Raw genomic sequence first — 57,671 nt, forward strand, 5'->3', positions numbered from 1 at the left:
TACTTTTTGAAACACCACCATAAATTTAATTAAAAGCTTCAAAAATCTCAGTGATTTACTCGGAAATCAGAGCCTGTCTAGCCCGCGAAAATGGTAGTTTCCCTCCTACTTATTCTGTTACCGATAAGTACAGTACAACCGTACAATAATGCTAGTGATGCCCTAGGGGGCATGCTAATATGAATGAATTAACCGCTGTTAAAATAAACAATAGCGGCCTCTGCTTTTTGTTATACCTTCCCAGGTTCCAGGAGTGCTGTTGGAGATGAATGCTCCCCTACCTCAAGCCCCAATTAACTGGGTCGCTGTGTTTGCTCTGGTAGTTTTACCCATTGTAGCTGTTATCGCGATTCCGTTATATGCGTATCACCATGATTTTAGCCTTGCCGCTTGGATCAGTATGTTTGTTTTGCTCGGCGTTAGCAGCCTGGGGATTACAGCGGGCTATCATCGTCTTTGGGCACATCGTGCTTATGAAGCAACTTTACCTTTAAAAATCATTTTAATGATCATGGGTACCTTTGCGGTGCAGAACAGTATTCTGTACTGGGGTTCAGGTCACCGTACCCATCACCGTCATGTCGATGACGTGGAAAAAGACCCATATTCAATTAATAACGGCTTCTGGTATGCACACCTGGGCTGGATGCTGCGTGACTATCCTGCTGCAGAGCCAAACTATAAGAATGCACCAGACCTGCAAAACGACAAAGTCGTTATGTTCCAGCACAAATACTATGTGCCTCTAGTGATTGCAGTACATGCTGCGATTCTATTGCCAATTGGCTGGGCTGTAGGCGATGTTTGGGGTGTATTATTATTGGGTGGTCTGGTTCGTTTGATCCTGAGCCATCACGTGACCTTCTTCATCAACTCACTCTGCCATATGTGGGGTTCACGTCCTTATACGGATGAAAATACTGCACGTGATAACTTCTGGTTAGCGATTGCAACTTGGGGTGAGGGTTATCATAACTATCATCACATTTTCCAGTACGATTACCGTAATGGCGTGAAATGGTGGCAATATGACCCAACCAAATGGTTAATCTGGACTTGTTCTAAACTGTGCCTTGCGAAAAATTTACGGCGTATTCCAAGCTTTAATATTAAAAAAGCTGAACTGGCAATGAGGTTTAAATATGCCGAGCAGGATCTGGCGGTATATGGTCATAATGTCAATGAAGACATTATCAATGTGAAAAGTAAGATTGCTCAAGAATATGAAGCCTTTACTCAAACATTGAATGACTGGGCCAAACTTAAAGAACAGGAAATTCAGGTGAAAAAGGCTGCTGTGGCAGAAAAGATTCACCAGATGGATGACAAGCTTAAAGTTGAATTCCAACTGGTTGAACAGCGTCTTTCTCATCATCGTGAAACACTGAATCTGTTAGTGCGTAATTTGAAAAAAGCGCCTGTCTCTTAATAATATTTGAATTCTCAAAAAAGCTCCTGAAATCAGGGGCTTTTTTTTATTTCTGCCTGTCTTATCTATACTTCCCTTTTACAACAGTTTTAAACAGAGATCTTTGTTATATTGCTTTTATTGCCTAAATATTTTGACTGCTATGTATTTTAATTCTCGATATCAGACTCTCCCTCCTCGCCTTTACCATCATCAGCCTCCGCTACCTTTAAAAGGTGCTAAAGCAGGACATTTTAATGCTGCGCTTGCTGAGCATCTGCAATGGTCTGAGGAAGATAAAGCACAATGGGTCGAAATTTGTAGTGGTCAAAAAACCTTTGCCGAATTTGAACCTTTAGCCATGGTGTATGCCGGCCATCAGTTTGGACAATGGGCAGGACAACTGGGTGATGGGCGTGGTTTATTAATCGCTCAGATTCTGGATAAAGATCATCAGACCATTGACCTGCATTTAAAAGGTGCTGGTGCAACGCCTTATTCACGTATGGGAGATGGTCGTGCAGTCTTACGCTCGGTAATTCGGGAATATCTGGCCGGACACGCCTTAAATGCACTAGGTGTAGAATCCAGTAATGCTGTCGGCTTTACCTCTTCCGCTCAAGGCGTACAGCGTGAAAAACTGGAACCGGGCGCGATGCTATTACGGACGTCTGACTGTCATATCCGGTTTGGACATTTTGAATGGATCTATCAGTATCAGCCAGACTTGCTGCCTGTATTCACACAAAAATGTATGGAATGGCATTACCCACAATGTCTGCAAGCAGAACAGCCTATTCTGGCATTTGCTACTCAAGTCATTCAGCGTACTGCAGTCATGATCGCCAAATGGCAACTGGTTGGATTTGCACATGGTGTCATGAACACCGACAACCTGAATATTACTGGTTCAACGCTAGACTTTGGTCCCTATGGGTTTATGGAGCGTTTCCGTCCCAACTGGATTAATAACCACTCGGATTATCAGGGTCGTTATACTTATCAGCAGCAACCAAGCATTGGCCACTGGAACTTGTGGATGTGGCTGAATAACCTGATTCCATTATGTCCTGAAAACTATGATGAAGAACAATGGAAACAGGATCTGGCCCAATGTCTGGAACATTATGAACCGACCTTCCTGGAACATTATAAGCATGGCCTAAACCAGAAAATGGGCTTACCGAGTTTTCACAAAGACAGTTTTGACTGCGCTATGGCTTTTCTCAGAATCTTGCAAAGTGAGCAACTCGACTATACACAAAACTTTATTCGCCTGCAGAATCATGAATATGAAGCAATCAAGGATGAGTGTTTGGATCGCCGTCAGTTTGAAGCATTCCTGACTCAATATGAAGCGATCCGTGACCATCAGGATATTGAAGAATTAGATGCCGCCATGCAGCTCGTCAATCCACACTATATCGTGCGCAATCACATGGCACAGAAAGCAATTGAACTGGCTGAGCGGGATGACTTTTCCGAAGTCGATCGCCTGTTTAAATTATTGAGTCAGCCCTATTTAAAACAGCCAGATCTGGAACACCCTGAAGATCTAGGGCCATTACCGAGTGATGTACCTGAAGTCATGGTAAGTTGTTCATCTTAATTTATTCACAAGACGACCAAAAACTGTGGATAATTTAAGCATTATCCACAGTTTTATTTCAGCTTATTCACAACTTATGACCTTACATCAAATCTCAGCACAGATAGCGCTAAGTTTACCTGAAGTCACTGTGACTCAGTCTTTCGGTGAAGGTTGTGATGTATTCAAGGTGCTAGATAAAGTCTTTATGCTTCAGTTCTATCTTCAAGGCAAAGCTGTCATTAATTTAAAAGTAGTGCCTGATCATGGTGCTATGCTGAGAGATACTTATTCTTATATCCATGCGGGCTGGCATATGAATAAACGGCACTGGATTTCAGTGTATGAAGATAATGAACTGGATGAATCTCTGGTTGAGGACCTAGTACAGAATTCTTATGAATTAGTAATATCGAAATTAAAGAAAGTAGAAAAAGTACGAATTGAATTATTACGAACATTAGAAAAATAAGTGCAGATACCACCGATGACTAAGATCAAACCAATAACATTAAAGACAAAGCGTTTAATTCTTCGCTCCTACCACTGTGGTGATGAAATCAATTTATTTCAAAACTATTTTAGCGATCTAGCAGCATCAAAATATTTGCAAAGACATCCACATCGGAATCAAACTCAAACTCGACAAACTTTAGAAAACTGGGCGAGACAAAAGTGGGAAGACTCAGATCCTGAGTTTATGTGGATTATTGCAGATCATTTAACTCAGCAACCTATGGGTATTTTGATCTTTATACAAAGGCATGATATTGGAGAAATTCTCTTCGGGCTTGGAACTCCTTATCAAGGACAAGGTTTTATGTGTGAAGCGATGACTTCGGTAATCCAATTTCTAAAACAAAGCCAAAAACTGACGAAAATTGAAACCTTTTGCGCTACTGAACATTTAGCGTCAAGACAAGTATTAGAAAAAACAGGTTTTCATAAACAGCAACTGCTTCATGCTTGGACCATCTTTCCTTTATTGGGAAATGACCTTAAAGACTGTATTCAGTATATTCTGCCACTAAGATCAAAATAAACCTTAACTCATCTAAAAGCTTTAGATATTGCGACAATATGAAAAAAGCCCAATCATTTCTGGTCGGGCCTCTTCTGATTGGAGATTTTAGGCTTAAGCATTCCTTTTATTCAGAAACTTAAACACGCCAAACAACACCGCAATCCACACCGGCAACATCAACACTGACAACATAAAGCCTTGCGTCCACATGATGTATAAAATCATCAGCATAAAAGCTAAAACAAAATAGTTACTAAACGGCGCAAAGATCGCTGGGAATCTGGTTTGAATCCCCTTTCGTTTGATGGTTTGTCTAAATTTCAAATGAATCAAACTGATCATCATCCAGTTCAATACCGCAGCTGCTACCACAATATAAATCAGGTAACTCAACGCTTTTTCAGGCACAAAGTAATTCAGGATCACACAGCCAAAGATCAAAAATGCTGAGAACAATACCGCAGCCACAGGCACACCATGTTTATTTACGCTCTTAAATAATTGTGGTGCATTCCCTTGCTGAGCCAGCCCCATCAACATACGGCTATTGGCATACATGCCACTATTACAGACTGAAAGTGAAGCAGTTAAAATAATGAAATTCAGTAAATGTGCAGCCCATTCAATCCCCATCTGGCTGAAAATCATTACAAATGGACTATGATCTAAATCGCCTAAATTCAGCTGATTCCATGGTACAAGTGAAAGTAATACGGCAAGCGAGCAGATATAAAATAAAAATACCCGAATCACAGTTTGATTCACGGCACGTGGAATGTTCTTGTCAGGATTTTCGGTTTCTGCCGCTGCCATACTAATCAGCTCAATACCACCAAAAGCAAACATCATAAAGGCGAACATATAAAACAGCCCATCAAAGCCATTCGGAAAAAATCCACCATGAATCCATAAATTGCTGATCGAAGCGGTTGAAGTTGCATCAGCAGTGAGGAGTAAATATATGCCAAAGATAATCATTGCAATGATAGCTAAGACTTTAATCATCGATAGCCAGAATTCAGACTCACCATAAATTTTGACATTGGCCAGATTGGCAAGGGTTACCGCTAAAAAGAAAATGAGTACAGATACCCAAGCTGGAATATGTGGCCACCAGTAATTGATATATTTGCCAATGGCGGTCAGCTCTGTCATTGCGACCAGAATATATAAAATCCAGTAATTCCAGCCGGTTAAAAAGCCTAGAAATTTACCCCAGTATTTAAATGCAAAATAACTGAATGAACCAGCCACAGGCTCATGTACAATCATCTCGCCTAACTGGCGCATAATCAGGAATGCAATCAAACCACCAATCAAATAGCCCAGAATAATGGAAGGTCCTGCGGACTGAATAATCTGTGCAGACCCCAAGAATAATCCGGTTCCAATGGCCCCGCCCATAGCGATCAGCTGGATATGACGATTCTTCAAACGACGCTGTAGTTGCGGTGTTTCACTCTCCAAGACACGCTCTCATGATGAATAAAAAACCGAATTGTAGCGGGTATCCAACTGATCAACTAATACATAAATTTAAGTTATTAATTATTAAACTTTTATTTTTTCGTATCTATTAAGATGAAAAGAAATATAAATAATCGATTTCATAATAGATGCTAGTTAAAAGCTATTTTATATTTTAAAACTCCATACCTTGATAAATAGAAATGGCTCTTTTTTGATGAATTATTGCGTTACATTAAACGCCTCATGGTAGACCACTTCTCCATGTGGAATAGATCCATTAAATGCAATGACTTGAAAATATTCTGGTGGAACATCCTTGAGGTAAAGTTCTGAAAAAGCCTTAAACCCGAAACGACCATAATATTGAGGATCACCGAGCACTACACATCCTTCAGCACCCAAATTTTGCAAGCGATCTAAAACTGCCTGCATAAGTAGAGCTCCAATTCCCTGTCCTTGCTTTGCAGGTAATACCGAAATTGGGCCAAGACCGTACCAGCCAGTTTCACCTGAAGAGATACTAACAGGTGAAATAGCCACATGGCCTACCAGCTGATTATTTTCAAGTGCAACTAGAGAAATCGTTAACTGCCCATGCTTACGTAAAACATTGACAATAAATTGTTCAGTATGACTTGAATGGTCAGCATTTTGAAAAGCCGCTCGGGTCAATTCAGCAATGGCTGGAATATCTTCTAGCTGTTCATCCCGAATGATGATTTTCATTATTTTGGCTCTCTTATATTGATTATTTTCAGAAATAAAAAAAGCGAACAAATCAAGAAATCTATCCGCTTTTCTTTAACTAATTCGAATATTAGTCCTCAGGATATTCAAAACGATACCCTACACCATAAACAGCCTGAATCCATTCATGACGGTTTCCGGTTTCTGCCGCATCTGAAATTTTACGACGCAGGTTTTTGATATGACTATCAATCACACGGTCTGCCACGTCAAAACTGTCCGGATTGATATGATCTAGTAATTGTGCTCGTGAATACACTTGGCCGACATGCTCCAGGAACAGCTCCAGCAAACGGAATTCAGTCGGGGTCAAGTTCAAGGCTTTTTGCTGATACCAGATACGCTGTTGTGATTTATCCATACGGAATAAATCATTGCTTTCCGGCTCAGCTTTACGGCCTAAACGGCGTAATACGGCCTGTACACGGGCAACCAGTTCTTTTGGACTAAATGGCTTACAGATATAGTCATCCGCGCCCATATTCAGGCCCAGTACACGGTCAATTTCTTCAGTACGCGCAGTCACCATAATGATCGGCAAGTCTGACTGTTCACGCACTTTACGGCAAATGGTCAGACCATCCATACGCGGCACCATCAAGTCCAAGATCATCAGGCTCGGTTTACGCTGGGTAAAACTATTATATGCTTCTTGCCCATCATGAAACACGCTGACTTCAAAACCAGCAGCCTCTAGATAATCTCGCACCAACAGGGCAAGTTCGACTTCGTCTTCAACCAGCATGATATGTTTCATGAATATATTTTCCTTTATGGTTTCAATTGTTTAGGAAAACTTAGTTTGCATCGTAAACCACCTAATGGTGAATGTGCAAAGCTTAAGCTACCACCCATAGCCTGAGTAATTTTACAAGATAAGGCCAGACCTAAGCCTGTCCCACCGGTGGCACGAGTACGCGAATCATCGACACGATAGAAACGTTCACCAATGCGAGTCAGCTGCTCATCAGTCAGACCGAATGGACTGTCATCGACATATAAGGTCCATTCTTTCTCATTCTGTTCGGTATGAATGTGTACCTGGCCACCGGCTTCTGTATAACGAATACTGTTGCTGAGCAGGTTGGCTACGATCTGCTTGAAACGGTCCAGATCCAGATCAACTTCAGCACCTTCACCTTCAACAGTCACTTTCAGGTCAGCCTGTTCAAATTTAGGCTGAAAGTTCATTAATTCCTGCTGCACCACATCCCACGGATTAACAGTTGCATAATAAAACTGTAATTGCTGGGCATCCGCTTGTGCTAGAGCTGCCAGATCCTGAGTCAGTTTTTTCAGGCTGGTTACCTGTGCCAACATCGATGCAAAATGCTCTGGTGTCGGTTTACGGATTCCATCCTGCATCGCTTCAATCTGTGCCTGCAAGACTGCCAGCGGAGTTTTCAGCTCATGTGAAGTATCGGCCACCCATTGACGGCGTGAAGTTTCATGCTGATCCAGAATCACTGCCAGTTGATTCAGTTCATTAGACAGATCACCCAGCTCATCATTACGTTTCACTTTTACCTGATGCTGATAATTACCACGAGTCAATTCACGTGTTCCGTTCAACAAACGCTGAATCGGTTTTTTAAAATAAGTTGCCAGCAATAATGCAGCAATCAGACTGGCTAGAATACTTAAACCATAAACTAAAAATAGGTAACGTTTCTGATTACTAAAGAAATTAATACTTAAAGCATCATCTTGGTCTAAAACCGGTTTCAAACCCAAATAACCGACCACCTGATTTTCAACCATGATCGGACGATAGGAAATCTGCTCATCTGATGCTTCGCCTACTACAAAACGACGTTTGGCGTCATAGAGTGACAGGCGTGAACTCAGACCCAGACGGTCTGGCATCTGGATGAACTGCTTCTTGCCAGTAGGCTGCTGGACTGGCTGTTGACCGCCATTATTGTCTTTACGGTCAGTTCTAAACAGGTTCTGATTGGAGCTAAGTGGAAATCTTAAACCTTCAAAGGGCTGGAATTGTGATGGCAAGTTAGACGCCAGAATACGCAATTCTTCTTCATTGACTGAGCGCGGTGTCAGATTTGGCTCGACCATACTTGAAGGCGCTACAGTGGCTAAAGTTTGCTCCTGAAAGTAACGCTGCTGCAAGGCAATATCATACTGACGGCGCAACCACCAGCGCGATAAACGGTCATAATCATCCGGTGCAGCTTCACCTTCAATTTGCAGAATCTGCGCCTGAATGGCGTTACCCCAGTCTTCATATACCGTATAGACATCAGCCAGATTCTCGATCACATGATCCAGCTTCTGCATTTCTACATCCGCCACATAGCGGGTAAAGTTGCGCTGCATATTCAGATGCAATACGCCCAGACTCACCGTGGTAATTACCAGGGTGGTCAATAGAACAGTCAAAAACAGACGTAATGCAATCGGAATACGGCGAATCTTCAAAGTAAAAATCTCAGTTTTTCTTCTCTATATTCATTATTGTAGCGAACACAGACTTAAAAAACTCTCCATTGTTTCTTCATCTTTATTATTTAATCTTTACTCATCAAAAAGAATCAGCTCTTGAATGGGGTAAAAACATGAAAGCAATGACAAAAATCGCCTTAATCAGTGCCAGTGTTTTATCGATGGGTGCATTGACTGCCTGTCAATCTACGAGCAACGTGAATGAGCATAAAGATCATTCTCGCATGATGAAACATCATGAAGGTCAAAAACAGCATCGTCTCACTCCAGAGCAACGCGAACAGTTCAAAGCCGCTCGTGCAGAACGCATGCAATTGCATAAACAGATTCAACAGGCCTGTGACGGCAAAGCTGTAGGCAGTGCAGTCCAAATCAAGGCGGGTGATAAAACCATTGATGGTCAATGCAAAATTTCTTTCAAACCTGACCATAAAGGCATGAAAGCTCAACGTGGTGAATTCCGTGGCATGCGCGGTGAACACCGTCCGATGCGTGATGAATTCCGAGGTGATATGAACCGTGGAGAAGCATTAACGGATAGTCAACGTGCAGAAATGGTTAAACAGTATGATCAGCGTTTATCAGAACGTCAGGCTTTACAAACTGCGTTTGCCAACGCTTGTAAAGGTCAAACCCATGGCAAGGCAGTTCAAGTGAAAGCGGGTACTCAAACTATTGATGGTCAATGTATCGTGCACTTCCAGCCGAATGCACCCATCAAGATGACTAAAGCTGCATCTTGATCTTCCTCTACGATTCTTATTCCTTCAAATTCAGGCACCTTCGGGTGCCTTTTTTTATATCTGACTCCTCAGTCCTCTTTTGACCATTCATGTTCTGCTAATTCCTACAAAAGTCTTTGCAGTCAATATGTTTACTGTTCTGTGCAGATTAATCTTTGACTTTATAGTCACCAAGAAAGCCGCCTAAAAGCTTGTATGGCCGGGCAAGATGTTGCACGATTAGATTCATAGCAATACGTGTCACTGAAGGCACGTTTCAATTAATTTAGGATGATAACGCTGGTCTAAACCAGTATTGAGGAAACCGATATGCCACAATACAAAGCGCCCTTACGTGACATGCAATTCGTTCTACACGAATTATTAAATGCTGAAGAACATTACGCAAAACTTCCTGCGTTTCAAGAAAACGTAAGCCGTGAGTTGGTTGATCAGTACCTAGAAGCTGCAGCTGACTTCTGTGAAAATGAATTATCTCCTCTAAATCAAGTAGGCGACCGTGAAGGTTGTACCTGGAATGACGGCGTTGTAACAACACCGACTGGCTTTAAAGAAGCGTACCAAAAATACATCGAGCTAGGCTTCCCTTCTCTTTCTGCGGAAGAGCAATACGGCGGTCAAGGCTTACCAAATTCTTTAGGTATCACTATTTCTGAAATGGTGGGTACTGCGAACTGGGCTTGGGGTATGTACCCTGGTCTGTCTCATGGTGCAGTTCGTACTTTAGAACACCACGGTTCTCAAGAACAAAAAGACGCTTATCTGCCTAAACTGGTTTCAGGTGAATGGACAGGTACCATGTGTCTGACTGAATCTCATGCAGGTTCTGACCTCGGCATCATCCGTACTAAAGCTGAGCCACAAGCTGATGGTAGCTATGCAATCTCTGGCGAGAAAATCTTTATCTCTGCTGGTGAACATGACATGGCAGAGAACATCATCCACATCGTACTTGCTCGTTTGCCTGGCGCGCCTAAAGGTACTAAAGGTATTTCTCTGTTCATCGTACCAAAATTCAACCTGAATGCTGACGGTTCAATCGGCGAGCGTAATGGCGTACGTTGTGGTTCAATCGAACACAAAATGGGGATCCATGGTAACGCAACTTGTGTCATCAACTTCGATAACGCAAAAGGCTTCCTGATCGGTCCTGAAAACCGTGGTCTGAACTGCATGTTCACGTTCATGAACACTGCACGTATCGGTACTGCTGTACAAGGTCTGTCTGCATCTGAAGCGGCGTTCCAAGGCGCTTTAACTTATGCTAAAGACCGTCTGGCAATGCGCTCTCTTTCTGGTCCTAAGGCACCTGAAAAAGAAGCAGATCCAATTATCGTTCACCCAGCTGTACGTAACATGCTTTTAACTCAAAAAGCATTTGCTGAAGGTGGTCGTGCACTGGTTTACCTGTTGGCTCAATATGCTGATGTGGTTGAACAAGGTACTTCTGAAGAAGAACGCAAGTTCGCTGACAATATCCTGTCGCTATTAACTCCAATCGCAAAAGCATTCCTGACTGAAACTGGTTCAGAAGCTGCGAAACATGGTGTTCAAGTCTTCGGTGGTCACGGCTTTATCTCTGAGCACGGCATGGAACAAATCGTACGTGATACACGTATTGCCTGCCTGTACGAAGGTACCACTGAAATTCAAGCACTGGATCTGTTAGGCCGTAAAGTACTGGGTACTCAAGGTGCAATGTTGAAAGACTTCACCAAGATCATCCACAAATTTGCGGAAGCGAACAAAGACAATTCTGCAATGAAAGAATTTGTTGAACCGCTTGCGGCATTGAACAAAGAATGGGGCGACCTAACCATGCAGATTGGTATGCGTGCGATGCAAAACCCTGAAGAAGTGGGTGCAGCTGCAGTAGATTACCTGTACTTCTCTGGTTATGTAACACTGGCTTACCTGTGGGCTCGTATGGCACTGGTTGCTCAAGAGACTCTTGCTGCAGGTACCACTGATGCAGACTTCTACAATGCCAAATTGACGACTGCTCGTTTCTACTTCAAGAAAATCCTGCCACGTGTTCGTTCACACGTTGACGTGATTGCAACTGGTGTAGAACCGCTTATGTCTTTAGATGCTGAACATTTCGCATTCTAAGCTGATGCAGTTTTAAATGCATAATAAGAAAAAGGACGGTCATCTTCAGGCAGTCCTTTTTCTTTATAAAGAGTTACAGAATTAACCTTTAGTTGTCTAACATTCAGATTTTTAATGCTTTAGACTGAGCCAAAACAATCCAATTAAACAATAAAACAGGTGACATACTATGCCAATTTATAACGCGCCACTTGCTGACATGAAATTCATCCTGAATGATGTTTTCAATGCAGAACAGTTCTGGCAGGCGAATGAAAATCTTGCCCACTTGGATACTGCTACAGCAGAAGCCATTCTTGAAGAAATGGCAAAGTTTGCGCAAAACGTCATGCTTCCTCTGAACCGTACCGGCGATGAAGAAGGCGCAAAATATGAAAATGGCAATGTCACCACACCTGCTGGCTTTAAAGAAGCATTCAAACAATATGCTGAAGGCGGCTGGATCGGTCTGGGCGCCGATGCAGAATGGGGCGGCCAGGAAATGCCGAAAATGCTCACCGTACTTTCTGATGAAATGCTGTTTGCAACCAACCCATCTTTTATGCTCTACCCACTTCTTTCTGTGGGTGCAGGTATGGCTTTAAACAGCTATGCATCTCAAGAGCAAAAAGAAACCTATCTTCCTAAAATTTACTCTGGCGAATGGTCAGGCACCATGTGCTTAACTGAGCCACATGCCGGTACTGATCTGGGTATTATCAAAACCAAAGCTGAACGTAATGAAGATGGTACCTATAGCATTACCGGTACCAAAATCTTTATCACTGGTGGTGATCACGATCTTGCTGAAAATATCATTCACCTGGTACTGGCAAAAACACCTGATGCGCCTGCCGGCTCTCGTGGTATTTCCCTGTTCATCGTACCGAAGTTCCTGGTCAATGAAGACGGTTCAATTGGCGAACGTAACCCGGTAGGTCCAGGTTCAATCGAACACAAAATGGGGATCAAGGCATCTGCAACTTGCGTAATGAACTTTGACGGTGCCAAAGGTTATCTAGTTGGTAAAGAAAACGAAGGTCTGGCAGCCATGTTCGTGATGATGAACTACGAACGTCTGTCTATGGGCATCCAAGGTCTAGGCGCCTCAGAATTTGCTTATCAAAATGCTGCACAATACGCGACAGATCGTTTACAGGGTCGTAGTACACTTGGTGCTCAATCACCGGCTAAACCGGCAGACAGCATTTTAGTACATGGTGATGTACGTCGTATGTTGTTGAATGTTCGTGCGAATAACGAAGCATCTCGTGCTTTTGCGGTGTATGTCGGTCAGCAACTGGATATCACCAAGTTCTCGACTGATCCTGAAGCCGTGAAAAAAGCCAATGACCGTGTTGCGCTGTTGACACCAATTGCAAAAGCTTACCTGACGGATACTGCATTCCAGGCAACCCTAGATGCACAAATGGTCTTTGGTGGACATGGTTATATCCGTGAATGGGGTATGGAACAATGTATCCGTGACCTGCGTATCTCACAGATCTACGAAGGAACCAACGGCGTTCAGTCTCAAGATTTAATCGGCCGTAAAACCATTAAATGTGGCGGTGCGTACATCGGCGAATACATCGAAGAAATTCGCGACTTTGCGAACCAGTTGGATGCAGACCTGAACTTCATTAAAGATGCAACTTTAGATGCAGCTACTGAAGTCGAATCATTGACTCAGTTCGTACTTGAAGCTGCTGGCGAAAATGCAGAATTCCCGAATGCTGCAGCAGTCGATTACCTACATGCAGTAGGCCTATTGAGCTTCTCTTATATGTTTGCGCGCATTGCCAATGCAGCCAAAGACAAAGATGGCGATTTCTACCAAAACAAACTGGCACTGGCGCGTTACTTCACGCAACGCATCTTGCCTGAACTAGCACTGCGTATCACTAAAGTGAAAGCTGGTTGCGAAGTAGTGATGAATTTCTCTGAAGATTACTTCACGACTCAAGCTTAATCTTGATGTGAATCCATATAAAAAGCCCTGCATCTGCAGGGCTTTTTATACACTATACTTTTTCAATCAAGATCGTATCTGGTTGCGTCGTTATTTTAGGATGGAAATGCTTATTTACTATTTTAATTCCCCCTTGCGACTCTAGAGATTCACACAGTTCAAGTACCTTCTGCATCTCTTCAGCCTTGATCCCCGCGCCCAGGATTAATTTTTTTCCTGCTTCTAATTGACTAATTTTTGTTTGAATTTTGTCCAACATTTTTTTTCTCCTATTTATTCAATGTAGTTCTCATACAATATAACAAGTTAGTACAAAAAAGTGCAAAAGTTCAAATAATTTCACTTGTATTTTATTTTTCTCTTTTTGTGCATGATCTTTGCTAGTTCTTTCCTGTTCATATATTATTTCACATGAAAAATCTGGAGGAGAACATGAGTAAATCTGAGTCTAAAGTAAAAAGAATAGAAACTCTCCTCGACCGTTTTGGCAACCTTGCCGTTGAAAGTTTCCATTATCTTGCGCTGTTCATTATTGGCTGTATGGTGATCTGGTCCGCAGGTCATACCGTATTTGACATTTTAACCGTCAAACAGTTTGCCACCATTGACGATATTCTTTTGCTGTTTATCTATCTGGAACTTGGTGCCATGGTCGGCATCTATTTCAAGACCAATCATATGCCGGTTCGGTTCCTGATTTATATTGCAATTACTGCCCTGACCCGTTTACTGATTTCCGATATTCAACATACGCACAAAGCCAGCATGGATCAGGTCATTATTACCGGTTCGATTCTGATTCTGGCTTTTGCCATCCTAGTGGTTCGTTATGCATCCTGGACCTATCCATCCGTCATTCGCGACAAGCATAGCGAAAAGCCATTGCCAGAAGGTAAAACTCCACGACCTGAGGATGATGAGTTGGCATAGTCATAGAAAAGTCCCCCTTTGCAAAAGGTGAGAAGCACTGCTTCGCAAGAGGGTAATTAATCACCCCTCCTAACAAGAGAGGGAATTTCTTTTAACGATTATTCATCAATACATAACGTCCATTTTCATAAATCCAGTAACTTCCGCGTGGTGGTGCCGGTAATCCCAAACGCTGCCAGTCACTAATCACTGTATATCGCGAACTTTCAATGCGAGCCACATTTGGATCACCATTGACCCAGCTATAGCTATTAGAATTCTGGTAAATCGTGGTCGGTGCCTGATACTGGATATTGAACCCACTTTGGCTCTGGGCAGGAGGATAATATCCGCCATGGGATGGACGTTGCGGATAATAAGGCCGCTGCGAATGAGGGGGTTGTGGTGCATAATGAGGACGCGATGGAGGACGATGCTGGGGTTTAGAACGATCAACACCGGTATAGCCTACCCAGGCATTATCCGCCCAAGCGGGCACTGCAATACCAAACAGAAATGAAGCCAGCAGTGCACCTGAAGCTAATTTTTTCATAAGTGCGTCCTCCAAAGATTTCTGCCCATATTTTAACCAAAACCCATGCAGAAAATATGGATAAATCTCCTGCTGCTGCAAAGTTTTGTAATTGATTCCATGACTTTAATAGGCTTGCGTGATGAGCGCTGAAGTGCGTATGCTAATATCACTTTTTTAATGCTTTGAGTTGCATACTGTGTCTGATTTAAATTTCGATCGTTTATATGAATATTTTTGCAAGGTACCCAGTGTTCAAAAAGGACTGATTGATAGCTATGGCTCGGATGGGAAACAGGCCTGGTGGTTTAAATTTCAGATCAATGTCGATCATCCTTTAGCATGGCAAACTGTGCAGGAACTGGGTCATGTCCTGAACTATATTTCTAAAAATGAGCGCCTGCCGACTCAGTTTATTCCAGTTTCTCCACCGCCTTATATGAATGGTGTAGCCAAAGATTTCCTGTCTTGGGTGATCCAGTGCAATCACGCTGACTTTTCACCAGATGTAGTGTGCGACTGGCTAGAAGCACGTTTACCAAATCCGGTGGATGATGAATCTCAATGGAAAATCAAGACTGATATTTCTGAACTGGATGAGCTGACAGATAAAGAACTGGATCAACTGGTTCCGCCGAATCCAGAATCGAAAAGCTAATACTAGAAATCTCCCTAAATCCCTCTTTGATAAAGAGGGACTTTCCTCCCTTTTTAAAGGGAAGTCAGGAGGGATTTAAAATCAAAACGTCGACCAACCACTCCATTCCATAAAACGATAGAGCCAGTATTTCCAGAATGACTCTTCAGCATATTGAGCATAGTCCACGCTCATGGAACGGCCATTCAAATTAGACCAGGCCGTATTGAAATACTGCTGCGCATCGCTAAAGACTTCCGACTGAGGCTGACCCACCACACGCAAATTGGTTTCCAGATTATAATTTTTCAGATTACGTGCCGTGAAATTGGCGGAACCTAAAATCATTTCAGATTGCTGGGCACCGGATTTCATCAGAATTTTGTTGTGACATTGCTCGCCTTGAGTATTACACCAGCGTACCGGAATACCAGCTTTATGCAGTTCTGAAGCCACCTGCCGGTTAGGAATGCCATTTTTTTCACGACCAAATGCATCTTTATTTGGATCAAGTAAAACCCGAAGTTTTACACCGCGCTCATGCGCTGCAATCAACCCTTTCACAATCTTACGTTCTGACAGATAGAACATGGCCAGATCAATCTGCTCATCTGCTTTCGCCGTTTCAAGCAGCTTTAGAACTCCCTCATAAATGGCTTTTTCAGTCAATACCTGAACTTGAGGCTGGGTTTTTTCCGCTTCAAACTCACCTGCAATCACAGCCGGCATATTGGCTTGAGACATGATCCCGACCGCCTGTTCTGTCGCAAGAATATCAATCGCTGTTCTGCCCCAGACCAGTAGACCAATATTGGAGTGCCGTGAACTGCCATCATGTGGGTTCATTGAAGTGACCAGTGCTTTCCAGCCCTGATCTGTATCGACGACCAGTGTTTTACGATGATTGGCTTTGAAATTAAACAAGTCAAAATAACTTCGTAAGGTCACTTTTTCTGGACCAAATGGATTCGGCAACCAGCCTTTTTCCGGATTATTGCCAATCCCCTGACAGCACAGATACCAGAAACCTGACCAGCTTGGATTAGAAGCACGCAGCGGTGTCAGATTGGTTTCGATTACATCTACTCCCGCCTGACGCAGTTCACGATAATGCTGTGCTGTAATTCCACCGTAGACAGAATTAATCGGATCGGTAATAAATTTGATTTCCACTTCAGGCTGCATTAATCGCTTGTTAAGTAAGGCCTCTGTGAGCTGTTTGCTGAGTGCCTGATGTTCCTGTTTAGAGGCACCGGTTTGCTGATTAAACAGGAACATATCCAGCACGATCAGGGATTTTGCTTCCTCAACCATCTTCAGCATTTCATTAAAAATCTGATGATCCAGTTGTTGCTTGCCCTGTGCATCCAGATAAGTCTGATCGACCAGAAATTTCACCTGTGCATGGCGCAGCTTACCCGTGTAATTCAGCCCATCAGGTAACGGTTTATAAGTATGATAAATTGCTGAAGCCAGATAACTGGCCATCAGCACACCAATGATCAAGGCCGCATAACGGCGGTTTGACCAGTTCAGTTTATTGTGAATTCGTTGAAAGATACGCATAAGAAAAAACCTAACCCAATATGCTCAGGCTAGGTTTAATCTGATGATTTTTCAAGTCTATTTCAGTGACAGGACTTGGATTCAGTCAGTTATTTCAACTGAATCCTAGAAATCATATTGTACACCGACTGTGAAATTACGTCCGACTTGTGGAATATTCGACAGGAATGAACTATGTGAATAGACCTGATCATCGAGCAGATTATTGGCTTTAAAATAAACCCGATAGGCATTTTTACCGGCAATCGTATTGGCATAGCTTAGGCCGACATTGACCATGTTATAGCCTTGGGTTTCATCTTCATAACTGGCCGTTTTGTCCTGATTAAAGACATGATAATACTCTGCCATTCCTGACCAGCCATCGGCAAAGTCTGCTTCAACCTTGGTCCCTAAACGGCCTGCTGGAATACGTGGTGCATTTTCACCCTCAATTTTGCCGCGTACATAATCACCGAACACACCTAACTTGTATGTGTCATTTAATGCATAAGTAGCTTCTGCTTCAACCCCATAGAAACGGGCTTTATCTTGAGTATATTCTACTCCACGCAAATTTCCATTTCTGGCGGTTGTCGCACCGTAGATATAGTCATCAAACCAGTTATGGTAAATATGCGCATGATAATCCAGCTTATCACCTTCATATTCGAAACCTAGTTCCAGGTTATTCGAGCTTTCTTTTTCCAGATCAGGATTACCGACTTCATAGGTATTGGTGGCAAAATGCAGGCCATTGGCATACAACTCTTGCGCCAGTGGTAAACGTTGCTGATGTGAACCTACAATGGATAACTTATAGTTCGGGGCAAATTCCCAATTCGCCGCTGCTGAAGCAGAGATGCCTGTGCCTGAATAATTTTTCTGTTCAGATTCAACTTGTACTTTTTGATGATCGACACGTGCACCCAGTTCGACATGCACATCACCGAGTTGTTTATGCTCTAAGGCAAACAGACTGTATTTTTCAGTTTTGGTATCTGGCATGACCACGCTTGAACCATGGACATGATGTTCTTCATCATCCTCGTCACCATCTTCATGATGATCATGTTCTGTAGCAGCCAGATTGATTTTCTGCTGGCTATACTGGGTGCCAATTACGCCCTCCCAACCAGCAACCGGAACATGGACTAGTTCTAGACGGCCATCGTAGCCTTTGCTTTTGAAATTACTAATGACTTCATCTTCTTCCAGCTCATCATGCTCATAATCAGTAAAGCTGGCATGGGCACGTAACTTGTCAAAACCAGCAAAAGGCTGTTCCAGTTCAGTACGTACTTCATAACGTTCAGATTTCAGATCTACCCATGGTCCGCCATGCTCTTCATCATGCTCTGCGGTAGCACCCAGCTCTGGACAGCCATGGAAATGATCACCATGCAATACACAGCCATGATATTCATGACTATGCCCCGGCAAGCCATATTCATCCTGACGGTTGCTATAAGACAGGCCAACGAAACCACGATCATGAATCCATGATCCACCAATATTCACGGTCTGTCCTTCAGCAAAGGTATTACCTACACGACGCTCTTTGTGAAAATGTGAATGATCGCCATGAGGTTCTTCTACTACATAATCAGGCGCAATATAGTCATTGGCCTTATGTTTGGTACCTTCGACACGCAGCGCAAAATTTTCACCGACTGCAGCAGTCACGCCTGCACTTGCCAGTTTTTCATCACTACCCGAGTTGTAACGTAGTCCAACAGTCCCTTCCAGACCATCTTCCGGCATTTGGGTTGGGATTTTCTGGTCAGTGACATTGACCAGACCACCGACGGTTCCCGCGCTATAAAGCAAAGTTGATGGGCCACGAATCACTTCGACCTGTTTGGCCAGAATCGGATCAACCGTCACCGCATGGTCAGGAGATAAGGTCGATACATCAGCCGTTTCTGAAGCATGCTGCAAAACTTTGACACGTGGACCATCTTGTCCTCGAATTACCGGACGGCTCGCTCCGGTTCCATACTGATTTGAATACACCCCAAGTTCATCTGCCAGCGCATCACCAATAGTCGTTGCACGTTCAGACAAAGCTTTCTGATCCACCATCAGATCAGCAACTGCAAAATCTGCCGCAGTTTGTACCAATGGATGAGCTTGTACCTGAATGGTATCCATGGTTTGTACAGGAATAGAAGAAGATGGCTGTTCAGCAAATACTGTAGGCGCAACTACAGCAAAAATTGAGAGTGTTATTAGATTCTTAGAAAAGGACATGACCCAAGCTCAAATTCAGCAATTTCGAATAGTGTTATAATATAACATTTCATTTCTTTTGCAATCCTTTACGATAATCAATGAGATATTTTATTAGAATGTCGTTTGAATATTTTTTATTCCAGTAAAATCCTATTTTTATGCCCTTTACTTTATCTCATGCTGTACTCGCTCCGCCTATTTCATATTTAACTGGCAACCGGCTCCCTGTTGCTGCGTTGGCGATTGGTAGTATGGTCCCAGACCTGTACCGTCTTTTTACCCATAAAAATTCTAATATTACTCATTTATGGTCTTCGCTGATTCACCCTGATTTATGGATTGGTCTTATTTTTTGTGCGGTCTGGTATTTGATTTATCGCCCAGTGATTTATCGTTTCATTGGCATACAGCATGACTTAAATATTCATAACTTATTTTCAGCGTTCAGATTTATTTGCGCTATGTGTATTGCAGTGGTGATTGGGACAGCCACTCATATTATTTGGGATGGTCTGACCCATGCAGATTTTCGAACCTTTGCCTTTTATGACATTCTCAGCCAGCAGTATCAAATTTTAGGACGAACTTATCCACTACACCGGATTTTGCAGATTGGTACTTCTGCTCTTGCGCTACCTTTTATTCTGTGGATGAGTCTGCATTACTATAAAATTCATCGGCAATATCTAAGCGTCAGTCACAAGATCCTCATCTTTTGCTGGGGTCTATTCGGTCTATCTACGCTCACAGGTTTATTTTCGACATGGGACTATATGCGCTACATTTCGGATGATGCTTGGCGTTCTAATTTGTATTATTTTACCGGCCGCTCTATCAATGAATTTAGCCAGGGCTTTTTAATTACTTTTAGTTTGGGCTGTCTGCTATTTTTATTTCTGGATCGTGATCGGCGTATGGGCTAGGAAAATCTCCCACTTCCTGCTTATTCACTTTAAAATAATACTGTTTTTACCTCAAGTTCTTGTGACAACATGTCCAAAGAGGCATAATCCTACCTTTGCTAAAGGCGGTACGCTGTTTACGTATACGCTTCCTTAACCCATATAGTTGGATTTTTAACGCTATGATGCGAACTCATTACTGCGGTTCTTTAACCGAAGCTCAAATTGACCAGACCGTAACATTATGCGGTTGGGTACACCGTCGCCGTGACCACGGTGGTGTCATCTTCCTTGACATGCGTGACCGTGACGGTCTTGTTCAAGTGGTTATCGACCCAGATACACCTGAAGCGTTTGCAACAGCAGACAAAGCACGTTCTGAATACGTATTAAAAATTACAGGCCGTGTACGTCGCCGTTATGCGGGTACTGAAAATGCCAACATGGTGAGTGGTCAAATCGAAGTATTGGGTAAAGAAATCGAAGTTCTTGCTCAGTCTGAAACTCCTCCGTTCCCATTAAATGACGAAAACACAAGCATTTCTGAAGAAATTCGTTTGAAATATCGTTTCTTGGACATCCGTCGTCCTGAAATGATCGATCGGTTACGTTTCCGTTCTAAAGTGACCAACCTGATTCGTAACTATTTAGACGATCACGGTTTCCTGGACGTTGAAACTCCGATCTTGACTCGTGCGACTCCTGAAGGTGCGCGTGACTACTTAGTTCCAAGCCGTGTATCTAATGGTAGCTTCTATGCTCTTCCACAATCACCACAGCTGTTCAAACAGTTGTTGATGGTAGGTGGTGTAGATCGTTACTACCAGATCGCTAAATGTTTCCGTGATGAAGACTTACGTGCGGATCGTCAACCTGAATTCACTCAAATCGACATCGAAACATCGTTTATGAGCGATGACGATATTATGGATTTGATGGAAGGCATGACTGTTAAGATGTTCGACGAACTTCTTGGCATCAAATTCGACAAATTCCAACGCATGCCTTATTCAGAAGCAATGCGTGACTACGCTTCTGACAAACCAGACTTACGTATTCCTTTGAAACTTGTTGACGTTGCAGACTTGATGCAAGACGTCGAGTTCAAAGTATTCGCAGGTCCTGCGAAAGATCCTAAAGGCCGTATTGTTGCGCTTCGCGTACCAGGTGCGGGCTCACTGCCACGTAGTGCAATCGACGAATATACTAAATTCGTTGGTATCTACGGTGCGAAAGGTCTGGCTTACATCAAAGTTAATGAACTTGAAAAAGGTATCGAAGGTCTTCAATCACCTATCGTTAAATTCATCGAGCCTATCGTGCTGGATCTATTGAAACGTGTTGGTGCTGAAAATGGCGACATCGTATTCTTCGGTGCAGACAAAGCCAAAGTTGTAAATGATGCAATGGGCGCACTTCGTGTGAAAATTGGTCATGACATGAACCTTGCAACTTGCGAATGGGCTCCGCTTTGGGTAGTTGACTTCCCGATGTTCGAAGAAACTGATGATGGCAAATGGACTTCTGTTCATCATCCGTTCACGCTTCCTAAATCAAGCGTTGAAGATGTGAAGAATAATCCAGGTGAGGCATTGTCTGTTGCTTATGACATGGTATTGAACGGTACTGAAATCGGTGGTGGTTCACTGCGTATTTATACTTTGGAAATGCAAAAGGCGATCTTTGAAGCGCTGGGTATTTCTGAAGAAGAAGCAGAAGAGAAATTCAGCTTCTTGTTAAATGCATTGAAATTCGGTGCGCCTCCTCACGGTGGTTTAGCATTCGGTCTGGATCGTCTGGTGATGTTGATGACTGGTGCATCTTCAATCCGTGACGTGATTGCATTCCCGAAAACCAAAACTGCTGAATGTCCATTGACTCAAGCACCTGCACCAGTTGAATCAACTCAACTGCGTGATTTGGGTATTCGCTTACGTGAAAAACCAAAAGCAGAAGAAGCTAAATAATCTTTAGCAACTGATGTTAAAAAGCCCTGCTCTTGCAGGGTTTTTTTATTGCATTGAGAAGCCTGCATGACAATGGCATAATAGCTTCAGTTTCTATTTTTAGGTAATTTGGCAATGGCGATGCGTCCTGCTGTTCGTAACCGTGGCATCATGCTGATCGTGTTTTCAGTCATACAATGGCTGTTCATGCGCTATATCCTTGCAAACAACCTGTTTAACCTGGACACCAATGACCGTATTGTGTACTTCTGCCTGAGCAGTATTTTAGGGGCACTTGTCATTTTTGTAGGCCTGATTTATATGGTGCTTAAAGGCAATCCTGATCAAGAATCTTAATCAGGCAAGCTGCATATTATGTACGCATTACTCAAGAATTTCTCCAAACTCCCGTTAAGATTCATTCAAAATTTGGCGAAAAGTGTTGGATCACTTCTCTATATCACGAATTCATCGATTCGCCGTACTACAGAAATTAATTTAGGAATTGCCTATCCTGAACTGTCAGCATTGGAGCGCACACGACTGGCAAAACAAAGTGTTCAAAGCCAATGCATGACCTATGCCGAGTCAGTTAAAATTTGGGGTTCTGAACCTGAGTTTGCATTAAAACAAATCCGGAATATTCATCATCCAGAAATTTTTACTGATGCACTAAAAAATCCGAATGGAACTTTGGCAGTCGTTCCTCATTTTGGTACTTGGGAGTTACTTAATGCCTGGGTGAATCAACACACCAGTCCAGTTATCATGTATAAACCGAGCAAAAATCCTGATGTCGATCGGTTTATGCTCGAAGCACGGCAACGTTTAAATGCTACCCTTGTCCCTACTGATGAAACGGGAGTACGGGCTTTATTCAAGCATCTAAAACAAGGTGGATTTGCTGCCATTCTGCCTGACCATGTGCCCAAAGAAAGTGGTGGTATTTACTCACCTTTTTATGGACAGAATGCTCTATCTTCTACCCTACTCTCTAAGTTAGCTGCAAAAACTCAATGCTCTGTGATTGGCTTGAGTTGTTTACGTCATGATGATCTAAACGGCTTTGATATTCATGTAACTGAATTATCAACAGATATTCGCTCTAAAGACTTACAGCTTTCTGTAGACACCTTAAACAAGGAAATGGAGCGCATGATTAATGTCGCTCCAGAACAGTATTTGTGGGGTTATAAAAGGTTTAGAAAGATTAAGAAAAACAATAATATTTATGCTGAAATTTAAACTATTAAATATTAAGCTTACTTTTTAATTTTAAAAAATTATATTTAAAAAAATAAATCAATATATAAAATGGATGAGATCTCATGTATTTCAATATATCTTTTTGTTTTTCAAAATCACACTCAATCAAACTAATTCTTTTATTTTTTTTTGTATATTCCTTTTGTGCATTTAAAATATTTAAAATACACTCATACTCAACACTTAAATCCTTATTTTTAAATACTTTTTGGTCAATTATATTTTTTAATTTATTTTTTATTGCTTTCTTATCATTAAAACCAACCCAGTATTCAGATAGCAAAAAGGCAAGATATTTTTTTTGATAAATAGATAAATTATATTTCTCCTCATAGTTAATAAAAATATCTTCAAGCTGTTCTAATTTTCTAATTTGATATGTAATTGGAAACCATTCACTTTCGCCAAAGCAATACACTTTTTTATTTAATATTAATGACTCTAAACTTACACCAGAATTACAAGCCAATACACATTTACTCATTTGAATAAGTTGAGTAATATCACCATTTGAAATTGAAATCCATTCATTCTGATAACTTAGTTTAAAAACAAGTGATTTTAATAACTCTGAATCACACTTTGGATGAAGCTTAATAACTACCCTTTTCTTATATCGAATAGCCAAATTTGAAATCTCATTAATTACATCAGCCACATCTAAATAAGCATGATTTGCAACACTATCAGTTCTAACTTGCAAGGCCAATAAAATAAAATCATTTTCAAAAATTAATTTGGATTTAGATTGTTTATATTTTGATATACCATTTTTTAACTGATTGATAAATGGATTTAAAATATCATCATAATTTTTAATATCGTTAATTTTATGCTGATATCTCTTAGGATTCTTAGTAATATCAGCCCAGCCACCATATCCAGTAGGATCAATACAGTATAAACCTTTTATAGGAGCTTCTTTATAAGACCAAACCCCTTCCGGATTTGAATAACTATGAAATGATAAATAAGGACTTGTAGTTTGTGGGCGTGCTATACCATACGAAGGATACTCCACAGGTATAGAGGTAACAAATTGATTTAATTGAATTAAACAAAAATAAATATTATTCAAAAAAGTAATATTCTGCGGATCTGCCTCTTTTACCCAATCTATAGGATACTCAAAAATAAATTTATTCATTCTTTCACAATTAAAGCAATAGCATTAGATTTGGATATATTAACAATTAATTTATCTCAATTTTAATTTTTTACTTTATGAAAGCAGGAATTAATGTTAAATTTTTGATAAAATTGTATGAAGATTAGCGAAAATTTGATTTTTCTATGTATTTCCCGGAAAAAAAATGAGCAACCATACTATTGAAATCGTTAATATATCTCCTTGTATAATTCCTGAGTCAGAAAAGTATAGTAGAACTCCTCCAAGACCAGAAAGCTTGAGACCTAATGATTATCAAGATAAATTTGACTTCAAAACACTTTGCTATGATGTCTTCTTTTCTGAAAATAAAGTTATTTTTTCTGGACCTCCACTTTATGGTCTGAAAAATTTTATTGAGAAAGGAAATTTTTATTTAGATAATAAGGATTATTCTAAAAAAATAAATACAATAGAACTTGATCGCCTTCAAATTAACCACATTGATCAAATAACAAAAAAACCTAAAATCTTAAAATGGAAATATAATAATCTTTCATTTGATATAAAAATTAATGACAATTTACTTGGAAAACTTAAAGATAAAAAGGTCCTATTTACACTTTCAAAAAATAATAAATTTGAATGGATAAGTGACTGGATCTTATTTTATAAAAAAAATCATGAGATCGATACTGTTTTATTTTACGACAATAATTCAGATAATTACTCACTAGAAGAATTAAAAAAATATTTAGAAAAACAGAATTTAGATATCAATATTTACTTAGTTCCATGGAACTTTAAATATGGACCGCAAGGTGGCATATACAGCGGAAAAGGAAAAACACCCTGGGATTCTGATTTTTGTCAGTATGGTATGTTTGAACATGCGAAACATAAATTTTTAAAATACTCTGCAGGTGTAATTAATGCGGATATAGATGAACTAATTATTACCCCAAAAGGAGAATCTATTTTTAAATTACTAGATCAAAACAAGGGTTTAATTTATCCAGGTTTTTGGATCCAATCAATCCCTTTGGATAAAAGTAAAGAGACCCGATTTTTTAATTATGCATATCGAAGTAAAAATGATAAGCATACTGATTATAAATGGTGTATCAACCCTTCAAAACTAGATGATCTTACTCAGTGGAAAGTTCATTCTATTAGGAAAGTTTCTTTAAAAAAAATCAAGGGACTATATTATTCTCATTTCAAAGCAATTAATTACAACTGGAAAACCTTACGTACTAACAATATAACATTCAATAACTCAATTCATTATATTGACCAAAAAACATATTCTCGTTTAAATATAACATTCCCAGATGATTCACCCAAATTAAAATTTATTTCCACGAGAAAAAATATATTAGAAAAGTTAAAAAAATTTTTAAATCATTATAGGAACGGAAGCTCTATTTAGAACTTCCATTCTTATTAAGAATCATATTAATTATAGCTAAAAATCTTATTTTCCATGATCTAATTTGCTTTTTCATGCTCAAAGATAAGCTACTTTTTTTCTTTTTACTCCGATTTTTATCAATTACACTTTCAAAACCACTTGGTCTAACTAAAGGCTTCCATATTGAAAGGCCTTTACTATTCCTACTCAACCAATATTGTAAATAGTTATCGATTGGCATGAATATTTCTCGACCTTGCTCCAAAAACTCTTGCGCACCTTGTCTTGACCATATAAGCCCAATCGTTCTTATTGGAAAATAATATGCATGTAATAATGTATGACTATTAAAACTTGCAACCTCCGTAAAAATTTTCTTTTTCTTAGGACCAATATTAATTAAATTCCAATTAATTCTTTTATTCTGATCTAAGTAATTTAAAATTTTATCTATTGTATTTTTATAGTTATTGTGAAGTTGCATATCATCCTCTAAAACAATGAGGTAATCAGCATCTGAGGCTAAAAAACGTTCAACACAGCCAACGTGACTCAAATAACATCCTATTTCGCCACTCAATAAACTTCTACCCATTACTTGTTTAGCTTTTTTATCATTATAATCCTTAAATTCAGTTAAAGCTTTACCACGACCATCAACAGCTGGAAATCTTATAAAATCAATATTTTGAGATGCCAAAATTTCAGAAGCATTTTTTAAACGTTCATCACTTCCGTCCAAATTAATCAGATAAGTAATCGCTTTCATCATGAACCTCTAAATCAAAATTGAATTGGGTAAATAACCAGCCAGTTTTTGCTGCATGGCATCACCTACCTGTTTTGCTTCTGCAGGATTCAATTGATCCAGACTCTGGATACAACCATATTTTATTGCAGGATTATCTAAAGCTGAAATAAAACTGTCGAGGCTATCTTCATTTTTCAGATAAGCCAGTTCAATATCCGGCTTCAGCTCAGCTTGCTGCTTTTGAATCTTGATATGATTCATCAGTGAAATGGGATTAAGCTGCTCTACACTGCGGAACTTGTATTTAATCTGGGTTTCCAGCAACTGCGGATATGCCAATAAATAATCCTTTAAGGCATAACGATCGACAATATGTGGATAGTGATGGATCTCGAAAAACTTTTTGAAACCCAGGATATCAGCCCCTAACATTTGTGCAATCATGTGCTTCGGCTGAATCGGCTTGCCAAATTGACGCTGCAAAAATTGGCGATATTTTAACTTTGTTTTTAACGCAAAACTGCTTTGCCAGTGGCCATAGATCACCAAATGATTACCGTTTAGAAAATCTTCTGGCTGCGCAGTTGAATTAAAGAAAAAGTCATCATTCAAATAAATAAAGTAGTCTGATAATCCTTCAATGTTCCAGAGCATACTTTCAATGGATCGCGTATTGAAAGTGGGCAAATGCTGCTCATAACCTCTAAAAATTTCCCGATGATCCACTACACGAATTTTATCGGCAGTACACAGGCCTTGTGCAGCAAATTCATCAATAAATTCTGGGCGCTGGTTATCGGTCACTACAAAAATATTGCGGCAAAAAGGTACATATTTCAGGATTGAAGCAACGTTGTAGTAGATTTCATTATTACTGGCAAAGCGGGTATCACTGACTGCATCTGATGCATCTTTACCAGTCAGATATTTATGCCGTTTCTTTTTTAATTCCAGATCATTGCCATCCACCCAGGCAATTACAATATCAATTTGCTGCTGCATTTACTTCATCACTTTAAAATAGGTACCGGATTGCTTAATTACTACACTTAATAATTATTGCCACGCATCCTTGATCCATTGCGATGGCAGAACATAACGGTACCATTTACCACCGCCGCCGTTAATTGCGTCAGGTGGATTGATTTCACCATGAAAAATAATAATTTTGACGCCTTCCGGCTTCACAGGCGGCTTGAAATAAGCCATTGGAATTTTTTGCAGGCAGTGATATTTATAGCTCTTGCACCAGGAATCTGGCCAGTAACTCAGTTTCTTTTCCTGATCAACATACCAGGATAAATAAGCCTGCTCATTACGAAACTTCTGACGGATTTCATCAAAATGTTCACGGAAATATGGCATCAAACCAGGAAAAGCTCCTAGCTTGAAACGATAAACCGAGCTATTTCCAGTAATACGCCATGGACGTTTCCAGTCATGAATAATCAAGAAATCACCTGAATGGGTAAAGAAACTATCGATATTATCGACAATCACAACATCTAAATCGAGGAAAAGTGCATTTCCTTTTAAACCATACAAATCAGGTTCAAAGGTCGATAACTTATTCCAGCCACGTTCAGGACTACCTGCTGGCAAGGCCAATGGCGGAATAGGAAAACATTCAACAGCAGGATCAATGCCCTCGGTACGGTCTGTCAGACACACCATTTTAAAGTCAACCGTAGTATGACGCTTGACCATGTTATATAAACGATTGACGTACTCTGCCCCATATTTGGTGCCCCACTTCATGCATAGCACAATATTCTGTTCAGACTGTATATGAGTCTGGCCTGACAGTGAGTCGCTTACGTTTTCCTGCATGTATTCATCTTCCACCAGCATTCTGCGCCATATCATACCATTTCTAAAGCAAAGTTACTGTCTGCTTTTCAACACCTTCATCATACTCAAAAATACTTTATGGTATGATGTGCAGTTGCTTCGAGAACATCAATACTGGCTTGAACTCAAGCCCCCTCTATTAGAAACACATAATCAGGTTGATATGAAAATAGCAGTTGCAGGTACCGGTTACGTCGGCCTTTCCAATGCCATGATCTTCTCACAACATCATGAAGTCGTGGCATTAGATATTATCGACAGCAAAGTTGAAATGTTGAATCAAAAGGTTTCTCCAATTCAGGATCATGACATTTCAGCTTTTTTAAGTGAAAAACCTCTGAACTTCCGTGCGACAACTGACAAATTTGATGCATATCAGGACGCAGATTTTGTCATCATTGCGACACCTACGGATTATGATACTAAAACCAATTATTTTAATACCCAGAGTGTGGAAAGTGTCATTCGTGATGTGACCGAGATTAACCCTCAAGCAGTCATGATTATTAAATCTACAGTTCCTGTGGGCTTCACCAAAACGGTTAAAGAGAAATTTAATACAGAAAATATTATTTTCTCTCCAGAATTCTTACGTGAAGGTAAAGCCTTACATGACAACCTTTATCCATCACGTATTATTGTTGGGGAGAAGTCAGAGCGTGCCCAGCAATTCGCAGATATGCTGATCGAAGGTGCAATCAAAAAAGACAGCCCTGTGCTGTTTACTGACTCAACCGAAGCCGAAGCAATCAAGTTATTTGCCAATACCTATCTGGCTATGCGCGTGGCTTTCTTCAATGAACTGGATACCTATGCACAAACTTTCGGTTTAGATACTCAGCAAATTATTGAAGGTGTCTGTCTGGATCAGCGAATTGGCAACCACTATAACAACCCTTCCTTTGGCTATGGCGGTTACTGCCTGCCAAAAGATACCAAGCAATTATTGGCGAACTACAGTCAGGTACCAAGCAATCTTATTCAGGCTATTGTGGATTCTAACCGTACCCGCAAAGACTTCATTGCCGATTCCATTTTGGCAAAACATCCATCTGTAGTAGGGATTTATCGACTAGTCATGAAAAGTGGTTCAGATAATTTCCGTGCCTCTGCCATCCAGGGCGTGATGAAACGCCTTAAGGCTAAAGGTATTGAAGTCATTATCTACGAGCCAACGCTCAAAGAAGCAGAGTTCTTTAAATCTGAAGTGATTACTGATTTAGAAGTTTTTAAACAGCAAGCAGATGTGATCATCACCAATCGTCGATCCAAAGATCTGAGTGATGTTGAATATAAAGTATATACCCGTGATATTTTTGGAGGCGATGAATGAAAATTCTGGTAACAGGTGCAGCAGGTTTTATTGGATTCCATGTTTCCAAAAAGCTTTTAGAACGTGGTGATGATGTGGTCGGTTTTGACAACATGAATGATTACTACGATCCAGCTTTAAAACAGGCACGTGTAGATCTGTTAATTCAAACTGCAGAACAGCAGTCGGGGCAGTTCAATTTTATTCATGCCAATCTTGCAGATAAAACTGCGGTCGAAAAGTGTTTTCAGGAGTATCAATTTGATCGCGTGATTCATCTGGCAGCACAAGCAGGGGTACGCTATTCACTTGAAAACCCGATGAGCTATGTAGAAAGCAATATTGTCGGTTTTACCAATATCATTGAAGCCTGCCGCTATGCCAAAACACCACATCTGACCTATGCTAGCACCAGTAGTGTTTACGGTGCTAACACCACCATGCCTTTCAGTGAAAAGCATGGGGTTGATCATCCGATCCAGTTTTATGCAGCAACCAAACGTGCCAATGAATTGATGGCGCATAGCTATAGCCATCTATTTAAGCTACCAACGACAGGCCTACGCTTCTTTACCGTTTATGGTCCTTGGGGTCGCCCGGATATGGCACCTTTTAAATTTACTAAAAACATTATAGAGGGCAAATCCATTCCTGTCTTTAATCACGGCAATCATACTCGTGACTTTACTTTTGTCGCAGATATTGCTGAGGGCGTGATCCGTTCCAGTGACCAGATTGCTGCACCAAATCTAGATTGGGATAGTAACAACCCTGATCCATCAACCAGTAATGCACCATTCCGGATTTTTAATATCGGCAATAATACACCTGTACAATTAATTGACTTTATACGAGCTATCGAAGATTCTGTTGGCAAAAAAGCACTAATAGAAATGCTTCCCCTACAAGAAGGAGACGTACCTGATACTCTAGCCGACAGTTCTGCTTTAGAACAAAAAGTAGACTATAAACCATCTGTTTCAGTAGAGGATGGGGTAAAGCAGTTTGTCGACTGGTATCGAGACTTTTATCAAGTGTAAAACTTTAAAAAGGACTCACTCTATTTTATTAGCATGAGTCCTTATATATTTAAATTACTAACATGACTTCCATAGAGAACCAAGTTTTTGATCCCATTCTATAGGTGTTATGATCATGCGACCCGCATTCGGTGTTAGGGTGATTTCACTAAAAAACACTTGATCTTGTGATAATAAAAAATCTATTCGACTATAACCATAAGAAAAACACAATGACTCTGATAGTTCCAATAATTTCTCAAGCTGAGGTGGTCGCCCTATACTATTAGGTGCATTTTCTTTCAAATCTACTTTAAATGGTTGCAATAACCATGAAGTATCATAAATATTTGAATATTCATTTTTAAGATTATCAATGATATCTACTTCTAAATACTCTGGCTTCCCTTCAAAACAATGAATACGACAAGTGGTAATTATATATTGATTATTTATATCCATAAAAAGATCAATATATTGTTCAGCTAAAATCGTAGGCTGGATATTTTTATAATGCCATTCTCGCTTACGATAATACATATTCATGCTTAAATGCTTATTGATTTTTAAACGTGCCTTATGAACATCAAAATTGTTTAGATTATTACAAATAATAGCACTACCACTATCATGATTACATTTCAGAACAAACTTATCTGGAAACTGCTCAAATTTAATATCATCATAGGATTTATATACTCCTATTAAAGGAACAAGATAATCCCATCCTATTTTTTCTGCTACTAGCTTCCTTACTACAGCTTTATCCGCGAGCTTTGTATGCAGAGAATCACGACTGAAAATCATTCGCGCTGTTACTTTCTCATTAAAACTTTGCGGTGCATTAAAATTAGGAATATAGCCTAATTTAGATACAAATCTTTTCGTTAAGTATTTTTTGTCTGATACAAATTTAGTTCGAATTACTTTAGCTTGGTAAATAATATTTTCTATCATAATAAGTAATGATATTTTAGATTTAAGATACTCATTATAACAAATTGAAACAAACAAGATGCGAATGTTTAACTATTTTCTGAATCAAAAAATTAAATATATTACGTAATTAATATTGCAAAAACCTCTCAAATGAGAGGTTTTTTCAAGCAATAAATTCTGAATTACTTCACATACGTTAACCAGTGTGCATATTTAGGGTCTTTACCCTGAACCGCATCAAAATAGGCTTTCTGGATTTGAGTGGTTATTGGACCACGTACGCCTTCACCAATTTGACGGTCATCATATTCACGGATTGGTGTGACTTCAGCAGCCGTACCAGTGAAGAAAGCCTCATCTGCAATATAGAATTCGTCACGGGTAATACGGCGTTCTACCACTTCATAGCCAAGATCTTTAGCAATGGTAATAATCGATTGACGAGTAATACCGTCTAATGCGCCACCAGCGATATCAGGCGTATGAATTACGCCATCACGTACCAGGAATACGTTCTCGCCTGAACCTTGGCATACATAGCCTTGCGGATCAAGCAGCATTGCTTCGTCATAACCTGAATGTGCCACTTCTTGGTGAGCAAGAATCGACAATGTGTAGTTACCAGAGGCTTTTGCTTTACACATGGTCACGTTTGGATGATGGTGTGTGAATGATGAAGTTTTTACACGAATACCTTTCGCCATCGCATCATCACCAAGGTAAGCACCCCAGCTCCACGCTGCAACTACAGCATGAATGGTATTGTCAGTTGCGGCAATACCCAATTTTTCAGAGCCAATAAAAATAATTGGACGCAAATAGCAAGATGCCAATTTATTTTCACGAACCACATCAATTTGGGCTTGTTCTAAAGCTGCGTGATCAAATGGAACTTTCATTTGATAAATTTTTGCAGAATTGAGCAAACGTTTGGTGTGTTCTTTCAGACGGAAAATAGCCGTTCCATTCGGGGTTTCATAAGCACGGACACCTTCAAACACACCCATGCTGTAATGCAAAGTATGTGTTAATACGTGAGTTTTCGCCTCACGCCAGTCTACTAGTTGTCCATCTTGCCAAATGAAACCATCACGATCAGCCAAATTCATGCCACAAACTCCAATTTTTCACAATTATTCACTATCCAGTGCAAATACTGCACTTGGATCAATCAGTCTTTGCCATAACTTGCAAACGGTCTTTCGGGTATCGTGCCAGTCGCTTGCAGACACTTGCATGGATTGATTTGCAAGGGCTAAGCGGTGGCTCTCGGCGCGTTCACGGAGATAAGCTTGAATCAGAGCAGTCGCATCGTCGCTGGATAAGCAACCTGATTTTGCGGCATCCTCAAGGATTCTTACATTGTCGGAGTAATGGGCGAGATCTTTATTCGTCCCACTCCAAGCTAACACCGCATACTGTGCCATAAATTCGATATCAACGATACCACCTGCATCTTGTTTTAAATGAAAAATCCCATCTTTTTTTTGCTCTTTGGAAGAACCCAGATGATCTTTCATTTTCTGACGCATTTTCAGAACTTCACTACGTACATGACAGATATCGCGTTTCTGGGTAAGAATCTTACAACGTAGTGCTTCAAATGTCTCTCTCAGGCTATTTTCACCGGCAATGGAGCGTGCACGCACCAAGGCCTGATGTTCCCACAGCCATGCATTTTTCAACTGATATTGCTCAAATGCTTTCAGGCTAGTGACCAGCAGCCCTGCTTCTCCAGAAGGACGTAGACGAGTATCGACTTCATAGACACGTCCATCCAGTGTTTGTGTGGTCATGAGCGACATAAACTTCTGTGCCACACGCATGGCAAACTCAAAACCGCTAATCGGCTTGAGACCGTCCGTATCTGCCTGCTCACCCATATAATGAATGAAGACCAGATCCAGATCCGAACCATAACCCAACTCAATGCCACCGACTTTGCCATAGCCAATGACGGCAAAAGCCGTATGTTCTATTGAGCAGTGCTGCCCTTCTGCATCCAACGGAAAACCATGTCGTTTAGCCACAATCTGATAAGCCAGATGCAGCGCAGCATTCACTGAGACTTCTGCAATATCCGTTAAGGCATCCGAGACTTTCATTAAAGGACTTTCTGCCAACACATCACTGGCAGCTACCGCAAGGACATTGGATTTTTTAAACAGGCGCAGCACCCGCATCTGGTCTTCAACCTGATCAATTTCGATTCTGAGCAATTGCTGACGCAGGCTATCTTCCAGATCCTGCCGCTTAGGCAATTCAAAATCCATCGACAGGAACTCATCCAGCAATACCGGATAATGAGTAAGCTCCTCACAGATCCAGGGGCTGACAGTCGCCATTTTTACCAAACGCTGTAAAGCACCTTTACTTTCAATCAGCATCACTAGATACACCGTACGACGCATGACTGATTCAACCAATGGCATCAGGCGAACCAGTGCAACTTGCGGTTTATCTGATTCTAGAATCGCCTCTATCAGATAAGGCCAAAATGTTTTTAAACGTTGAATGGCTTTGGCTGGCAGTTTTTTTAAGGCATGTCCATACCAGAATTCATGCACCAGATTTTTTGCATGATCATCCAAGACTTCATTCAGCTGTTGTTCCAACTGAGAAAAACTTTTGCCTTGAGGCTCTGGTCCATTTTCCTTGATCAAGTGCTCAAACTGGTAAATCACTTTAGCGCGTTTTTGATCCAGCACTTCCATAAAGGCGGACCAGTCTGAAAAGCCCAAAGTATCCACAATACGTTGACGTAAATCTGGCTCAGTCGGCAAACATTGGGTTTGTTGATCATGCAGCGCCTGAATAGCATGCTCTACCCGACGAAGGAATAAATAGGCATCTTCGAGGTCAGTCACCGCCTGCTCATCCAGCAGTTCAGCCTCATCCAGATGATTCAGGCTGACCAGACATTGCCGATCTTGCAGCTCTAACTTGGCTCCGCCATAAATCAGCTGAAAAACCTGCACGATAAATTCAACCTCACGGATCCCGCCAGCCCCAAGCTTGATATCGTCTTCAATATTGCGACGCTGTACTTCACGCTCAATCATTGCCTTCATTTCGCGCATCGCTTCGAAAGCGCTGTAATCGACATATTTACGGAAGACGAAAGGGCGGGTCATGTCCAGCAGTTCATCACCTTCTGGACTTGGATTGACAATACGGGCCTTGATCCAGGCATAGCGTTCCCATTCACGCCCATGCTGACTGAGATATTTTTCTAGTGCGGCATGACTGATGGCTAAAGCAGAACCATCACCCCAAGGGCGCAAGCGCATATCGACACGAAATACAAAACCTTCAGCGGTGATATGGTCTAGCAGATAGATTAACTTTTGTCCCCATAGGATACAGAACTGCTGAACGTCAATGCATTTACGCCCATCCGTTTCACCCTGTTCATCAAAGGCAAAAATCAGGTCGATATCACTGGAAAGGTTGAGTTCCTGAGCGCCCAGTTTGCCCATCGCAATAATAATAAGATCTTGAACTTTACCGTTATAACCAACTGGCTGACCATATTTGGCGACTAGAGGAATACGGGCAAACTCTTTGGCAGCACAAATGCAGGCATCGGCGAAATCAGACAGCTCGCGAGTCAGCGTGATGACATTGGTAAGTTGATTGGCATCCTGCCAGATCCAGCGAAACATCAGACGGGCACGCAGAATACGTAAACTGCGCATCCACATGGTTTCATCGCTGATATTTAATAGATTGGCCTGAATTAAGTTTTGAATCTGTTCAGTGCCGAGTGATCCCTGAAACTGATCAATTGCATAATCCTGATTCAATAGATCTTGATGATTGGCCAATACCTGTTCTGCATACTGACTGGCTCTTAAGGTTTTCTGCAATTGTACCGCGTCCATCACTCGGTGATTCCCTCAAAACTTTTATTTAGTTATAGCAGGAGTTCAGGCCGAGTGGGAACGGTTTTAAAAGAAATTTATGATTTTCAGGACTTTTCAGTATGCAGATCTTCAAGTACCAATGCCTGATGATCATTGGTCACTTTAGGTAAATGCACAGTAAAGGTGGTTCCAGCACCTTCTTTAGAATCTACGGAAATCTGTCCATGGTTCAGGTCCACAAAACGCTTACACAGTACCAGACCCAGACCTGCGCCTTTCTCATTGTCCGTGCCTTTTAAGCTCACCGTGAGATTTGGTCTAAATAGATTTTCCATCTGTTCTTCAGTCATACCGAGACCAGTATCCTGAACAGTGATCTTGACTTGCTCACCTTCCATTTCAGCAGCCAGAATCACCTGTCCACCCTGATCCACTGGAGTAAATTTCAGTGCATTCGATACCAGGTTCTGCAAGACCGAAGTAATCATGTTAATATCAGCATGTACCTTAATATCTTCAGGAACCTGGTCAATCAGCTCAATATTCTTTTTCAGCGCCAGACTTTTCAGTACATCACAAACAATTTTAGTAGACTGTTTTAATTCATAATTAATCGGATGATAAACAAAACGTCCACCCTCTGCCATCGCCCAGGTCAACAGACTTTCTAACAAGTTATACGTCGATTGAGCCGTATCATATAAATAATCAGAAATACTCTGGATACTGGATTCATCCAGAGTGTCACGTTCCTGCGCCAATACTTCCGAGAAGCCTAACAGGCCATGGAAAGGTGCACGCAGGTCATGAGCAATAATCTGGAAGAATTTGGTTTTACTAAAGTTTTGTGCACATTGTTGTTCGTATAGCTCTTTTAGTTCAGTATGCTCTTCATTCAGTTTGACTCGCTTGACTAAAGTTTCAGCAAATTGCTGAACAATAATAATATCTTCCTGATCAAACACTTCAATCTGATCATCAAAGAAAACCACCTGCCCTAAAGACTGCCCTTGAGCTGATTTTAAATTAAATGCCACCAGCCGCTGATGAGCTACACCAAGGCCTTTTACGTAATCTGATAATTCTGCATATGCAGAATGATTTTGATCGATCACATCCATTTCTTGTAGATATTTAGGGATGTCCACATTCTGTGGTACGTGTAACCCACGAAAACCGAGCGGACAGCTGTACCAGATATAGGGTTCCGTATAGAATCCGATGATACAGGTCTTGGCGCCGAGTACTTTACGCGCGACTTTACAGAAGGTGTCTAATAAATTGTCAGAGGTATAGACACCTAAAATGAGAGATATACGGCACGAGCTTAACTGCTCCGTATTCTGACCGATCTCTAGCAGTTTTAGTTCCATGTCTGCCTCTCTGGATGTTATGGAATAGAGAATAAAAATTACAACCGACTAAATTGATACAATCAATAACAAAGATTCTATATTTACTCAACGTTAAAATCTCATTTATCGACCAAAGGATTTGTTAACTTATTTCTCTAAAGATACATTCATTGTTTCAATGCATTGATATTTAAATATTAAGAATTACTTGAGAAAATATTCTCCTTATAAAAAAATTACATATAATTATTTGAAATTCCTGAATTCATTTCAAATTGTTTCGATATCACCTTAATATCCAAATTATATAAAGATAAAAACAGCTCACTTTTCTTCTGATCTCTAGACAAATAAAAGCTTTTGAATTTTCAAATATATAGAAAACGCCTATTGTCACTTTCTGAAAAAAAGTAGTGCTGGTAATATTAAATTTGACCTAAATCTATTTCTATCTTTTAAATATTCTTAATAATCATAAAATATTGAGAGATTTAAATAGTTTATTTATGCACTAAAACCTATTTCTTAAGTAATCAAAAATATTAAAATTTTACATTTTTTTACAGTTAACAATGACTTATAGGAACATTCTTGAATTCTTATAAAAAATTAAAATTAATTAGAGTGAATAAAAAAGCGACAAAATGTCGCTTTTCTTTAATTCAGATTACAATCAGTTATCTGAAATCAGGGCAACTTGCTGCACATAGTTAAACAGCTTTTGCTTTGAGGCTGCCACTTCTTCTTCCGGTGCCTGATTTTTTAGATCACGATGCACACGTAAATAATGCTGACGTAAGGTATGACGCTCTGTCGCATTATAGGTTTTGGTAAATTCGTTAATTGCAGGATCGCCATCTTTCACGATACGGTCAACCCAACGCTGCAATTGTGCTGTCTTTTTCAAACCCTGTTTCGGAGTCAGATAAGACAGAATCACAGTTTCATTTTCATTACGAAGTAATTTACCAATACGTGAAAATTGACGACGGCGTGCTTCATGTGAACTGATTTGCTGGACATCCAGCAAAGCTTCAATCAGACGTTCTTCAACGGGTAAATTTTTAATTTGTTTCGCACTCAGTTCTGCCAACTGTGCGCCTAAAGCAGCCATACGCTGAACTGCTTTTTTCTGTTCGGTTTTACTTGCGCGTCCCTCTAAAGATTCAAAGTCTTCTTCAGTTAAACTGCTCGGTCGACGTGCCACGATTAATCTGCCTCATAAAATTTTGCCGCAAACAGTGCCTGAATTTCAGATAAGGCCTTTTCCTCATCTGCACCTTCAATCACTAAGCGTAAAGTTGTTCCTTTGCCCGCACCAAGCATCAGCAAGGACATAATATTTTTGGCATCAACCAATTTGTCCGACTTGCCAATCTGGATACTGGAACGAAATTTGGTGGTAACTTCAATGAGTTTACCTGATGCACGCGCATGTAAACCTAGTTTATTAATTACGTCAACAGTCGTATCAATCATGACCAGTGCTTCATTTCTCGGTGGAGGACTTGAATAGACCATTTTGCCTCAAGCGCTTTTTTTAGTCTATCCACAATATAAACAGAACGATGTTGGCCGCCAGTACAACCAATTGAGATGGTCATATAATGACGATGACCCTCAGCAAAGGTCGGCAGCCATTTGTCTAAAAAGTGATAAATATCCTGAAACATGTCTTCGACCTGATCACTTTTCTCCAGGAATTCTTGTACTGGTTGATCGAGGCCTGAGTATTTGCGCAGTTCGAGTTCCCAATGCGGATTCGGCAAATGACGGACATCAAAAACATAATCAGCATCCAAAGGAATGCCATGCTTATAGCCAAAAGATTGCAGAATCACAATCAGGTTATCGGTCTGCCCCAGCTTGTACAGCAAGGTATGTTTCAGATCATGCACGCTTTTATCGGTGGTATCGATATGCACTGTGGAACGGAGTTGAATCGGCATTAGCAGGATTTTTTCTTCCTGAATACACTGATGCAGGCTCTTAAAACGGGCAGCCAAAGGATGCGGACGGCGTGATGCACTGAAACGGGCAATCAGCTCCTGATCCTGCGTGGTCAGATAGATGACATCTACCGTACCATGCTGTTGCAACTGTTCAAATACATGGTCGAATTCCTGCAAATCTGCACGGGTACTACGTACATCCACCCCAAGCGCTAACTGTTCCAGATTATTTTCACAATCCAGCTTCGCCACAATTTCAGGAAGTAAGGCCAAAGGCAGATTATCAATACAGTAATAACCCAAGTCTTCAAGTACCTGCAATGCAGAAGATTTACCTGAGCCAGATTGTCCTGTCATAATTAAAATGCGCTTCATGCCTTACGATCCTTTTACTTATCCAGCTGCGTATTTGATCTGCAGATTATCAATCAGACGAGTTTTTCCTAATTTTGCCGCAATTAAAATCACGACATCCTGATTAAACTCATCAATTTTTTGCAATTCCGGTGTACGGGCTTCTACATAGTCCACTACCAGACTTGCATCTGTCAAAGTCTGACGGATACCTGCCAGTGCTTCCTCCAAAGTTTTACCTGCATGTAACTGCTGCTCAGCAGTTTTCAGACTTTGAAAAATAACCGGTGCTGTCGCACGTTCCTGCTCGCTTAGATAGCCATTACGCGAACTGAGTGCCAGACCATCTTCAGCACGGGCAATTGGTACACCAATCACTTCCAGCGGAATATTCAGGTCTTGAACGAACTGACGAATCACAGCCAATTGCTGATAGTCTTTCTGACCAAAGAAAGCATAGTTGGGCTGAACAATATTAAATAACTTGGTCACCACGACCGCTACACCATCAAAATGACCTGGACGCTGTAAGCCACATAGATCATTAGTAATACCAGACACACTGATATTGGTCAGACGTGGCTTGTTACCATACATCTGCTCTACCGTTGGGGCAAAGACAATGTCACAACCTACATCCGCCAGTAACTGCTGATCCTGCTCTAAAGTACGTGGATAATTATCAAAATCTTCATTAGGTCCGAACTGGATCGGATTAACGAAAATACTCACAACAACGACATCACACAGTTTACGCGCCTCACGCACCAGATTCAGATGCCCCTGATGCAGGTTACCCATGGTCGGGACAAAACCAATAATTTTACGCGCAGAACGTGCAGGATTGAGTGAAGCAGATAATCCTTGGATGGTTGTTTCTGTTTTCATGTTACAACTCGACTTGGAATGTTTGTTCAGGTGCTGGGAATGAACCATCTAACACAGCCGCATGATAGGCTTTAAATGCATCCAGAATTGCAGTCGCACCAGACTGTTCTTTCATAAAGTTACGTACAAATTTTGCAGTGTGGCCAAAGGTCAGACCGAGCATGTCCTGAACGACCAGTACCTGTCCGTCAGTGGCTGCTCCTGCTCCAATCCCAATCACCGGAATATGCGGGAATAGTTCAGTAATCTCCTGACCCAATTGGGCAGGCACACATTCCAGTAACAGCACTGCTGCACCGGCTTCAACCACTGCCTTACAGTCAGCAATCAGTTGATCGGCCGCTTCACGGGTACGGGCCTGTAGTTTATAGCCACCAAAGACATGCACCGACTGTGGAGTGAGACCCAAATGAACACAGACTGGAATTCCGTTACGGGTTAAGACCTGAACGGTTTCCGCCAGCCAGGCACCACCTTCCATCTTGACCATTTGTGCACCGGCCTGCATCACCGTTTTTGAACTTTGTAATGCATCATTCAGAGTGGCATAACTCATAAATGGCAGATCAGTCATAATCAGTGCATGCTGATTGCCACGGCGTACCGCTGCGGTATGGTAAGCCATATCTTCTACAGTCACAGGCAAGGTTGAATCACGTCCCTGAATCGACATACCCAAAGAGTCGCCAATCAGAATACTGTCAACTTCAGCAATTTCCATGGCTTTGGCCATACTGGCGTCATAGCAAGTCAGGCAAGAAAATTTGCGTCCTTCCGCTTTATATCGTCTTAAATCACTGAGACTGATCATGAAGATGTTCCTCTATTATTGAAGCTCTCTCGAACATACCAATAATTAAAAATTAAATATTTGCCCAATTCGTGCGATCAAAAACCCTTAAGGTTGATTGCTTGACGATGTCCAGGTCTTTTAATGTGTTTCCATTCAGCTGCAAGTTGGCATCAATATCCAGTAATGGCACCAATACAAAATCACGTTCCAGCACGCCCACATGCGGCACGGTTAAACGTTCATTTTGAATTTGTTCATCACCGTAGATCAGCAGATCCAGATCCAAGGTACGTTCACCCCAATGACGTAGACGTACACGCCCAGCTTCCTGTTCGAAGGCTTGCAGACGATCCAGCAGATCCAGCGGTGCCAAATCCGTAATTAGCTGTACAACAGCATTAAAATAATTCGGCTGATCTTGTGGCCCCATAGGTGGGCTTTGATACAGATGCGAGGTTTTAACCTGTCCCAAACTTGCCAGCTTTTGCACGGCTTCAGCCAGAATCTGGCGTGAATCGCCCAAGTTACTTCCTAAACCGATATAGGTCACTGTCATTGTGTAGGCCCAAAAATAACCTGGCTTAAATCACGCTGCACCCGTTTACGCTTGGTAATTGGATGGTCTGCACCAATGTCGCCGCTGGCACTGGCCGCCACATGAGAAACCGGTTTGCTACGCTCATTCTCAAATTTGGCTTTACGCGCACGACGGCTACGTGGTTCCGGCTCATTCACCAGAGGTTCAATCTCGGTTACTACATCTTGTGCAGCCAGACGCTGTTCCAGATGTTCTTCCTGACAAGCCTTGCGACGGCTCTTGGCACGCTGACGATTATATTGGGCAATGGCGCGCTCTTTTTCATCGCTGCCCATTTGCTGATAGGCTTCCCACCAACTTCCCATGCCCTGTGCAGTTTCATCGCCTGATTTTTCACGCAGCAACAAAAAGTCAAAGCCGGCACGGAAACGTGCATGACCTGATAATGCTTCGATTTGCTGTGGTTTTGGATTGAGCAAGCGGGTTTGCATTTCCCAGACTTCACGAATGAAAGTTTCCGCAAAGCGTGGAATCACAGTACGGGTAGCCTGACGTTTCAGTACATCCAGTCCTGCCTGCGCACGTGCTTCCGCAGGCACCACACCTTTGGACAGATAGAAATCACAGCGCTCCAGGAATGGTTGCCACAACAATACCGCATAGAAGAAAGCCGGGTTGATGGTCTTGCCAATTGAAATACGCTGATCGGTATTTTTTGCTGCCAGTTCAATAAATGCAGTAATGTTTGGCTTGATATCGGCAAACAGCTGACGCCAGATGCCAAAATCGATCAGCATTGGCATCACACGATTCAGATGCCCCATAGTAAATAGCTTTTGCGATTCATCATAAAGACGATGCGGAGAGACATCACGCAGAAGTTGAGTCATTTCTGGAGTGAAAATATCCAGAATGGCTTCATCAATACTGAAATTGAGTTTGGCTGCAAAACGTAAAGTTCGCAGCATTCGAACCGGATCTTCCTCAAATCTTAAAGTTGGATCACCCAGTAAACGCAGTGTTTTATGTTTAATATCATCTACTGCATTGCAAAAATCCAGCACGATACCTTTGCGTGGCTGATAATACATGGCATTGATTGAAAAATCTCGACGAACAAAATCCTGCTCAATGGTGCCCCAGTTATTATCGCGCAGGATCATCCCTGCTGCAGAGGTCACCGCTTTTTTAGGAGGCGCACGGAAAGTTGCCACTTCAACCAGTTCACGGCCCGAATAGACATGCGCCAGCTCGAAACGTCGTCCGATAATCCGACAACGTCGTCCGAACACTTCTTTAACCTGAGCTGGTGTAGCATTGGTCACTGCATCGAAATCTTTGGGATTTAAACCTAGCATCAGATCCCGGACACCACCACCTACGATATAAGCTTCATAGCCTGCCTTGGTTAAGGCATCAATCACATCGAGAATATAAGAAGGTAATTGAGCGGTTGATAAACCACATTTTGACGCGCGCAAAGTTTGCAAAAGACGCTGTCTCCTACGTCTGAACGTAAAATTCTAAGATGACGCTAATCATATCGCTTACACCGCTAAAGGGCAATTTGATTATGTCATTCTCATGGTCCAGATGGATGGCTTATTTACACTAAATTCAGCAGGGTTACAAAGCCAGTTTATCCTTGTTTTTAGCAAATAAGGCCGGCCCGATGCCTTTGACCTGTTGAATATCTTCAATTGTTTTAAATTTACCGTTTTTCTGCCGGTATTCAATGATCGCTTCCGCTTTCTTCTGCCCGATGCCATTTAACTGCTGTAACTGCTCGATACTGGCCTGATTCAAGCTAATTTTATCAGTAGCTGAAGAGGCGGATAATGCAGGTTTAGCCAGATAATGATTGTTTTCAGAAACGAGGGTAGCAGCAGCAATTTTCTTCTTCAGGCGTGCATCATGCTGCTGCTGACGTACCTTCCATTCTGCATAATCGGTTGCAGTTGCATGTACTGTTCCAATTGAATTATAGGCCAGCCAAATGCCTAGCAGGACAGTATTAATCCATGCTGGACCTATGCGATGTTGTACTTTGTTCATGAGCGGCTCTTTGTTTTAATTCTAATTTGGCCTGTTCCCAGAGCTGATCCAATTCAGCTAATGACAGGCTTTCCAGATTGAGTTGCTGTTGTTCTGCCTGATTTTCCATCAGAGCAAAGCGGGTCCGGAATTTATGGATCGTGCCCAATAATGCCATCTCGCTTGAGACACCAAGTTTACGACCAACGTTCACCAGTGAAAATAAGCAGTCGCCAAATTCTTCGAGTATTTCATCGGAATTTTGTCCAGCAACGGCTTCTTTGAGTTCAGCCAGTTCTTCTTCCAGCTTGCCATAGGCACCCGCGACATCTGGAAAATCAAAACCGATTTTGGCGACATTTTTCTGAATCTCATCCGCCTGTTGCAGTGCGGGTGCATGCTTAACCTCATCCAAACGTGAACGTGGCTTACCCTGTTTTTCTTTCTGCTTGATTTCTTTCCAGAGTACCGAGACATCTTTAGGGCTCAGCTGTGCAAACTGTTCAGCCTGAAATACATGCGGATGGCGTCGGATCAGTTTATCGGTAATTGCCTGCACCACATCCTGAAAATCAAAAGCGCCCTGCTCGCTATACATTTGTGACTGAAATACGACCTGTAACAGCAAATCACCCAGTTCATCCCGCACCTCATCAGCTTGGCCAGAACGCACCGCTGCTTCAACTTCATAGGCTTCCTCAATCGCATATTTGGTCAGAGATTCGGGAGTTTGCTGCCGATCCCATGGACATTTTTCACGTAACTCACGCATGACTTGGAGTAATTGTTCCACTGTAAAACCTCTTCTTTACCAAATAGCCGCATTATTTTGCCTGTTTCTTGCTATGCTCAAGAAAAAAAGACAATAAGGAGATCAAGCACATGCACAGTATATTGATTAGTGGTGCAGCACAAGGAATTGGGGCCGCGACAGCAAGGCTATTTTACCAGTAAGGGTATAAAGTCGGAATTTATGATATTAATCTTGAGCAGGCAGAACAATTGGCCCAGCAACTCGGTGAGCATGCCAAAGCCGGCTTTCTGGATGTAACCGATTATGCTTCCTGGGAAACCGCTCTATCTGAATTCGCATCCTGGGCCGGTGAAATCAATATTCTGGTAAATAACGCCGGAATTTTATATTCCGGTCCTTTTGAAGAAACCAATATTACCGATCACCATTGCACCCTTGACGTGAATATCAAAGGCGTCCTGAATGGCTGTCATGCTGCTTTGCCCTACTTAAAGCAGGCTTCCTTTGCTCAGGTCATTAACCTGTCTTTAGCCTCAGCGATTTATGGCCAAGCGGATCTGGCTTCCTATGCAACTAGCAAATTTGCGGTTCGTGGTTTGACTGAAGGCTTGGATATTGAATGGCAAAAATATAGCATTCGGGTATTCGATGTAATGCCGCTTTTTGTTAGCACTGCAATGGTGAAAGATATGCAGGCTGAAAGTATCAAAAAAATGGGCGTGCATCTAAAAGCTGAGGATGTAGCGCAGGATATTTTCAAACTGGCACAGCTAAAAGATTCAATTTGGCAAGTGACGCATCATCCGGTCGGATTCAAGAGTAAGTTTTTATTCCATTTATCTCGAATGAGTCCGCAGTTCGTTAACCGGCTGAGTAATTTAATGATTGCCAAACAATAAGAAATATTTTGGGCTTACTTCACTTTCAAAAAGCTTGATGAATCTGAATCGCTGGAAATCTTAGGCCTTTACAGGAATGCTCGCTTTGCCAGGCCACAGTGAGCATGCAACCCGCTAAAATATAGTTTTGATAGGCATAAATTCCAATTTCTGGATGTTCACAACGTCCCCCATCCTGATATGGATGAATCTGGGTATTCAGCTCATTCAGGTTTATCCGGATTCCAAGTCCTGACGCTTTTAGGACCGCCTCCTTGGTGGTCCAGACTTTAAACCAGTATTCAGGATCATAACCCAATGCCTGCCACAGTTTCAGCTCTTCAGGATGAAAAGCATGTTGGGCTAAGGCTTCAAAACGTACATTTCGATTAAGTTCTTCGATATCGATCCCCAAGTTCTGAATACTTTTGCTTGTTGCTAATGCATAAAAGTTTTGGCTATGGGTATGATTAAAACCAAAGTCTGGATGGGCTGGAAAATAAGGCTTGCCGTATTCGGTTGTAGTAAAGTCCTGCTGGTCAATAACACAACCTAAATGTGCAGCTAACAACTGATTACGATAGCTACAAATTAATTGTTTACGCTGCTGAATATAGGTTTTTCGATCTAAGTCTTGTAAATGCCTAAGTCGTGGTGCCAGCGCGACCCAATCAATATGAATAATAGACTTCAAAAATAGTCGCCCTTATAAAAAATGTTACTTTTAGGGCCTTCAGTATAAATCAACCTGATTGCCTTTCTGACAAACAATAGGTAATATCTTAAAATATATTTTAATAAAACTTAAATAAAACAATAAAATATACTGCAAATCAAAATAAATAATTGAGCTTTCAAGCTATTTTTAATTGAATAAAAAATAGTTACAATCCAACTACAATTTTATACATAGAAAAAACAGAGGGTCATATGTTTAAGCGAATCATACTCAGTACTGCAATTGCTGCACTATCATTTTCAACACAAGCTGGCTCTTGGCTAGAAGCTGCTACTGCAGTTATGGGAGCTAGAAACGGCGCAATCATGGATCAGGCTGAAGCAAATATGGAGCGTAGCCGCGCACAGGCGAATGCTGCTGTTGCACGTGCAGACCGTGCTTATGCTTCCAATTATAATAATGCTTCAAATCAAAATAACGGTGTCTACTCAACAACATACTTAAAAGGATTAGATTGTACAGATTTGGCAGTAGAAGCGCGCAGCTTTGAACGCACCTTAGAAGCAAGTCAAAATGCACTCAACCAGGCGAATGCTCAAGCCAATAATCCTGTTTCTAAATTGGCAGGTATTGCAAGTGGTGCATTATCTGCTTTTGCAGGTCAATCACAAACAGTTGCGCGCGCAACTGAAATTACCAATGCTTTTACTGGCAATAACAATCAAAATAATATTGCTGCTTCTCAAGCCGATGCTGACGTAGCTTTAGCTAATCTTGAAAATATCCGTATTTATCAAAAAGCAAAAAAATGCTCAATCTAAAATATGAATAAATAAAAAAGCCTGCTTTTGCAGGCTTTTTTATTTAAATATGACAATTAACCACGTTTAAATTTTTTCTCGGCTTTCTTGAATTTCTGTACATAACGACGGCGACGCGCAGCAGTACGTTCATCCAGCTGTGACTTGCGACCTTCAAATGGGTTTTCTGATGTTTTAAATTCAATTTTTACTGGTGTACCTTCAAGTTTGTACACTTTACGGAATACGTTTTCCAAGTAACGGCGATAATCTGCAGGTGTCTTATCTACCTTATTACCATGAACCACAATAGTCGGTGGATTCTGTCCGCCCATATGCGCATAACGCATCTTGATACGACGACCTTGTACAGTAGGCGGTTGGTGCGCTTCAGTGGCATCATTCAGGATCTGGGTCAACTTCGCTGGTGATACTTTCAGATGTGAAGAATCATAAGCACGGTGAATCGATGGATACATCTCCCCGACCCCTGTACCATGTAACGCAGAAATCAGGTGGATTTTAGCCCAAGGAATAAAGTCAAAACGACGCTCTACATCGAGCTTACATTGTTTACGATCATATTCAGACATGTTGTCCCATTTATTGATCGCAATCACCATGGCACGGCCAGCTTCAAGCGCATAACCGATCAGGTGCAAGTCCTGCTCTACAATGCCTTCACGGGCATCCACCACGATCACAACTACGTGCGCATCTTTCATCGCCTGCAAGGTTTTCACGATTGAGAATTTCTCAATCATTTCATCCACCTTACCTTTACGGCGTACCCCAGCGGTGTCAATCAGGGTGTATTGACGACCATCACGCTCAAAAGGAATATAGATCGAGTCACGCGTCGTTCCTGGCTGGTCAAACGCTACAACACGCTCTTCACCCAATAGACGGTTTACCAGTGTCGATTTACCTACGTTTGGACGACCAATAATTGCAAGACGTAGACCAGTATTCTTGTCATGTTCTTCCGGACTTTCATCTTCAGGCACACCTTCAAGTACTTCTTCCAGCATTTGCTGTACGCCACGGCCGTGGCTGGCAGCAACCTGCATAGGCTCACCCATACCGAGTTTATAAAACTCAACCAGAGCAGCTTCAGCATGTACACCATCAACTTTGTTAGCTACAAGGAAAACTTTCTTGCCCAAAGTACGCAGTTCACGAGCGATCTGTTCATCAGATGCCAGTAATCCGGCACGTGCATCGACCACAAAAATGATCATGTCAGCTTCATGGATCGCGGTTTTAGACTGCTCAGCCATGTAGGAGTCAATACCACCTTCATTTTCACCGATACCACCGGTATCTACGACAATGAAAGATTTGTTTTGATAGATCGCATCACCATATTTACGGTCGCGTGTCAGACCTGCAAAGTCTGCCACCAATGCGTCACGGCTCTTGGTTATCTGGTTAAACAGAGTTGATTTTCCGACGTTCGGACGACCAATGAGCGCAATTACGGGTTTCATAGATTAACCTTTATTCAATATCAGGCTGTCTAAAAATGGCCTGAACATCAGAAAGTTTTGGAAGAAAAAGGGAATAGGATTAAAGCCTAAAATAAATAAAAACACGGGGCATTGAATATTCAATCACCCCGCGTAAAAAATACGGTTGTCTTATTTTAGCATAAGCCAAACAAAAATTAACGATTCTGCCAGATGCTTAATGCACCCTTGCGAGTCGAAACATAGAGCTGGTTGTCAATTACGCGTAAATGACGCACTTCACCAGAAGTTTTAGCACGGCCAATAATCTGTCCTGTTGATGGATCTAACAGGTGCAGTACTCCGTCCAGATCACCTACGACAAGTTCAGTTCCCAGCATTACCGGATTGCTCAGCTGCCGATTCAACAACTGATCATTTTCCCATAAAGGCTGGCCAGTGGTAATTTCATAAGCGCTGATTTTACCATCGGTTTGGGCAACAAACACGCCATTACCAACCACTTCCGGTCGCTGGATACTGCTAGCATCTTCACTCCAGATTACCTGTTGTGAAGCCAGATCAAATACAGTCACCTGACCTTGATAGCTAGTGGTCACAATAAACTGACCTGCTACGACAGGATCACCGTCAATATCGATCAAACGCTGAATGTCCGAACGACCATCAGAAATCGCAACACGGCGCTGCAATTTAGGCACACCACTTAGGGCATCGATTGCATAAATATAAGCATTTGAAGTCGCAATCAATACATTACGTGCATCTAAAGGCACTGGAGCCGCCATGCCACGCAGGCTAAACTGGACATTCGGTAAATCGTAGGTCCATACCTGAGTGCCTGAAGCCACTTCGTGGGCATATACAGTACCATCATTAGTAACAGTAATTACGCGACCTGCATGAACCAGTGAAGGCGCCAAAATGGCACCAGTCAATTGTGCAGTCCAGCGTTGTTCGCCAGTCTGCTGATCTAGTGCGATCAGTTGGCCTTTGTTGCTGCCAACCACCACGATCCCATCAGCGGCTTCAACGCCAGAGCTTAAAGTATCTTTGCTGACTTTTTTCTGCCACAGGCGCTGCTTGCCATTAAAAGCAGTGACTTCACCCTTAGGGTCGATCGCAAATACGACTCCGTTATCCGCATCCAGACGTAAACGTAGCGGATCAGCCTTCTCTGTTGAAGAAACACTGGTCGAAAATACAGGAACAAGTGTTTTAGTCTGACTGATTTTTGGAAGTGGATTCGGTTTTACTTCTGGTACTTTATTGGTCTTACCCGCACAGCCAGCGAGTGCAAGGATTAAAACAGTTAAAGCACAGGTGATTTTATATGTTCTGTTCATTCAGCTTCTTCCACTTGTGTTTCTATAATTGGGCGTTCGATTTCCGGGTCATCGACCAACACGCCTACGCTTTCGAGCTTAATTTGTAAAATTTGACGTTCTTCTTTACGTTCAATCAAAGCATCCCATGCACTTTGATATACTTTTTTGGCATTTTCAATATCATTTTTGGCAACATAGATATCGCCACGTGCTTCATCAGCGGTTGCTTTAAATGCAGGTTCAGTCACTGCATCTAAAGTTTTCAGGGCTGCATCATATTTTTTCTGTGCTAATTGTGCATAAGCCAGACGCAATTTAACGACCTGAACCAAGCCTTTATCATCAACTTTAGAGTTTTCAACTTTTTGTAGTGCTTTCTCAGCAGCAGCATAATCCTGCTTGTCATAAGCCAGTTTCGCCATGACCAACTGGGTTTGAATCGCTTGGGCTGAATCCGGTGCTTCTTTAACAATTTTGTCTGCAGTTTCAGACAGCTTGGCAAAAGCATCACCGTCAGCGGCCTGCGCTTCATCCATCAGTTGCTGAACCTTGGCAGTCTGCATTTGCGATTCTGCCAAGTTTTTCTTCTGCCAATATTCCCATCCGAAAAAGGCAATCAGCGCAACCAGAATCCCGATAATGATCGAAGAACCATATTTCTTCGTGAAGGATTTTAAACTTTCAAGTTGTTCATCATCAGTCATTGCACTCATGCGATTACCTTTTTCCTAATGTTTTATCGATTATTTTGAAGAAATTTTAGTACTGAAAAATGCGACAAAGTCAGCAAATGGCACAGTAGATTGCTCTGCAGTCGCCAGCTCTTTCACCGTAAAGCTTTGTGCTTCAAGTTCACGCTCACCGATAATGGCTGCATATAAAGCACCGGCCTGATCGGCTTTTTTCATTTGCGATTTCATTGAACCTTGAGAGCCGACTTTCAGACGAATATTACTGCTTGCAGCTTCCAATTGATCACGAATCTGTTCAGCCAATACCAGTGCTTTACCTTGAGAAGCAGGATCGGCAACTAGGAATACTTCGCAATCACGTACTGGAGTATTGTCTTCAACCTGTTCCAGTAGAAGCAATAATCGCTCCATCCCCATCGCGAAACCGACGGCAGGTACAGATTGATCTGCCTTGCCTTTCAATTGACCGACCAAGCCGTCATAACGACCACCAGCACACACAGTACCTTGCGAACCTAAGTGAGTAGTGGTCCATTCAAATACGGTTTTGTTATAGTAGTCCAGACCACGTACCAGTTTCTGATTGATGACGAAGCTAATACCGGCATCTGACAAATACTGTTGTAACTGGTTAAAGTGTGCCAGTGTTTCTTCACCCATAAAGTCGTGAAGTTTTGGCGCATTTTCTAGGATGCTTTGAGTTTTGGCATCTTTGGAATCCAGAATACGCAGCGGATTAGTCGTCAGACGACGTTGAGAATCTTCATCCAGATCCGCTTTATGCGCTTGCAGGAACTCTACCAGTGCCGCACGATACGCTGCACGCTCATCAGACTCACCCAATGTATTCAGTTCAAGTTGAACCTTGTCAGCCACGCCCATACGTTTCCATAGACGTGCTGTCATCAGGATCAGTTCTGCATCCTGATCAGGCGTTGCCACACCAAATGTTTCCACGCCAAACTGGTGGAACTGACGATAACGGCCTTTTTGCGGTTTTTCATAACGGAACATTGGTCCGATATACCAGGCTTTCGGGGTCGCACCACGAAGCAGGTTATGTTCCAGCATCGCACGTACACAGCCCGCTGTTCCTTCAGGACGTAAAGTCAGAGACTCAGGCGGATTACCTTTGTCCAGAAAGGTGTACATTTCTTTTTCAACGATATCTGTGGCATCACCGATCGAACGTTTAAACAGATTGGTTTGTTCAACCATCGGCAAACGGATCTGTTGATAGCCATAGGCATCCATCAGACCTGACAGATGCTGTTCAAGACGTCTCCAAGCTGGGGTTTGCGTTGGGAGAATGTCATTAAAACCTTTGATTGCGACGATTGAACTCATGATCTACTCAGAAAAACTTGTGCGAATAATTTCTTTTGATTTGGCTTCTTCAAGCTCGGAAACACGTTGACGAACCATTGATTCGATTTCATCAACCAGTTGATTAGTATCGATTAAATGGCTCTTTTCACCATTACGATACACCAGTGAGCGCGGACTTGCACCTACTACACCAATATCGGCTTCTTTGGCCTCGCCCGGACCATTCACTTTACAGCCAATCACAGACACATCCATCGGCACGCGAACATCTTCCAGACGCTCTTCCAGGGTCTGCATCACTTTAATCACGTTAAATTCCTGACGTGAACAGCTTGGGCAGGCAATGAAATTAATTCCGTTAGAACGAAGACCCAGCGATTTCAAGATATCAAAACCAATCTTGATTTCTTCTTCAGGCTCGGCTGCCAGAGAAATACGCATGGTATCGCCAATGCCTTCCATCAGTAGACCGCCAAGAGCAATCGCTGATTTTACTGAACCGGTACGATACACACCCGCTTCAGTCACACCCAAGTGCAGTGGATTATCAATCTGTTTAGACAGCAGACGATAAGCATCCATAGTCAAAAACACATTTGATGCTTTAACCGATACTTTAAATTCATGGAAATTCAGACGATCTAGAATGTCGATATGACGCATCGCAGATTCCAGCAATGCTTCACCTGTTGGCTCGCCATATTTTTTCTGGATATCTTTTTCCAGTGAACCGGCATTCACGCCAATCCGCATAGAAATGTCGTTATGACGTGCTGCTGCCACGACTTCACGAATCTTGGCTTCCGAACCGATATTCCCCGGGTTAATACGCAGACAGTCTGCACCCAGATCAGCAACAGCCAGCGCAATTTTATAGTCGAAGTGAATATCTGCGACCAGTGGTACGTCAACTTGCTTACGAATTTCACCAAATGCGGCCGCTGCTTCCATACTTGGAACAGAGACACGCATGATGTCTGCGCCTGCATCCACACAACGCTGAATTTGAGCAACAGTTGCTGCGACATTGCAGGTTTCAGTATTGGTCATTGACTGAACAGTGATCGGTGCATCACCACCGACATAGACAGAACCGACACGGATTTTACGTGTTGGACGGCGCTGAATTGGATTTACGATCATGATTTCGCCCTATCTGCTCACCATTAACGTGATAAACGGAAATCTGCTTTTCCGTTAACCGTATAAGGTGACAATGCAATACTTTCATTATTTAAACTGAGTGATACTGCTGTCGCATCATCCAGTCGGATCTGGAATGGCGCTTCACCGTTCAGCTCTAAAGTAGATGCTTGACGGCCAGTGGCCAGTACGTTACCGCCTGCATCTACAATATGCACAGAGGTCGGACGGCTAAAATCAAGCTTGAGCTGATCACCGGACATGGCAGCACCGGCATCCAGATTTAAAATCTCAACATCAGAAGAGGTGTCAGCAACTTCAGCACTATTCTCGCTGCTCTCTGACCAGTTCTGGATCATGGCCACCAGTGCACCCAAGATCAGTACTACAACCAGTGCAATCAGGCCACGCTTTAACCATTTACGGTTACGATCACGCTTTGAACCTGGTAATTTACCCATGATCTTGATTGGAGAATCTTTCAGGGCATGCGTTGCAACCATACCGGTATCATTGGCATAAATTTCATCAAAACGCTGAATCAGGCTAGAAGCATCGACACCGAGATATTTGGCATAGGTGCGGTAATAGCCCTTGATAAAGGTCGCTTCAGGCAAGGATTTATAATCATCCTTTTCCAAGGCATTCAGGGTCTTTACCGGAATATTGAGTTCTTTGGCAACATCTTCAAGCTCACGTTGTTGATTAATACGAATCTTGCGTAAGTACTCGCCTGGACGCTGAACATTTCCTAACGCGTTTGGAGCTACGCTCGAATTATTCGAATCTGAATTAGGATTTACTTCCATACGGCCTCAGTACTGTACTGTAATTGCAAATAACGTTGGTATTCCGGGCTTTCAGGGAACAATGCACGTAATTGATTGACCAATACCTGCATGCCTAACTGATCGCCACTGGCACGCGCAGTGCGAATGCCAATCCAGAGCGCACGGGCACTCTGGTTTTTCTGCCCCACGCCACGTACAAACTGTTCATACATTTGAGTCGCGGCCGGGAACTGCTGGTTCAGATAAAAAATTTCTGCCAACTCTAACATTGATATATACGAAGCGCGATTAGCCTGTAGTGCCTGTTTGAATGATTTTTCAGCATTCACCAAATCACCCTGTTTCAGGTAAATCCGTCCCATATTTTCAAGGGCACGAAATCGCTGGTCATAACCTAAAGTTGCGCCGGCAATTTCGAACTGCTCGATCGCATCTTTATAGCGCTCAAGCTGATATAAATAGGTGCCGTAGTTATTTCGTGCCTGGGCATTTTTTGGATCTGCCGAAATTGCACGCTTGAAATAACCTTCGGCCTTTTCAAGATTAGGTTTGCTGCCTTCCTGCTGAAGCAGCACGCCCATCATCATATTGGCTTGCGAATCACGCGGATTAGTTTCCAGTGCCTGATCCAGCGCACGTTTAGCTGAATCCAGATCACCGTTTTTAAGATATTCAACCGCCAACTGAGTACGAACCTTGGTGGCTTTTTCCGGGTCCTTCTGACCCAGATCTGGCGTTTGACACGCAGTTAAAACCAAAGACCCACATACTACTGAAACCAAAGCAAGTTTAGATGTCAGATTACTCAATTGGCGACCTCTTGTTATCCTTGTGAGCGCATAATCTCGTTGGACTGCGCAATTTTCTTTTTCCACTGTTCCGCACGACGGGTACGGTCAGCGACTTGTCCTACCAGTTGTCCACACGCAGCGTCGATATCATCCCCACGTGTCTGACGAATCGTACACACAAAACCGGCATCAGACAAAGTTTTTTGGAAAGAAATAATCCGGTTACGGCTTGAACGGCCATATGGCGCATGCGGGAATGGGTTAAATGGAATCAGGTTAATCTTGCTTGGCAGATCTTTGAGCAGCTTGATCATCTGCTGAGCATGTTCAGGCTTGTCATTTACGCCATCCAGCATTACGTATTCGATGGTTACGTGCTTACGCGCACTTTCATTACCATCTTTAGTGATATAACGCTGACAAGCGGCAATAAGCTGCTCTAGCGGATATTTTTTGTTGATTGGCACCAGTTCATTACGCAGTTCATCATTGGTTGCGTGTAATGAGATCGCCAAAGCCACATCAATATCTTGGGCCAACTGGTCAATTTTCGGCACGACACCAGACGTTGAAAGCGTCACGCGGCGTTTAGACATACCATAGGCAAAATCATCCAGCATAATGCGCATAGAATTTAATACAGCGTCATAGTTCAGCAATGGCTCGCCCATACCCATCATCACCACGTTGGTCACTGAACGCTCACGCTCAGCCACAGGTACTTCTTCCATATAGGAGTAGTTGGCCATCCACAACTGACCGATGATTTCAGCTTGAGTCAGGTCACGCTGGAAACCTTGCTTACCGGTTGAACAGAATGAACAGTCCAGGGCACAGCCTACTTGTGAAGAAATACACAGGGTCTTACGTGAGCCAGTTTTGTCTTCTGCGGGAATCAGGACAGTTTCAACCAGAGAGCCGTCACCATCACCGACACGGAACACCCATTTACGGGTACCGTCTTTGGAATAGTTTTTATGCACCACTTCTGGCGCTTTAATTTCACAAATCTTTTCCAGTTTTTCACGCAGCTTGCCCGAGATATTGGTCATCTCGGCAAAATCAGTCACGAAATACTGATGAATCCATTTCATCACCTGACCGGCACGGAACTTCTTCTCGCCCATATCTTCGAAGAATTTTTCCATTTGCGGACGTGACATGCCTAGTAAGTTCACTTTTTCCACAGAATTTTGCTGTGCAGGAGTGGACGGAGATTGTTGCTGTGCATCAGAAACTGCTGATGTAGCGACCACTTCAGTACTCATGTGTATACCTAAACCATGTCTAAAGATGAAAGGAGAAGCTCAATATCTGAGCAAAGAATTATTCAGAGAATAAAAAAACCAGATAAGTATAATAACACTTATCTGGTTTGAATACTGCGTATTAACGAGTACGTGGAGCAATCTCAGTTTGCGCGAAGAAGTAGTTAATTTCGCGGTCAGCAGATGCTACAGAGTCAGAACCGTGAGCAGCATTTTCGTCGATGCTTACAGCGAAGTCTGCACGGATTGTACCAGGAGCAGCTTCTTTAGGGTTAGTCGCGCCAAGGATGTCACGGTGAGCAAGAACAGCGTTTTCGCCTTCAAGAACTGAAACAACAACTGGACCAGAAGTCATGAATGCAACTAGGTCACCGAAGAAACCACGTTCTTTGTGTTCAGCGTAGAAGCCTTCAGCTTCAGCTTGAGTCAGGTGTTTCATTTTAGTCGCAACGATTTTAAGACCCGCTTTTTCGAAACGAGCAAAGATGTCACCGATGTGGTTTTTAGCAACTGCGTCTGGTTTTACGATAGATAATGTACGTTCAATAGCCATGATTGGCTCCTTAAGTCAATTGTTGACATGAAAATTTGCCGCATTATACCGAATAATGGACTTTTTTCTGCCTTTAAACTGTAAAAAAATTGCTTTTTTCAATTGGCAATTAACGTGCTTCGTCAATCCATGCCATTTGAATGGCTTCCAGAAGCCCTTCGGTTGATTTGGTTGGTTCATCTTCAAAATCAGGAAGTGCACATACCCAGGCATGCAGGTCAGTAAAGCGAACCCATTGCGGATCCACGTCTGGATGCGCTTCATACAATTCAATCGCGATATCGAGGGTATCAGTCCAACGTAAACCCATGTCTATTCCTAAGCCTATTTACTGTGATGTAGTACTTTAGCAAATCTGCAAATTTCTGCGAGCTTTTGCCAGATCATCTCGTAATTTTTTACAACATGATATTAAAAAAAGGTGCCGTAAATACAATCATGGTCGCCACCAGAGCGCCCAATATGGCCCCTACCGCCACATCACTTGGATAATGCAGACCCAAGACCATTCTTGAGATTGCGACCAGAATGGCAAATGGCAACATTAAAAACAGCAAAAAAGGCACGATATAACCCAGTACGATTGTGACCATCACTGCATGCAAGGTATGTCCCGAAGGAAAACTAAAATGATCCAGCGGATGCTCACAGAGCCGAACAACCTGATGCACCTGATAAGGACGTGGCCGTACGGTCTTGGTTTTTAATAGTTTATAAATCAGGGTTCCAACCATACTGCCAAACACCAGATAAACAATCTGTAAGGTATACATCAGGCCCTGAATCAGCCAGACGGTAATCAGCATCAAATACCAGAATACGCCATTACCTAACCGGCTAATGATTTTAAAAAAAGCCGCAATGCGTTCTGAATGTGAAAAATGATTAAGATAAATACAGCCTTTTAAATCAATTTCTAAAAACTTTAATTTTGCATTCTGAAATTTCATTGTAGAGCTCTTATTGTTTTATGCCCTGCATTTCAGGTTTTGTACGACTGAAAAATAGAGCTTGTTCAAATTGACGCATGAGATAATCGCTATTCACCTTTTTTAGTTTCTTAATACCTGCATCCTTCTGTAATCGTTATAAATCGCCTAATTCAAACATCTAACAGATGAATTCTTACTACTATCCCAACCTACTCAGCCAACTTTTCCGATCATGTTGCAGCTGTAAACAAGTACATCCATGATCATTAGCGATCATTGCTCCACCGCTGGCCATCGCCTCCTGCACTATTCTAACCTTTCAATCCGACCTATCCCTGAACTGTTAATAGATAATTTATTTATACTGGTATTCAGTGAAATAAGTCTGAATTACCACATTCAATTCATTCTTTGAGAATAATTATCTAGCCTTTAACAAAACCTGAGAAGGATCGAATGTGCTTCGAGTATAGTGCAGTTATAGCGCCCAAGACTTTGGTGAAAATGTATCTGGAAGCCGCTTCTTGCCTTGCTCTTACTCAAAATTTGGTTATTTCAAAGCATTTAAAAGTTAAAGAGATATAACTATCCATACTTTTGATCAAGTATGAAATT

54 protein-coding genes and 1 pseudogene are annotated in these 57,671 nt (G+C 41.9%); 18 read left to right on the forward strand and 37 right to left on the reverse strand.

Annotation, left to right across the window (positions count from 1 at the left end; all coding sequences use genetic code 11):
- Positions 1–265: 265 nt before the first annotated feature.
- From B3143_RS14020 to B3143_RS14035, 4 genes are all read left to right on the forward strand, one after another.
- Complete coding sequence (locus B3143_RS14020; RefSeq protein ID WP_286740930.1) at positions 266–1,429, forward strand: acyl-CoA desaturase; 1,164 nt, start codon at positions 266–268, stop codon at positions 1,427–1,429.
- 142 nt (positions 1,430–1,571) lie between these two features.
- Positions 1,572–3,017, forward strand: coding sequence for a protein adenylyltransferase SelO (locus B3143_RS14025; protein WP_286740931.1), 1,446 nt, complete (start codon positions 1,572–1,574; stop codon positions 3,015–3,017).
- A 76-nt stretch (positions 3,018–3,093) separates the two neighbouring features.
- On the forward strand, positions 3,094–3,468 hold the full coding sequence (locus tag B3143_RS14030; protein ID WP_286740932.1) for an MmcQ/YjbR family DNA-binding protein: 375 nt from the start codon (positions 3,094–3,096) through the stop codon (positions 3,466–3,468).
- Between the two features lie 15 nt (positions 3,469–3,483).
- Positions 3,484–4,038: a GNAT family N-acetyltransferase gene (locus tag B3143_RS14035; protein WP_286740933.1), complete on the forward strand. Its 555-nt coding sequence runs from the start codon at positions 3,484–3,486 to the stop codon at positions 4,036–4,038.
- Between the two features lie 93 nt (positions 4,039–4,131).
- On the opposite strand, the gene B3143_RS14040 is transcribed toward B3143_RS14035, so the two are convergent.
- The 4 genes from B3143_RS14040 to baeS form a co-directional block, all read right to left on the reverse strand.
- The gene (locus B3143_RS14040) at positions 4,132–5,487 is read right to left on the reverse strand and encodes an amino acid permease (RefSeq protein WP_286740935.1); all 1,356 of its coding nucleotides are present in this window, start codon (positions 5,485–5,487) and stop codon (positions 4,132–4,134) included.
- Positions 5,488–5,709: 222 nt separating this feature from the next.
- Positions 5,710–6,216: a GNAT family N-acetyltransferase gene (locus B3143_RS14045; protein WP_286740936.1), complete on the reverse strand. Its 507-nt coding sequence runs from the start codon at positions 6,214–6,216 to the stop codon at positions 5,710–5,712.
- A gap of 91 nt (positions 6,217–6,307) precedes the next feature.
- Positions 6,308–6,994, reverse strand: coding sequence for a response regulator (locus tag B3143_RS14050; RefSeq protein ID WP_286740938.1), 687 nt, complete (start codon positions 6,992–6,994; stop codon positions 6,308–6,310).
- A 14-nt stretch (positions 6,995–7,008) separates the two neighbouring features.
- Entirely contained in the window at positions 7,009–8,673 is a 1,665-nt protein-coding gene (baeS, locus tag B3143_RS14055) for a sensor histidine kinase efflux regulator BaeS (RefSeq protein WP_286740939.1), read from the reverse strand.
- 137 nt (positions 8,674–8,810) lie between these two features.
- Between baeS and B3143_RS14060 the strand changes: the two genes are divergently transcribed.
- From B3143_RS14060 to B3143_RS14070, 3 genes are all read left to right on the forward strand, one after another.
- Positions 8,811–9,440 carry a hypothetical protein gene (locus B3143_RS14060; protein WP_286740940.1) on the forward strand — a complete coding sequence of 210 codons (630 nt, stop codon included), beginning with the start codon at positions 8,811–8,813 and terminating at the stop codon, positions 9,438–9,440.
- A gap of 309 nt (positions 9,441–9,749) precedes the next feature.
- The gene (locus B3143_RS14065) at positions 9,750–11,552 is read left to right on the forward strand and encodes an acyl-CoA dehydrogenase C-terminal domain-containing protein (protein WP_034169926.1); all 1,803 of its coding nucleotides are present in this window, start codon (positions 9,750–9,752) and stop codon (positions 11,550–11,552) included.
- Between the two features lie 169 nt (positions 11,553–11,721).
- A complete protein-coding gene (locus B3143_RS14070) occupies positions 11,722–13,503 on the forward strand; it encodes an acyl-CoA dehydrogenase C-terminal domain-containing protein (RefSeq protein ID WP_286740942.1) in 1,782 nt (593 codons plus the stop codon).
- 52 nt (positions 13,504–13,555) lie between these two features.
- On the opposite strand, the gene B3143_RS14075 is transcribed toward B3143_RS14070, so the two are convergent.
- On the reverse strand, positions 13,556–13,762 hold the full coding sequence (locus tag B3143_RS14075) for a hypothetical protein (protein WP_286740944.1): 207 nt from the start codon (positions 13,760–13,762) through the stop codon (positions 13,556–13,558).
- Between the two features lie 173 nt (positions 13,763–13,935).
- Here B3143_RS14075 and B3143_RS14080 point away from each other — a divergent pair, with 173 nt between their 5' ends.
- On the forward strand, positions 13,936–14,433 hold the full coding sequence (locus B3143_RS14080; RefSeq protein WP_005232065.1) for a phosphate-starvation-inducible protein PsiE: 498 nt from the start codon (positions 13,936–13,938) through the stop codon (positions 14,431–14,433).
- 91 nt (positions 14,434–14,524) lie between these two features.
- On the opposite strand, the gene B3143_RS14085 is transcribed toward B3143_RS14080, so the two are convergent.
- Entirely contained in the window at positions 14,525–14,965 is a 441-nt protein-coding gene (locus B3143_RS14085; protein WP_005232066.1) for an RcnB family protein, read from the reverse strand.
- A gap of 178 nt (positions 14,966–15,143) precedes the next feature.
- On the opposite strand from B3143_RS14085, the gene B3143_RS14090 reads away from it, so the two are divergent.
- Complete coding sequence (locus B3143_RS14090; protein WP_286740947.1) at positions 15,144–15,602, forward strand: hypothetical protein; 459 nt, start codon at positions 15,144–15,146, stop codon at positions 15,600–15,602.
- Between the two features lie 81 nt (positions 15,603–15,683).
- Here the strand turns inward: B3143_RS14090 and B3143_RS14095 are convergent, their stop codons facing one another.
- Both B3143_RS14095 and znuD read right to left on the reverse strand, forming a co-directional pair.
- Positions 15,684–17,147 (reverse strand): phospholipase D family protein, encoded by a 1,464-nt coding sequence (locus B3143_RS14095; protein ID WP_286740949.1) that lies wholly within the window; start codon positions 17,145–17,147, stop codon positions 15,684–15,686.
- A gap of 105 nt (positions 17,148–17,252) precedes the next feature.
- Complete coding sequence (znuD, locus tag B3143_RS14100; protein WP_286740950.1) at positions 17,253–19,379, reverse strand: zinc piracy TonB-dependent receptor ZnuD; 2,127 nt, start codon at positions 19,377–19,379, stop codon at positions 17,253–17,255.
- A gap of 140 nt (positions 19,380–19,519) precedes the next feature.
- On the opposite strand from znuD, the gene B3143_RS14105 reads away from it, so the two are divergent.
- The 4 genes from B3143_RS14105 to B3143_RS14120 all read left to right on the forward strand — a co-directional run bounded on the left by B3143_RS14105 (position 19,520) and on the right by B3143_RS14120 (position 23,454).
- A complete protein-coding gene (locus B3143_RS14105) occupies positions 19,520–20,284 on the forward strand; it encodes a DUF4184 family protein (protein WP_286740951.1) in 765 nt (254 codons plus the stop codon).
- Between the two features lie 161 nt (positions 20,285–20,445).
- Complete coding sequence (gene aspS / locus B3143_RS14110) at positions 20,446–22,230, forward strand: aspartate--tRNA ligase (RefSeq protein WP_286740952.1); 1,785 nt, start codon at positions 20,446–20,448, stop codon at positions 22,228–22,230.
- 114 nt (positions 22,231–22,344) lie between these two features.
- Entirely contained in the window at positions 22,345–22,566 is a 222-nt protein-coding gene (locus B3143_RS14115; protein WP_286740953.1) for a hypothetical protein, read from the forward strand.
- An 18-nt stretch (positions 22,567–22,584) separates the two neighbouring features.
- Positions 22,585–23,454, forward strand: coding sequence for a lysophospholipid acyltransferase family protein (locus B3143_RS14120; protein ID WP_286740955.1), 870 nt, complete (start codon positions 22,585–22,587; stop codon positions 23,452–23,454).
- A gap of 4 nt (positions 23,455–23,458) precedes the next feature.
- On the opposite strand, the gene B3143_RS14125 is transcribed toward B3143_RS14120, so the two are convergent.
- The gene (locus B3143_RS14125) at positions 23,459–24,622 is read right to left on the reverse strand and encodes a hypothetical protein (protein WP_286740956.1); all 1,164 of its coding nucleotides are present in this window, start codon (positions 24,620–24,622) and stop codon (positions 23,459–23,461) included.
- A 166-nt stretch (positions 24,623–24,788) separates the two neighbouring features.
- Here B3143_RS14125 and B3143_RS14130 point away from each other — a divergent pair, with 166 nt between their 5' ends.
- Complete coding sequence (locus B3143_RS14130; protein ID WP_286740957.1) at positions 24,789–26,015, forward strand: hypothetical protein; 1,227 nt, start codon at positions 24,789–24,791, stop codon at positions 26,013–26,015.
- Here B3143_RS14130 and B3143_RS14135 read toward each other — a convergent pair.
- Genes B3143_RS14135 through B3143_RS14145 form a run of 3 tightly spaced genes read right to left on the reverse strand, consistent with a single transcriptional unit; the run spans position 26,008 to position 28,578 of the window.
- Positions 26,008–26,766, reverse strand: a complete 759-nt coding sequence (locus B3143_RS14135; RefSeq protein ID WP_286740958.1) for a glycosyltransferase family 25 protein — start codon at positions 26,764–26,766, stop codon at positions 26,008–26,010. The two genes, B3143_RS14130 and B3143_RS14135, sit on opposite strands and share 8 nt — an antisense overlap.
- A 9-nt stretch (positions 26,767–26,775) precedes the next feature.
- Positions 26,776–27,750, reverse strand: a complete 975-nt coding sequence (locus B3143_RS14140) for a stealth family protein (protein WP_286740959.1) — start codon at positions 27,748–27,750, stop codon at positions 26,776–26,778.
- Positions 27,751–27,804: 54 nt separating this feature from the next.
- A complete protein-coding gene (locus B3143_RS14145; protein ID WP_286740984.1) occupies positions 27,805–28,578 on the reverse strand; it encodes a glycosyltransferase in 774 nt (257 codons plus the stop codon).
- A gap of 184 nt (positions 28,579–28,762) precedes the next feature.
- On the opposite strand from B3143_RS14145, the gene B3143_RS14150 reads away from it, so the two are divergent.
- Together B3143_RS14150 and B3143_RS14155 are read left to right on the forward strand one after the other, a co-directional pair.
- Entirely contained in the window at positions 28,763–29,932 is a 1,170-nt protein-coding gene (locus tag B3143_RS14150; protein WP_286740960.1) for a nucleotide sugar dehydrogenase, read from the forward strand.
- The gene (locus B3143_RS14155) at positions 29,929–30,951 is read left to right on the forward strand and encodes an NAD-dependent epimerase (RefSeq protein ID WP_286740961.1); all 1,023 of its coding nucleotides are present in this window, start codon (positions 29,929–29,931) and stop codon (positions 30,949–30,951) included. The genes B3143_RS14150 and B3143_RS14155 overlap by 4 nt, the downstream gene beginning before the upstream one ends.
- 57 nt (positions 30,952–31,008) lie before the next feature.
- On the opposite strand, the gene B3143_RS14160 is transcribed toward B3143_RS14155, so the two are convergent.
- From B3143_RS14160 to mazG, 13 genes are all read right to left on the reverse strand, one after another.
- A complete protein-coding gene (locus B3143_RS14160; protein ID WP_286740962.1) occupies positions 31,009–31,887 on the reverse strand; it encodes an ATP-grasp fold amidoligase family protein in 879 nt (292 codons plus the stop codon).
- A gap of 164 nt (positions 31,888–32,051) precedes the next feature.
- Positions 32,052–32,978 (reverse strand): branched-chain amino acid transaminase, encoded by a 927-nt coding sequence (locus B3143_RS14165; protein ID WP_005232095.1) that lies wholly within the window; start codon positions 32,976–32,978, stop codon positions 32,052–32,054.
- Between the two features lie 24 nt (positions 32,979–33,002).
- Entirely contained in the window at positions 33,003–35,753 is a 2,751-nt protein-coding gene (glnE, locus tag B3143_RS14170; RefSeq protein ID WP_286740963.1) for a bifunctional [glutamate--ammonia ligase]-adenylyl-L-tyrosine phosphorylase/[glutamate--ammonia-ligase] adenylyltransferase, read from the reverse strand.
- Between the two features lie 86 nt (positions 35,754–35,839).
- On the reverse strand, positions 35,840–37,108 hold the full coding sequence (locus B3143_RS14175; protein WP_286740965.1) for a sensor histidine kinase: 1,269 nt from the start codon (positions 37,106–37,108) through the stop codon (positions 35,840–35,842).
- 655 nt (positions 37,109–37,763) lie between these two features.
- Complete coding sequence (yjgA, locus tag B3143_RS14180; RefSeq protein WP_005232100.1) at positions 37,764–38,297, reverse strand: ribosome biogenesis factor YjgA; 534 nt, start codon at positions 38,295–38,297, stop codon at positions 37,764–37,766.
- Positions 38,298–38,299: 2 nt separating this feature from the next.
- Positions 38,300–38,569, reverse strand: coding sequence for an HPr family phosphocarrier protein (locus tag B3143_RS14185; protein ID WP_034169914.1), 270 nt, complete (start codon positions 38,567–38,569; stop codon positions 38,300–38,302).
- Positions 38,566–39,417 carry an RNase adapter RapZ gene (rapZ, locus tag B3143_RS14190; protein WP_286740966.1) on the reverse strand — a complete coding sequence of 284 codons (852 nt, stop codon included), beginning with the start codon at positions 39,415–39,417 and terminating at the stop codon, positions 38,566–38,568. Before rapZ ends, B3143_RS14185 begins: the two co-directional genes overlap by 4 nt.
- 18 nt (positions 39,418–39,435) lie before the next feature.
- Complete coding sequence (gene panC, locus B3143_RS14195; RefSeq protein ID WP_286740968.1) at positions 39,436–40,284, reverse strand: pantoate--beta-alanine ligase; 849 nt, start codon at positions 40,282–40,284, stop codon at positions 39,436–39,438.
- Position 40,285: 1 nt separating this feature from the next.
- Positions 40,286–41,095 (reverse strand): 3-methyl-2-oxobutanoate hydroxymethyltransferase, encoded by an 810-nt coding sequence (gene panB, locus B3143_RS14200; RefSeq protein WP_004782128.1) that lies wholly within the window; start codon positions 41,093–41,095, stop codon positions 40,286–40,288.
- Between the two features lie 52 nt (positions 41,096–41,147).
- Positions 41,148–41,633, reverse strand: coding sequence for a 2-amino-4-hydroxy-6-hydroxymethyldihydropteridine diphosphokinase (folK, locus tag B3143_RS14205; RefSeq protein WP_286740971.1), 486 nt, complete (start codon positions 41,631–41,633; stop codon positions 41,148–41,150).
- Positions 41,630–43,105: a polynucleotide adenylyltransferase PcnB gene (gene pcnB, locus B3143_RS14210; protein WP_286740972.1), complete on the reverse strand. Its 1,476-nt coding sequence runs from the start codon at positions 43,103–43,105 to the stop codon at positions 41,630–41,632. The genes folK and pcnB overlap by 4 nt, the downstream gene beginning before the upstream one ends.
- Before the next feature lie 136 nt (positions 43,106–43,241).
- Entirely contained in the window at positions 43,242–43,670 is a 429-nt protein-coding gene (locus tag B3143_RS14215; RefSeq protein WP_286740974.1) for a ComEA family DNA-binding protein, read from the reverse strand.
- Positions 43,630–44,442, reverse strand: a complete 813-nt coding sequence (gene mazG, locus B3143_RS14220) for a nucleoside triphosphate pyrophosphohydrolase (RefSeq protein ID WP_286740976.1) — start codon at positions 44,440–44,442, stop codon at positions 43,630–43,632. Before mazG ends, B3143_RS14215 begins: the two co-directional genes overlap by 41 nt.
- Before the next feature lie 89 nt (positions 44,443–44,531).
- Here mazG and B3143_RS14225 point away from each other — a divergent pair.
- Positions 44,532–45,302 (forward strand): annotated as a pseudogene (locus B3143_RS14225) (SDR family oxidoreductase).
- Between the two features lie 25 nt (positions 45,303–45,327).
- Here the strand turns inward: B3143_RS14225 and B3143_RS14230 are convergent.
- Complete coding sequence (locus B3143_RS14230) at positions 45,328–45,975, reverse strand: 4'-phosphopantetheinyl transferase family protein (RefSeq protein ID WP_376745104.1); 648 nt, start codon at positions 45,973–45,975, stop codon at positions 45,328–45,330.
- 236 nt (positions 45,976–46,211) lie between these two features.
- Here B3143_RS14230 and B3143_RS14235 point away from each other — a divergent pair, with 236 nt between their 5' ends.
- Entirely contained in the window at positions 46,212–46,781 is a 570-nt protein-coding gene (locus tag B3143_RS14235; protein ID WP_286740978.1) for a hypothetical protein, read from the forward strand.
- A 56-nt stretch (positions 46,782–46,837) separates the two neighbouring features.
- On the opposite strand, the gene der is transcribed toward B3143_RS14235, so the two are convergent.
- The 11 genes from der to B3143_RS14290 form a co-directional block, all read right to left on the reverse strand.
- Positions 46,838–48,250 carry a ribosome biogenesis GTPase Der gene (gene der / locus B3143_RS14240; RefSeq protein WP_005232122.1) on the reverse strand — a complete coding sequence of 471 codons (1,413 nt, stop codon included), beginning with the start codon at positions 48,248–48,250 and terminating at the stop codon, positions 46,838–46,840.
- 176 nt (positions 48,251–48,426) lie between these two features.
- The gene (gene bamB, locus B3143_RS14245) at positions 48,427–49,575 is read right to left on the reverse strand and encodes an outer membrane protein assembly factor BamB (RefSeq protein WP_286740979.1); all 1,149 of its coding nucleotides are present in this window, start codon (positions 49,573–49,575) and stop codon (positions 48,427–48,429) included.
- Positions 49,572–50,270: a YfgM family protein gene (locus B3143_RS14250; RefSeq protein WP_005232125.1), complete on the reverse strand. Its 699-nt coding sequence runs from the start codon at positions 50,268–50,270 to the stop codon at positions 49,572–49,574. Before B3143_RS14250 ends, bamB begins: the two co-directional genes overlap by 4 nt.
- Before the next feature lie 30 nt (positions 50,271–50,300).
- Complete coding sequence (gene hisS / locus B3143_RS14255; RefSeq protein ID WP_286740980.1) at positions 50,301–51,596, reverse strand: histidine--tRNA ligase; 1,296 nt, start codon at positions 51,594–51,596, stop codon at positions 50,301–50,303.
- Between the two features lie 3 nt (positions 51,597–51,599).
- Positions 51,600–52,721, reverse strand: a complete 1,122-nt coding sequence (gene ispG / locus B3143_RS14260; protein ID WP_005232130.1) for a flavodoxin-dependent (E)-4-hydroxy-3-methylbut-2-enyl-diphosphate synthase — start codon at positions 52,719–52,721, stop codon at positions 51,600–51,602.
- Between the two features lie 23 nt (positions 52,722–52,744).
- Complete coding sequence (locus B3143_RS14265; protein WP_034703520.1) at positions 52,745–53,530, reverse strand: helix-turn-helix domain-containing protein; 786 nt, start codon at positions 53,528–53,530, stop codon at positions 52,745–52,747.
- The gene (gene pilW / locus B3143_RS14270) at positions 53,521–54,321 is read right to left on the reverse strand and encodes a type IV pilus biogenesis/stability protein PilW (protein ID WP_005232134.1); all 801 of its coding nucleotides are present in this window, start codon (positions 54,319–54,321) and stop codon (positions 53,521–53,523) included. The genes B3143_RS14265 and pilW overlap by 10 nt, the downstream gene beginning before the upstream one ends.
- A gap of 14 nt (positions 54,322–54,335) precedes the next feature.
- Positions 54,336–55,571 carry a 23S rRNA (adenine(2503)-C(2))-methyltransferase RlmN gene (gene rlmN, locus B3143_RS14275; RefSeq protein WP_005232136.1) on the reverse strand — a complete coding sequence of 412 codons (1,236 nt, stop codon included), beginning with the start codon at positions 55,569–55,571 and terminating at the stop codon, positions 54,336–54,338.
- Positions 55,572–55,692: 121 nt separating this feature from the next.
- Positions 55,693–56,124, reverse strand: coding sequence for a nucleoside-diphosphate kinase (gene ndk / locus B3143_RS14280; RefSeq protein ID WP_004782097.1), 432 nt, complete (start codon positions 56,122–56,124; stop codon positions 55,693–55,695).
- A 109-nt stretch (positions 56,125–56,233) separates the two neighbouring features.
- Entirely contained in the window at positions 56,234–56,434 is a 201-nt protein-coding gene (gene iscX, locus B3143_RS14285) for a Fe-S cluster assembly protein IscX (protein ID WP_104426615.1), read from the reverse strand.
- Positions 56,435–56,522: 88 nt separating this feature from the next.
- The gene (locus tag B3143_RS14290) at positions 56,523–57,074 is read right to left on the reverse strand and encodes a phosphatase PAP2 family protein (RefSeq protein ID WP_104426616.1); all 552 of its coding nucleotides are present in this window, start codon (positions 57,072–57,074) and stop codon (positions 56,523–56,525) included.
- Positions 57,075–57,671 lie beyond the last annotated feature (597 nt).

The sequence above is a fragment of the Acinetobacter sp. UBA1496 genome (genome assembly GCF_002324975.1).
Taxonomy (GTDB): domain Bacteria; phylum Pseudomonadota; class Gammaproteobacteria; order Pseudomonadales; family Moraxellaceae; genus Acinetobacter; species Acinetobacter variabilis.

Bases quoted from the DNA above. Each gene is read 5' to 3' on its own strand.
- B3143_RS14020 (WP_286740930.1), top strand. From the start codon at position 266: ATGAATGCTCCCCTACCTCAAGCCCCAATTAACTGGGTCGCTGTGTTT.
- B3143_RS14025 (WP_286740931.1), top strand. From the start codon at position 1,572: ATGTATTTTAATTCTCGATATCAGACTCTCCCTCCTCGCCTTTACCAT.
- B3143_RS14030 (WP_286740932.1), top strand. From the start codon at position 3,094: ATGACCTTACATCAAATCTCAGCACAGATAGCGCTAAGTTTACCTGAA.
- B3143_RS14035 (WP_286740933.1), top strand. From the start codon at position 3,484: ATGACTAAGATCAAACCAATAACATTAAAGACAAAGCGTTTAATTCTT.
- B3143_RS14045 (WP_286740936.1), bottom strand. From the start codon at position 6,216: ATGAAAATCATCATTCGGGATGAACAGCTAGAAGATATTCCAGCCATT.
- B3143_RS14050 (WP_286740938.1), bottom strand. From the start codon at position 6,994: ATGAAACATATCATGCTGGTTGAAGACGAAGTCGAACTTGCCCTGTTG.
- B3143_RS14060 (WP_286740940.1), top strand. From the start codon at position 8,811: ATGAAAGCAATGACAAAAATCGCCTTAATCAGTGCCAGTGTTTTATCG.
- B3143_RS14065 (WP_034169926.1), top strand. From the start codon at position 9,750: ATGCCACAATACAAAGCGCCCTTACGTGACATGCAATTCGTTCTACAC.
- B3143_RS14070 (WP_286740942.1), top strand. From the start codon at position 11,722: ATGCCAATTTATAACGCGCCACTTGCTGACATGAAATTCATCCTGAAT.
- B3143_RS14075 (WP_286740944.1), bottom strand. From the start codon at position 13,762: ATGTTGGACAAAATTCAAACAAAAATTAGTCAATTAGAAGCAGGAAAA.
- B3143_RS14080 (WP_005232065.1), top strand. From the start codon at position 13,936: ATGAGTAAATCTGAGTCTAAAGTAAAAAGAATAGAAACTCTCCTCGAC.
- B3143_RS14085 (WP_005232066.1), bottom strand. From the start codon at position 14,965: ATGAAAAAATTAGCTTCAGGTGCACTGCTGGCTTCATTTCTGTTTGGT.
- B3143_RS14095 (WP_286740949.1), bottom strand. From the start codon at position 17,147: ATGCGTATCTTTCAACGAATTCACAATAAACTGAACTGGTCAAACCGC.
- znuD (WP_286740950.1), bottom strand. From the start codon at position 19,379: ATGTCCTTTTCTAAGAATCTAATAACACTCTCAATTTTTGCTGTAGTT.
- B3143_RS14105 (WP_286740951.1), top strand. From the start codon at position 19,520: ATGCCCTTTACTTTATCTCATGCTGTACTCGCTCCGCCTATTTCATAT.
- aspS (WP_286740952.1), top strand. From the start codon at position 20,446: ATGATGCGAACTCATTACTGCGGTTCTTTAACCGAAGCTCAAATTGAC.
- B3143_RS14115 (WP_286740953.1), top strand. From the start codon at position 22,345: ATGGCGATGCGTCCTGCTGTTCGTAACCGTGGCATCATGCTGATCGTG.
- B3143_RS14120 (WP_286740955.1), top strand. From the start codon at position 22,585: ATGTACGCATTACTCAAGAATTTCTCCAAACTCCCGTTAAGATTCATT.
- B3143_RS14125 (WP_286740956.1), bottom strand. From the start codon at position 24,622: ATGAATAAATTTATTTTTGAGTATCCTATAGATTGGGTAAAAGAGGCA.
- B3143_RS14130 (WP_286740957.1), top strand. From the start codon at position 24,789: ATGAGCAACCATACTATTGAAATCGTTAATATATCTCCTTGTATAATT.
- B3143_RS14135 (WP_286740958.1), bottom strand. From the start codon at position 26,766: ATGAAAGCGATTACTTATCTGATTAATTTGGACGGAAGTGATGAACGT.
- B3143_RS14140 (WP_286740959.1), bottom strand. From the start codon at position 27,750: ATGCAGCAGCAAATTGATATTGTAATTGCCTGGGTGGATGGCAATGAT.
- B3143_RS14145 (WP_286740984.1), bottom strand. From the start codon at position 28,578: ATGCAGGAAAACGTAAGCGACTCACTGTCAGGCCAGACTCATATACAG.
- B3143_RS14150 (WP_286740960.1), top strand. From the start codon at position 28,763: ATGAAAATAGCAGTTGCAGGTACCGGTTACGTCGGCCTTTCCAATGCC.
- B3143_RS14155 (WP_286740961.1), top strand. From the start codon at position 29,929: ATGAAAATTCTGGTAACAGGTGCAGCAGGTTTTATTGGATTCCATGTT.
- B3143_RS14160 (WP_286740962.1), bottom strand. From the start codon at position 31,887: ATGATAGAAAATATTATTTACCAAGCTAAAGTAATTCGAACTAAATTT.
- B3143_RS14165 (WP_005232095.1), bottom strand. From the start codon at position 32,978: ATGAATTTGGCTGATCGTGATGGTTTCATTTGGCAAGATGGACAACTA.
- glnE (WP_286740963.1), bottom strand. From the start codon at position 35,753: ATGGACGCGGTACAATTGCAGAAAACCTTAAGAGCCAGTCAGTATGCA.
- B3143_RS14175 (WP_286740965.1), bottom strand. From the start codon at position 37,108: ATGGAACTAAAACTGCTAGAGATCGGTCAGAATACGGAGCAGTTAAGC.
- B3143_RS14185 (WP_034169914.1), bottom strand. From the start codon at position 38,569: ATGATTGATACGACTGTTGACGTAATTAATAAACTAGGTTTACATGCG.
- rapZ (WP_286740966.1), bottom strand. From the start codon at position 39,417: ATGAAGCGCATTTTAATTATGACAGGACAATCTGGCTCAGGTAAATCT.
- panC (WP_286740968.1), bottom strand. From the start codon at position 40,284: ATGAAAACAGAAACAACCATCCAAGGATTATCTGCTTCACTCAATCCT.
- panB (WP_004782128.1), bottom strand. From the start codon at position 41,095: ATGATCAGTCTCAGTGATTTAAGACGATATAAAGCGGAAGGACGCAAA.
- folK (WP_286740971.1), bottom strand. From the start codon at position 41,633: ATGACAGTGACCTATATCGGTTTAGGAAGTAACTTGGGCGATTCACGC.
- B3143_RS14215 (WP_286740974.1), bottom strand. From the start codon at position 43,670: ATGAACAAAGTACAACATCGCATAGGTCCAGCATGGATTAATACTGTC.
- B3143_RS14235 (WP_286740978.1), top strand. From the start codon at position 46,212: ATGTTTAAGCGAATCATACTCAGTACTGCAATTGCTGCACTATCATTT.
- der (WP_005232122.1), bottom strand. From the start codon at position 48,250: ATGAAACCCGTAATTGCGCTCATTGGTCGTCCGAACGTCGGAAAATCA.
- bamB (WP_286740979.1), bottom strand. From the start codon at position 49,575: ATGAACAGAACATATAAAATCACCTGTGCTTTAACTGTTTTAATCCTT.
- B3143_RS14250 (WP_005232125.1), bottom strand. From the start codon at position 50,270: ATGAGTGCAATGACTGATGATGAACAACTTGAAAGTTTAAAATCCTTC.
- hisS (WP_286740980.1), bottom strand. From the start codon at position 51,596: ATGAGTTCAATCGTCGCAATCAAAGGTTTTAATGACATTCTCCCAACG.
- ispG (WP_005232130.1), bottom strand. From the start codon at position 52,721: ATGATCGTAAATCCAATTCAGCGCCGTCCAACACGTAAAATCCGTGTC.
- B3143_RS14265 (WP_034703520.1), bottom strand. From the start codon at position 53,530: ATGGAAGTAAATCCTAATTCAGATTCGAATAATTCGAGCGTAGCTCCA.
- rlmN (WP_005232136.1), bottom strand. From the start codon at position 55,571: ATGAGTACTGAAGTGGTCGCTACATCAGCAGTTTCTGATGCACAGCAA.
- ndk (WP_004782097.1), bottom strand. From the start codon at position 56,124: ATGGCTATTGAACGTACATTATCTATCGTAAAACCAGACGCAGTTGCT.
- iscX (WP_104426615.1), bottom strand. From the start codon at position 56,434: ATGGGTTTACGTTGGACTGATACCCTCGATATCGCGATTGAATTGTAT.
- B3143_RS14290 (WP_104426616.1), bottom strand. From the start codon at position 57,074: ATGAAATTTCAGAATGCAAAATTAAAGTTTTTAGAAATTGATTTAAAA.